The following is a 57,671-nucleotide window of genomic DNA, read 5'->3' as shown; positions in this document are numbered from 1 at the left end:
ACTACACAGCATCGGACCGGCAAAACTCGGGAACCCGGTTTGGGCTAGTAATGCAAGCTGAAAAGCCGTGAAATCACTATGGCCGACAAAAATCTTTTTGCTCGCTGTGATACGCTCAAAATCCAGTAACGGCAAGAGCCGCGACATGCCATAACTACCGCGCATCGCCATCACCACCTGCACTTGCGGATTTTCTATAGCGGCGACTATTTGCGCTACGCGTCCCGCATCGGTTCCGCCAAAACGCTGATATTTAGTAGCACCATCATAATAGTTATAGACCACGCAGCCTTGCTGTTGCAGCGCAAGAATGCCGCGCCCCAAAACTTGTTCGTCTAACGGGTAGCCGCCGGGAGCGATCAATGCCACACCAATTTTTTTGGAGAACGCTGTATGTTCCGAAGGTGAAAGCATCGCGGCTGATGATGAGTTTTTTTGATCCACTGGTACGCTTTCTCTGGCCGGGATTAAAGTATAAATTGAGTTAGATCAGCTGGATTTTTGTTTCGCCAGACGACGCTCGGCAAAGAATAGTTTTAGCAATTTGCTACAGTCTTCCGCCAATACGCCACCGGATAAGAGCGTCTGATGGTTGAGCTGTTCTTGCGCAAACAGATTAACTACGGAACCCCCGGCGCCGGTTTTAGGGTCGCTGGCACCGTACACGACTCGCGCCAATCGCGCATGCAACATCGCTCCTGCGCACATTACGCACGGTTCTAGCGTGACATACAGTTCGCAGCCCGGTAACCGATAATTGCCAAGTAATGTTGCCGCAGAACGTAACGCCATAATTTCGGCGTGTGCGGTCGGGTCGTGATTGCCAATTGGCTGATTAAAGCCGGTAGCGACGACAATGCCATCCTTGACAACCACCGCTCCCACCGGCACTTCTCCAAGAGCCCAGGCATTGTGTGCCTGGAGAAGCGCCTGCTGCATGAAGATTGCATCGCGGAGGCTATTATCGACAGGTTGGAGCGGGATATTCATACAGACTTTATACAAAAACGGCAATGAAATAAAAACGACTTCAGCAAATCAATATCCACCTTGCTACGCTAAACACAAATACGCTACAAGACCAACAAAAGCAAGATCGCCTAAAGTACAGCCCTAACAATCGATCAGCGGTCTTCGGAAATCTCCGCCCAACAATTTGGCGTCTCGTGCAATACCAGCTTTTGCAGATGCAAGCCTGTGCCGTAATGATCTTTATAGGCTGCCTTAAGTATGTCGTAGGCAGTACGCGCCAAATTTTCGACGGTCGGAATCCGATCAATTACTACCGTTTTATGGTCCGGCAACGTTGCCAGGAATTCACGCACGGCGGTATCTTTTTCATACACAATGAAGGCATGATCCCATACGTCAACAAGATGCTGCTTGGCTAGTGTTTTAATGTCCGAAAAGTCCATGATCATGCCATTGTCGGAGCTTCCCTCAACTTCGATCACCGCACCGACCAGCGTAATTTCAAGGGTATAGCGATGACCGTGCAAATTGCGACACTGGCTTTTATGATCGGGGATACGATGGCCAGCATCGAATTCAAGTTTGCGGGTGATGGTTAACATAATCGGTTCTCATTAAATACTGGTGGCGCTAAATCGGAATTAATCGTTCAACGGGTGGCAGATCGCGACTTCGCGATAGCTGCGTCGTAAGGCTTTAGAAATAGTTAAGGAATTTGTAGAAGTTTATGCGTCTGCAAGCTCAACTTCCACCTTGGGTTACGCTTGCAAGTCGCAATCGCGCGCTCCAGATTATCGGCTAATAGCGGTCCGTCCATTGCCTGCAAATAGAAATGATCGAAATCAAGCATTTCATATGTCGCCAGCGATTGTCCTAATTGAGGAATAACGAGTTTAAGCTCATTTCCCTTTTTGACTTTAAGTACCGAACCCATTTTGGGACTGACGCAAATCCAGTCAACGCCCGCCGGCACATCGATCGTTCCATTGGTTTCAATCGCAATTTCAAATCCAGCCGCGTGCATGCTGTCGATCAATGCCGTGTCTAATTGCAGCAAAGGCTCGCCGCCAGTGAATACGACAAATTTGCTGGCGGCATAGGTCTCCGGCCATAGCGCATTGATGGTGTTAGCCAGCGCATCCGCGCTTTTAAACTTGCCACCGCCCTCGCCATCCGTGCCGACAAAATCGGTATCGCAGAACTGGCAAACCGCTGTACTCCGGTCCTCTTCACGACCGGTCCATAAATTGCACCCGCTAAAGCGGCAAAATACCGCAGGGCGCCCGGCATGAGTACCTTCGCCTTGCAGGGTGTAGAAAATTTCTTTAATGCTGTAAGTCACGGTGCTTCTCGCTAAATGGCTGGTAATGAATATCGGCGATTGATATCAGAAAGTGATGTGAGCGATCAATGCCGGGGACAACAGTGCAAATGTTGACGTTACCGAATAACATAATGATTAAGATGCGATAAAATTATAAATTCTGATTTAATTGCAGGCGAAGACAAACCACAGCGCACCATTAAAAAAGCGCGAGCCTGCATAAGCCGCGCTTATTAATCTGACAACCAGACGGTAACAGGCTGCATCGGCGGATGCCTATGAGGCTGCAAAAGTGGCGACAGAACTTGCTGACAGACCTACATTGATACCCTCGCCGTACCCACCAAAATTGTGCATCAGTAACGACATTTTATCCTACAACCGATCCCAGACCGCCAATGCCGCGAAAGGATACCGCTTAATAGGTAAATTACTCAAAAATTCATATGTTGCGATATTGGCAATTCACCCCGAAATAAATAGAATTTCGACAAATCAAGCCTCATCACTCGCTAAAAAACAGTAATGTTTGTGCCGCTGATTTCCTTACGCAAAGGGGGATGTCCCCCTGATCAATTGTCCAACCATTGATCAGAGGAAGCAAACAGATTAAAGCATCCTGGTTTCACTCATCAGCAACTCCACGCCGGCACCCGCGAAGTTTGCCAAGTCTCCCGCTGCTGCCTGTCCCAAAGGTGACCCAAGTCCTGCCTGAATAGCGGCAACCGAATCAAACTCTAGTGTTGCAATTAGAAAAACACCTGGTTTACCTGCAACTACGTGTACCTCGCCTTCGGACAGTTCATAGCTACGCAAGCCGGGAATGGCTTTAACTAGTGGCACATGTTTTTCATAATAATGGGTATTAAAAGCATTAACATCCACCGGTTGCTGGTAAGTCACAAAAAGTTTCGCCATATCTCGTCTCCTGATTCTTGGGTTTTTAGTTGAACTAACGCATTTTGTTAGTAAATTACTATATCAATAGGACAGCAAGACTGCAAGTGCCGATCTCCCGCATCGTCGATTGGCCCCAAGAATTTTCTCTGGTGGGAGTAGCCCGGTTATCCATGTCGGGGCTGAAACAAATCGTACCAGGACGTATTGACGTTTGAAGTATCAATCAAATTTCTTATCAGGTATTGCGGAATTAGTGGGATTGGTTAGTCACCGAGACGGTTAATGCTCAGTGGATGCTAATCGGGTGTGGCCTCAGTTATTGCCTGCACCTTTTTTGGTGGGTCGCTACGGTGTCGGTCATCAAGTCGCCCATGGAGCGCATCAGTTGGGCCTCGACCGTCAGGTGCCGGATAATTTTACCTGTGGCGGAAACGGTCCTGCCACCGACCCTACATTCGGTATTAAACGCGGCAATGGGCAGGACCTCATCAATCGCTTCCAGTCCGCGGGATATAAATTCTTGCGCGTTGTCTGCATGATTGGCGATAGCTCCGGCTTTCAGTGCCTGATCAGGTGATTAACGTATGGGAGGAAACGGCGTCAGCAATAGCTTTGTGCAGAAACCCAATCTCATACGGTGCGCGGTCAATGCTGCGAAAATGGGGATTAGCTTTTGGTACTTTTGGTATAACCGGCCCATGCTGTGGCGTGGTGGACTTGGTCATACTGCACTGCCGATCAATGCCGAAAAGTCGATGGAAACATCGATAGATAGCGGAGATTTTGAGGAAGCACAAATTTTATTTACAAAACGGGGTAGTAGTCGGTAGGGGGCGAAACCCGAAAGACCATTTTCCAAGTCGGTTGACACAGCAGTTATATGGAGCGAGTACAAACCCAGAACGAAAAAAAGAGCTACAAGCCGAAGCGTGTAACTCTTAATGGGAGGTTACGAGTCTCTGAGCAAAGGTTCTAACTAAACAGGCGCAAAGCGCGTAGTGAGCCAGCCTGTATTTCGGCATTTTCCATGTCGAGATAGAATGCATCGACTTGTCCTGCGATCTCGGTCAAATGGGCGTCTGCTAGCGGCTGATTACTATCATCAACGACCACACCGCCTAAACGCGATGCGAGCGAACGGGCACATGCAACCATCGCACCGTATCCGTCACGCGATTGCGCCACGCGAGGGACATCCAGCAGTAAGGTCAGACGCGCTGTGGTTTCGCTTGTAGCACTCGCGTTAATCGATAGCGAGAACAGGACGCCGCCGTCACCATCCGACATAATCAGACGCCCCTCTGGAAGGGCGTCAAATCCTTGTCGCGTCAACGCCGACATGAGCGTGCTGACTGCCCATGGCGCGCCTTTCGATTGAATGTTTACGCCAAGTTGCGCGTCATGCTCCACCACAAATTGATGCAGCGCGCGTGCACCTTGCATTACTTCTGTCATATCCGGAAAATCCGGCTCCGCGCCCACATCGTCGCAAATCTGACGCAGGCCAATGACCAGTTCAGAATATTCAATTTCATTCAATGGGTTGCTACGATTGGCCATTTGCACACCGGCCATCAAAGACTTATAAATACCGCCGTGCGCAATCGGCTCAAATCCGCCGTGTGCATCTTCACCGATAAAGTTGACGGGCTTATTGCCGACGTAACGCAAATTTTGTAAAGTGGGCAAAATTTTATCACCGCGAACTGACGCTTCCAACGCTAACGGAATCACGCAATCAATCAGCCCATCGACCGGCAACTCGGGTTGTGGCGGCATGGGCGCCGTTATTGGTGCCTGTTCCGGAGTAACTAGAGGTACCGCCGACTCTGCGCCTTGCGGTTCAATCGCATGTTGCTCGTCTGACAATGCCGTATTGTCCTGCGTAACCTCGGACGCCGTTACACTGTCGGACGGTGTTTCTGGTTCGAATAATACCGGCTCATGACGTTCTGGCCGCTCCACCCCCTCGGTCGAGGGCGTCTGCGGGGTCATCAAAACATCTTCATGCGAGGTGGAAAAAGCCCGCTCGACGCTCTTTTTGGCTTTGTGTTCTTGCCATTTATTATAGGAGACTACGCCAACGATGATGGCGCCGCCGACAACGAACAAACTAGTTTGCAGATCGGTCATGCTAATAAGGCCTTAAAGCGATCATACCGGCACACAATTGGGTGCTCGGGTACACGCAAAAAATAGTGAAATGGAGAGTAAATCATCGTACTACGCGCTACCGGAGCCGAAAGCCAAACCGGCAAGTCAGCGACAATATCAATGACTGCATAGTCATCAAAAAAACAAAAACTTAGCGTACTTTAGTCGCGCTACCTGCAACGAAAAACCAAAATTACCGTATATACACCGCGCCTTATACCGGCATGCTGCATCAGGCCACGCAAGCCACCGAAAATAACGTTACAACGTGCTTCACCGTAACATCCCGATTCGGGTTTATAGCTACGGCCTCAAGCAACGCCTCCGACGCCAAGGTAATGCCATTGGTGATCGCAATCAGATACTGCAACCCGTCATTATCGATAATTGTAAGAAAAATACCTACTGTTATCGGATAATTTCCTTAATTTCGCGTTACAGCCCTTTACCCTCACCTTAAAAAATAAATCAGTATCGCGCCCTCGGCCAATCCTGAACGGATGGAGCGGCGGTCACAAGTTGGACATAATGCAACTTCTTAATCATTTATTCAGACCCGCGAACCCCCTCAACGTTCCCGATAGTTATCAAGTACATTAGATTCAGCACTTTTGCTGGACGGGTAGATGTCCATAAATTTGACCGGTCCGAAAGTAGTAGTACGTGACAATATTTGACAACTTGATATTATCTTCCTCACTGCATAAACATTCCGAACCCCTTATGCAGCGGTCGCAAAGCCGCGCGCCGACTCCATATCAACTGCCACAATCCGCGATACGCCCTGCTCTTGCATCGTCACGCCAATCAGTTGGTTCGCCATTTCCATCGCAATCTTGTTATGGGAAATGAATAGAAACTGGGTATGCTCCGACATGCGTTTAACCATATTGCAAAAACGTTCGGTATTGGCATCATCTAAAGGCGCATCAACCTCATCCAGCAAACAAAATGGTGCAGGGTTCAACTGGAACATCGAGAACACCAACGCGGTCGCTGTCAACGCTTTTTCTCCACCGGAAAGCAAATGAATGGTGGCGTTTTTCTTGCCCGGCGGCTGAGCCATGACTTGTACGCCCGAATCAAGAATCTCGTCGCCGGTCATGATCAATTTAGCTTGACCACCGCCAAACAATATCGGGAACAACTCTGCGAAGTGGCCATTCACCCGATCAAACGTATCCTGCAATAGCTCACGTGTTTCAATGTCTATCTTATGTATCGCGTCTTGTAGCGTGTTGATCGCTTCGGTCAAATCGGCATTTTGCGCATCAAGGAAATTCTTGCGCTCGGAAGCTTGCGCCAATTCATCCAACGCTGCCAGATTGACTGCACCCAGACCCGCGATTGCATTGGTCAGCCGGGTAACTTCTCCCTGCAAATAAGAGGGCCGCATATCGTCGTGCAATTTTTCCGTCAACGCGACTTCGTCGGCGCCAAACTCAACCAGTTGCTGCGCGTATTGTTCCTGACTCAGACGTGCAGCCTGTTCTTTTAACTGCACTTCCATGATGCGGTCGCGCTGCGGTTGCAAACTGCGCTCAGCCTGCGTGCGGGTATCCTCGTGCTGCCGCAAGTTTTGCGATACCTGATCCAGTTCATGGCGTGCATCTGCCAATGCCCGCTCTTGATCGGTGCGTTTGTCGAGCAAATCCTGCAGCCCGGTTTGTGCGGCCTGATCGTCCAGACTCTCTAGCTCCAGATGCCCTTGCTGCATGTTGGCAAATAACTGTGCCGCCTGCTCCAGCGCGGTGGAGATGCTGCGCTTGAGTTCTTCGATCTTGTTCCGATGCGATTTTTCCGCGTATTCGGTTTCTTGCGCATTACGCTCCAGCTCACGCAAGCGTTGGCGCGCATCGTTAAGTTGCTGTTCTTTATTGAGATAGTCGGTTTGACCGTCTTCGTGTCTTTCCTGGAGTTCGCCTAACTCTGCATCAAGTTGCTCAAACTTGGCTTCCGACTCCATCTTCACTTGTTGCTGCTCGTTTTCTTGCGCCGCGATTTCCGCCAGATCGCCCGCGATTTGCGCGCTACGCTGATTAAAGCGTTCTTGCAATTCGGAAAGCTTCATCACGTCTATCTGCAAGCCATGCACCGCTTGCGTCAGGCCGTTATGGCGCTGCCGTAGCTCTTGCAAGCGCTGGGTTGCCTGGGTTAACGCCGCCTCCGCACGTACGGAGCGTGAACGCGCCTCATCGGCCAGCATTTGCTGGGCACGCAACTGCTTGGTGATATTTTCGATCTCCTGCTGGCGCGCCAGCATGCCGTCTTGCTCCGAGTCAGAGGCATAAAAACGAACGCTAGTCTTGCTGATGACATGTCCTTGGCGCGTCACAAAACAAGCGCCCACCGGAAGCTTGTTCCGATCCGCAAATGCCGTTACGGTATCGTCGGCGACAAATACATTGTGCAACCAGTCCTGCATTAAGGCGCGCAAACCCGGATCATTGAGTTGCATTAAATTGAGAAATGGCTTGAACCCGGCTGGAGCAGGACTACTGCTCTCTGCAGCGATGCCGTTCGGCGTAAACAACGCCAGTTTTCCCGGTGGCGCATCATTAAAGAAACCTTTGGCCCAATCGAGATTGGACATCTCCAGCGCCGATGTACGCTCGCGTAATACCGACTCCAGCGCGGTTTCCCAGCCTTGATCAATGTGCAACTTTTGCCACAGACGCGGCAATTCTGCCAGTTCGTGTTTTTGCAACCACGGCTGTACTTTGCCCTGACTCTGCACGCTTTCCTGCAACTGCTTGAGCGCACTTAAGCGCGCCTCGAGCTGGGCGTTGTTTGTGGTTTCAGTATTGACCTGTTGCTGCGCAGTGCGCCGTTCCTCTTCCAGACGCGGTTGTTGCTCCTGGGATTCTTCCAGCTGCATGCCAGCTTCTTCCAGCCCGGCCTGCTTTTCTTCAAGCTGCATCTTGAGATTAGTCAAATGCGTGGTGTCTGGCAGATTTAAGCCATTTTTTTCTTGAGAGAGGCGCTCGCGACGTCCTGCCAAGCCATTCAGAATATTGGAGGCATTACGCTGATGTGCCGATTCCAGCTCTATCTGCTGCTGGAACTGCATTATTCCAGCGCGGGATTCGGTGGTTTTCAATTGCGCTTCACGCCAGGATTGCTCAAGCGCGGGCACGTGATCGCCGTGTTGCTGCGCCGCAATCTGAGACTGTTCCACCCGAGCGCCCAACTCTTCAAGATGGATCTCGGCTTCTGATAAATCATCCTGATGCTGGGTACTTTGGCGCTGCCACTGATCGCGTTGCGCAGTCAATGAGTTCAACTGCGATTGCAGTCGATTGCGCGACTCGATAACAAACTTGATTTGCGCTTCCAGACTACCAATTTCAGAGTTGGTCTGATACAGATGGCCCTGCGCCTGATGCATCCGGTCGCCAGCGGCATAATGCGACTGCCGCATGTGCTCAAGCTCTAATTCAACATGGCGCAGTTTGGCGGTTTGCTCTTCCAGATCGGTCTGTGCTTTTTCAATCTCGCGGAAGAATTTTTCCTGCTCGGCCTTGGCTTCGTTTTTGCGCAATAACCATAATAATTTTTGTTTTTCTTCCTGATCGCCTTGCAATGCATGGAACTTGTGCGCCACTGCGGCCTGCGCTTCCAGCTTTTCCAGATTGGCATTCAACTCGCGCAGAATATCTTCCACACGTAATAGATTGTCACGTGTGTCGTTCAGCCGATTTTCGGTTTCACGACGACGTTCTTTATACTTAGAGACCCCCGCCGCCTCTTCCAGAAAAATACGCAACTCTTCAGGGCGCGCTTCAATAATGCGCGAAATCATCCCTTGGCCGATGATCGCGTAAGCGCGGGGTCCCAAACCGGTGCCCATGAAAATATCTTGAATATCGCGGCGACGTACCGATTGATTGTTGATGTAATAGGTGGAGGTGCCGTCCCGTGTGAGTGTGCGCTTGACCGCAATTTCGGCGTATTGCCCCCATTGACCGCTAGCTTTACCCATCCCGTTATCAAAAACTAATTCTACCGATGAGCGACCAGCGGGCTTGCGATGGGAGGAACCATTGAAAATAACATCCTGCATAGACTCGCCGCGTAACTCAGAGGCCTTGGACTCGCCTAATACCCAGCGCACGGCATCGATAATGTTCGATTTTCCGCAACCATTAGGCCCTACCACCCCAACCAGCTGGCCAGGGACCTGAAAATTGGTGGGATCAACAAAAGATTTGAATCCGGCTAATTTAATGGATGTTAAACGCACGTTATCGACTATTCTTATCAACGTCGGCGAGTATAATTCCGCCGAACTCAAAATGCATGAAGCGAGAAAAACCCCTCGCAAGAGATTGGCATCATATCATTCAGCTAGTCCGCTGTTGAGACGGAGAGTCAAACATATCAATAAAGTATGTTTGACAGCAGACAACAATAAAAAACAATGTTGACGGCCAACGGTTTATTACTATCAATTAAACAATAAAATTTGAAGTTTTTACCGTATATTCCCAGTTAAGGGACACCCGGTAACGCACTCCTGCGCCAAACATACTAAAAAGTGCTCGTACAGCACTTATGTATATAATGCCAAAATACGCGTTTAGCCTTTCGATTCTTTTATTTTGTTAATTAAAACCCCGTGAACCCACTTTTAGACCAGCTGCAACCCTATCCGTTTGAAAAACTGCGGATGCTCTTCTCCGACGTAACTCCGAATGCGGCGTATAAACCCATTAGTCTTGGTATCGGCGAGCCTAAGCATCCTACGCCTGCGTTTATCAAACAAGCATTAGCAGACAACCTGGACGGTCTTGCAAGTTATCCCAGCACCGCCGGGAGTGAAGCGCTGCGAAAGGCGATAGCAGGCTGGCTGGAGAGGCGGTACAGCTTACCGGCATTGGACGCAACTACCCAGATACTGCCCGTCAGTGGCTCGCGGGAAGCGCTATTTGCGCTCGCACAAACCGTGGTCGACCCGTCGGATCGCTCCGCACTGGTGATGTGCCCTAATCCGTTTTATCAAATTTATGAAGGCGCGGCGTATTTATCCGGAGCACAGCCATATTTTGTCAATTCGGACCCAGATCGCAATTTTGCGCCGGATTACGGCAGCGTTCCTGAAGATGTATGGGCGCGCGTGAAGTTGCTGTATTTATGCTCGCCGGGCAATCCTACGGGGGCGGTACTGACACTCGATGACTGGAAAGAGTTATTTGCGTTATCGGACCGCTACGGTTTTGTGATTGCCGCCGACGAGTGCTACTCGGAGATTTATTTTAAACCTGAAGCGCCTCTGGGCAGCCTGGAAGCGGCTTATCGTCTTGGTCGCCATGACTTCCCGCGCCTGATCACGTTTTCCAGCTTGTCCAAGCGCTCTAACGTTCCAGGTATGCGCTCAGGCTTTGTCGCCGGGGACGCCGCCGTCCTGAAGAAATTCCTGCTATATCGCACCTACCACGGCGCTGCAATGAGCCCGTCCGTACAGTCGGCGTCCATCGCCGCCTGGAGCGATGAAACGCACGTAGCAGAAAATCGCGCCAAGTACATTACTAAATTTCAGCAAGTTACGCCAGTACTTCAAGAGGTTTTGGACGTAGCGCTACCCGACGCCGGGTTTTATTTATGGGCAAAAGTCGATAAATACACCACGCTTTCGGATGTAGACTTCGCCAAGCGACTATATGCAGAATATAATGTCACGGTCTTACCGGGAAGCTATCTTGCACGCGATGCACATGGCACCAACCCGGGACAGCAACGTATCCGGATGGCACTGGTGGCCGAAGTAACTGAGTGCCTGGAAGCCGCACAGCGAATTGTTCGGTTCGTGCGCGGATTAAAAAATTAAAAACACAATTAAGCTGCAATCAGGAACCGCTACAGAACGCTCCCCAATACCGGTTGGACCCCAAGATAAGTGCCTCTGGCTTCATCGATAAGGGTCTGAGCCAAACACGAAATTTTCACACAAAGGTGTGTAATAAATAGGACTTACGCAAAATCGTCCCGGCACGGTCTTACCTTGCTAGCGAAGACAATACGCTAGAGAGGTAGGCAACATAACGTCGCTGGGGCGATTTGATAACGCAGGACTCTAACTTTTAAGCGATACATATCATGACTCAATCATTAGAACAATTTATCGACCAGGCTTGGGAACAACGTACTGAGTTTTTACCAAAAACAGCGCCCAAGGACTTGCGTGAAGCAGTCGCCAAGGTCATCGCTGAACTGAATCAAGGCACATTGCGCGTCGCCCAAAAAGTAGAAGGTAACTGGGTCGTCAACCAGTGGATCAAAAAGGCAGTCCTGCTGTCGTTCCGCCTGGAAGACAACATGCCGATGCCAGCCGGCGAGAACATGCAGTTCTACGACAAAGTTCCTACCAAATTCGCCAATTACACCGCGGACGATTTCGCTAAAGGCGGCTTTCGCGTGGTCCCGCCAGCAGTGGCCCGTCACGGTAGTTTCATTGGCAAAAACGTAGTATTGATGCCATCTTTTGTTAACATCGGCGCGTATGTCGATGAAGGCACGATGGTCGATGCATGGGCGACAGTCGGTTCATGCGCCCAAATCGGTAAGAACGTTCACTTGTCCGGCGGAGTTGGCATTGGTGGCGTATTGGAGCCGATGCAAGCCAACCCGACTATTATTGAAGACAATTGCTTCATCGGTGCGCGCTCAGAAATCGTTGAAGGCGTCGTGGTCGAAGAAAACTCAGTAATCTCAATGGGCGTGTATATCGGCCAGTCGACCAAAATCTACGACCGCGCTACCGGCGAAGTCACTTATGGTCGTATTCCATCGGGCTCGGTTGTCGTATCAGGCAATCTACCATCCGCCGATGGAAAATACAGCCTGTACTGCGCAGTAATTGTCAAGCGCGTAGACGCAAAAACCCGCGCAAAAACAGCTATCAACGAACTGCTCCGCGACGCTTAAAAAAATCGACGGAATCAACTTTACGTTGGTTCCGTCGCTAAATCTGTTGGTCGTATTTCCCCCTTAAGGAATTGTCATGGCAATGGATCGCTTGTTTCGCCTGATGCAGGAAAAAGAAGCGTCGGACATGTTCCTGACCATCAACTCTGTAATCCATTTAAAAATTAAAGGCCAACTGCTGCCGATCAATCAGCAAAAAATGGATAAGGCGACCATTCTTTTATTGTTAAACGAAGTCGTTCCCATCGCGCGCATGCAAGAACTCGAACGTGACAGCGAACTCAATATGGGCTTGCCTGTTACCGGCGTCGGTAGTTTTCGGTTATCGGTATTCAAACAACGCGGCAATATTTCAGCGGTTATTCGTTATATCCCGTTCGACATTCCGGCGTTTAATACGCTTGGCCTGCCACCGATCCTCACAGAGTTGATTAACCGCAAACGCGGCTTATTACTGGTTGTTGGCGCTTGCGGTTCCGGCAAATCGACCACCATTGCGTCGCTGCTGGATTATCGCAACAAAACGCAGGCCGGACATATTCTGACACTGGAAGATCCGATTGAATTTTTATTCAAAAACGAACGCTCAATCATCAATCAGCGCGAGTTAGGGATTGATACCGACAATCTTGGCGTAGCGTTAAAAAATGCGTTGCGACAGGCACCCGATTGCATTTTGATCGGCGAGATTCGCGATAAAGAAACCATGTCTGCCGCCCTTGCCTACGCCCAATCCGGCCATCTGGTCGTATCAACGTTACATGCGAACAATAGTTACCGTGCCTTAAATCGCGTGATCAGCTTTTTCCCCCCAGAGAGTCGCACTACGCTACTGGAAGATTTGTCGTCAACACTTACCGCCATCGTCTCACAAAGGCTAGTCAATACCATCGACGACAAACGTGCGCCCGCGGTCGAAATCATGCTCAATACACGGCATATCTCAGAGCTAATGGAAGAGGGGAAAATCAGCCTCATCAAAGATGCGATGGAAAGGAGCATGGCACCAGGTTCGCAGACATTTGAGCAAGCGCTCATGCAGTTGATCGAAGAAGGTATCATTAGCGAAGACGAAGCGCTTTCTCAAGCCGATTCCCCCACCAATTTATATTGGCTGATCAGTAATAGTGCGCCTGTGGTTAACCGAGCCAGTGCTGCACCAGTGCCGGAAAAAAGCCAAAGTGCTACTTACACGGAGTTCACGCTTGACCTATAAATGCAGTTACAACCGGTAGCAACCGGTTTAACTCATTCGAATTGGCGCTGTAGCGCTGTAACGACAACGCTCTGGGTTTTCTTTTTCGAATCTATAGGTGTAAGCTGATCGACAAGTCACCATGCCGGCAGTTAAATCATTAATTTAAACGACTCATCCCATACAAAGAATCTGATCAAGCATGGCAATAACTTTATACGGCATTCCAAATTGCGATACAGTCAAAAAAGCACGTACCTGGCTTGAAGATCAAGAGATCGCTTATACGTTTCATAATTTCAAAAAAGACGGCGTTAGCCCGGAACTGATCAATATCTGGCTTGCAGATATTGCCTGGGATGTACTGGTCAACCGCAAAGGTACAATCTGGCGTACGCTATCGGATCATCGCCGTGCAAGCGTCACCGACGGCAGCAGCGCAACACCATTGATGATCGAGTTCCCTTCCGTGATCAAGCGACCCGTCTTATTCACTGGTAAGAACACCTATGTCGGTTTTTCCGACGCGCTTTATCAACAGATTTTTAATCAATAATTATGTCAAATAACGTCGTCAGCAAAACCCTCGCGCTCGCAGAAGAATTGATATCCCTGTCGTCCGTGACGCCTCAGGACAAAGGATGCCAGGATCGTTTGATCGAACTGTTATCTCCGCTCGGCTTTATTTGCGAGACCATCCAGTCCGGTGATGTCACCAATCTATGGGCGCGCAAAGGCACAACGCAACCGTTACTGGTATTTGCCGGTCACACCGACGTGGTACCGACCGGGCCACGTGATCAATGGCAATCGGATCCTTTTTTGCCTAGCCATCGCGACGGCAAATTATATGGACGCGGTGCGGCCGACATGAAAACCTCCATTGCTGCGATGGTAGTGGCGGTTGAAGAATTTACCCTGGCAAATCCCAACCATTCCGGCTCGATCGGATTTTTGATTACCAGCGACGAAGAAGGTCCAGCCACGGACGGCACGGTGATCGTTTGCGAGAAGCTAAAAGCGCGCGGCGAGCAGCTGGATTATTGTATCGTCGGCGAGCCGACCTCCAGTGGTGAACTGGGCGACATGATCAAAAATGGCCGACGCGGAACCATGTCCGGAAAACTCATCGTTAAAGGCGTGCAAGGCCACATCGCCTATCCGCATCTGGCAAAAAACCCTTTGCATCTGGCGGTACCTGCGCTGACCGAACTGGTCGCCGAGAAATGGGACGAAGCTAATGATTATTATTTGCCAACGTCATGGCAGATGTCCAATATGCACGGGGGAGCCGGTGCTTCCAACGTGATACCGGGCGAGGTCATCATCGACTTTAATTTTCGGTTCTCGACTGCCAGCACGGTAGAAAGCCTGCAGCAACGCGTCCATGCGATTCTCGATAAACATGCCCTCGATTACACACTTGCATGGACCATCGGCGGTCGCCCATTTTTGACGCCGCGTGGCACACTAAGCGCCGCATTAGCATCGGCCATCAAGGCAGAAACTGGCATAGAAACCGAATTATCGACGACCGGTGGCACGTCGGACGGGCGCTTTATTGCGCAAATCTGCCCGCAAGTCATTGAATTCGGGCCACCAAATGGCAGTATTCATAAAATCGATGAGCACATTGAAGTGCGGTTCATCGATCCGCTAAAGAACATTTATCGCAAGACCCTAGAACATTTATTACCCTGATCAGCGAGTAGGAATCACAGTCCGGACAATACAGACTTCCCTGTTAGTATGTTCTTGTAACAACTATAAATCGATACATGATGCATAATACTTTTTCTACCATCCGCGATTTGCTGCGCTTTGCAGTCACTCGTTTCAATACCGAAGGGCTATTCTTCGGCCATGGCAGCAGCACCGCTCTGGACGAAGCCGCCTACCTTATCCTGCATACCTTAAAACTGCCGCTGGATAAAATCGAACCGTTTTTTGATGCGCATTTATTGCAGCATGAAATTGCCGCCGTATTGCGCGTGATCGAGCGTCGTAGTATCGACCGCGTTCCAGCCGCCTACATTACGCAGGAAGCCTGGCTCGGCGATTATCGCTTTTATGTCGATGAACGCGTCATCGTACCGCGCTCGTTTATCGCCGAATTAATTCCCGATTTCTTCTCGCCGTGGGTACAAAATCCTGCAGCGGTCACCAATATCCTGGAGCTATGTACCGGTTCTGGTTGCTTGCCGATCATGCTGGCCGATGCCTTTGGCAATGCGCATGTCGATACCGCCGATATTTCTGCTGATGCATTGGCGGTGGCGCGACGTAACGTGGACGACTACGAACTGAATGACCGGATAACGCTGATAGAATCCGATCTGTATACCAACGTCCCGAATAAAAAATATGATTTAATTATCACCAATCCACCTTACGTCAATACCGGATCAATGAACAAACTGCCAAGGGAGTATTTGGCTGAACCGCACATTGCTTTAGCGGGTGGTATGGATGGGATGGATTTAGTGCGTACAATCGTGGCTGGTGCCAAACAGCGCCTGACCAAAAATGGTGTGTTGATTGTGGAGATCGGTAACGAGCGTGCATACGCCGAAGCCGCCTTCCCAGGGATGGAAATGACATGGGTGTCGACCAGTGCTGGCGATGACATGGTATTTTTATTAACAGCCGATCAGCTCCCATAACAACAAAACGCTGCCAGAATTTAGGCGAATTGATAGAAAGCGCCTTATCATAGGCGCTTTCTTTTTTAGGGAAGCGCGCTGAAAGTAGCACGTTGGGTCGATTAGCGCTTATTCCGTTGCAAAAACGACGAAATTACAGCGTTAATAGAGGACTCACAGTGATTTACTGAAGATTCAATCAACCTTTGGTGTCTGATAATCACCTTACAGTGAATATTGACAACTGGTTCTTGAGGTTATTCTGGTTTTTATTCGAGGATTTATCCTTTAGATAACAGAATATCGCGACTTTTTGCTTCCTTTAACGCATATCAAATAAACACTTTTCATGATACGTTTTCTACAAGTTTCAATGATGCGCGGCATCAAGCCGTTGCTCGACAAAGTCGATATCACGCTCAATCCGGGTGACAAAATCGGTTTGATCGGCGCCAACGGGGCGGGCAAATCCAGCCTTTTCGGCTTATTGCGCGGCGAGCTTCACGCTGATGCCGGTGAAATCGATTTCCCGACCAAATGGCGCATGGCGTATGTCGCGCAGGAAACCCCCGCCCTTGACCGCCCGGCGCTGGAATACGCAATCGATGGCGATGTCACGCTGCGCCGCCTCGAAGAAGAACTAGCCTTTTTGGAAAGTGAACCGGAAAGCGCCGCTAACGGCACGCTGATCGGCGATCTCTACAGCGCGCTGGCTGACGCCGATGCGTACACGGTGCGCTCCCGTGCCGAGCAGTTATTGACCGGCCTTGGCTTCTCAATGGCCCAGATGCAAGAACCGGTCGCCAGCTTCTCCGGCGGCTGGCGCATGCGTTTAAATCTGGCGCAGGCGCTGATGTGTCCCTCTGATTTGTTGCTGCTCGATGAGCCGACCAACCATTTGGATCTGGACGCGATTATCTGGCTGGAAGACTGGCTCAAGCGTTACGCCGGTACGCTGATCATCATTTCACATGATCGCGATTTCCTTGACGGCGTGGTCAATGTGATCGTGCATATCGATGAACGCAAACTAAAACGCTATACCGGCAACTATTCATCGTTTGAACGTCAGCGTGCGGCGCAAATGATCCTCGCCGCCGGTGCGCTAGAAAAGCAAACCCGCCAACGCGCGCATCTGGAATCGTTTATTAGCCGCTTTAAAGCGCAGGCCAGTAAAGCCCGTCAGGCCCAAAGCCGGATGAAAGCACTTGCCAAGATGGAAGAGCTGGCACCGCTGCGCGCCGCTGCCGAATTTTCTTTTGAATTCCGCGAGCCACTGAGCGCGCCTAATCCGTTATTGACGATGGAAGACGTAAGCGCCGGTTATCGGATCGAAAGCGCAACCAGCCACGATGTCACCGAAAAGGTCATCATCGCCGGAATTAACTTTTCTCTGCAAATCGGTCAACGCATCGGCTTGCTGGGTGTCAACGGCGCCGGTAAATCTACCTTTATCAAGACCATTGCCGAAGAGCTAAAACCTCTGAGCGGTGACGCTCAGTTCGGTAAAGGCTTGTCCATTGGTTACTTCGCCCAGCACCAGGTAGAAATGTTGCGCCACGACGAGTCACCGCTGTGGCATCTGGCCAAAATCGCGCCAACTACGCGTGAGCAAGAGCTGCGCAACTTCCTTGGCAGCTTTAACTTCAATGGCCCGATGGTGACCAGTTCCATCGCCCCTTTTTCCGGCGGCGAAAAAGCCCGGCTGGCATTGGCACTGATCGTGTGGCAACGCCCTAACCTGTTGCTGCTGGATGAGCCAACCAACCATTTGGACCTCGAAACCCGCGAAGCATTAACCATGGCGCTGGCGCAGTTTGAGGGCACGCTAGTACTGGTATCGCATGATCGTCATTTGTTACGCGCTACCACCGACCAGTTCATCATCGTCGCCGATGGTAAAGTTGAGCCGTTCGACGGCGATCTGGACGACTACAAGGATTGGCTATTCAAGACCAAGCTCGCGGCCAAAAACAACGGTAAGGATACCGGACTGCCAAAAGCCAAAGAGACAGCAAAAGTTTTGAGTGCCGTAGCGCCCGCTGCCGCGCCTGTCGACAATGCAGACCGCCGCGAACAAAAGCGTCTGGACGCCGATGCCCGTCAAAAACTGGCAACGCTGAGGAAGCCGATTGAGTCGCGGATCAAACGTCTGGACGAACAGTTAGCCAAACGCAATGCCCAAAAAGCGACCGTCGATACGCATCTGGCTAATCCGGAAGTGTATGACAAAGATAAAAAGAAAGAACTCACAACACTGTTGACCGACCAGGCGTTCTACGCCAAGGAACTGGCACAACTGGAGGCGGAATGGCTGGAACAGCAGGAAGCATTGGAACAGTTGGGGAACTAGGCCAAAGTAACGATGGCGTTGATGCAGGCAATGCAGATAACGCCATCGAGACTCCTACTCTAGCCCGGCAAACCGTTAGCCATGACAGCGCCGCACGGAACCTCACCATCATTGGCTGCGGCAAGGTCGGCAAAACCTTAGGGCGACTGTTTAACGTGCATCGCACCTTCCAATTGCTGGATGTGCTAAATCGCTCGCATGACAGTGCGCGCGCCGCTTGCGCGTTCATGGGCGCTGGCAACGCCATCGCCAACTATGCAGCGTTACGTAACGCCGATATATATCTGCTGGCCGTCAGCGACGATCAAATCATTGCATGCTGCACAGCGCTTGCTGCCACTGGCAAACTTTCGGCGCGCAGTATTGTTTTCCATTGTAGTGGTGCGCTATCCTCTTTAGCGCTTTCTTCTGCGTCCGCACAAGGTGCATCCGTCGCCAGCATTCATCCGATTCGTAGCTTTGCAGACCCGCAAGCGGTCGCTGGTGACTTTGCCGGCACTTACTGCGGCAGTGAAGGAGACGCCGCTGCGCTGGCCATGCTTATCCCCGCCTTCGATACGATCGGCGCGCATTGCGTAACCATCGCACGCGAGAATAAAACGGTATATCACGCGGCGGCCGTATTTGCCTCCAACTATCTGGTGACATTAATTGATGTTGCCCGCCAGGCATATATGGAAGCTGGATTACCGGCCGAGATCGCCCTGCGCCTGATTGAACCACTGCTGTCAGAAAGCGCCGCGAACGCCTTCCGTCTTGGTCCGGCAACGGCACTCACCGGGCCGATAGCGCGAGGCGATATGGAGACCGTAAAGCGGCAATATGACGCGGTCCAATCCTGGAATCCTGACGTCGCGACGCTTTATCACGCTTTTGAAGGTTTGACATTGAAGCTAGCCCAACAAAAGAAATGATTTAAAACGCTGCTTCTACGGCAACCAACTATCCAATAACGAAACCATTCCTTCCCAAGGTCGGAAAGGAAGGCTTAAGATAGCAGATGCACTGCTTTAACAACAAGACTTCCTTAACAACAAGACTTACTGCACAGCGACTTACACGATGCTTAAAACGCAGCGCACTTTAGCCAGCCTTTCGCCAGCCTTTCGCCAGCCAAATTTGTTCCGTGCGATGCCTGTTGCATCCCGAGCGTATAAGTTTGTCGGTATAAGTCTTCACTCAACACCTCAGACCAAAAGGCCCCACATGACCACAGCAAAATTCTCCACATTAACTAAAATGGCCGCCGCACTGCTGATTTCCAGCGTGACCGTCAGCGCTTTTGCGACCGACCTTCTGGACACCATTAAAAGCCGTGGCATTTTAAAAGTGGCAATGGAAGGGAATTACCCGCCGTTCAATTTTAAAGATCCTAAAACCGGCCAGCTCACTGGCTTTGAGGTAGATGTAGCAAATTTGATCGCTGCCAAACTTGGTGTAAAAACAGAATTCACCACCACTGAGTGGAGCGGCATTCTGGCTGGCCTTGGTGCAAATAAATACGATGTCATTTTGAATCAGGTCGGCATCACCGATGAGCGTAAAAAAGCATTCGATTTTTCAGTGCCGTACACCATTTCAAGCGCGCAGCTAATCATTCGTAAAGATGAAAAGCGGAACTTCACCAGTCTGGAAGATTTAAAAGGGCTGAAACTTGGCTTGGGACAGGGTACCAACTTTGAACAAAAAGCGAAAAGCGTCCCCGGAATTGATGTCAAAACATATCCTGGTTCACCAGAATATTTATCTGATCTAGCCAATGGTCGGATTGACGCTGCGTTAAATGACAGTTTGCTAGTGGGTTATTTGCTGAAAAATACTGCATTGCCCTTGAAAGCCGGTGCGCCTATTGGCTCTATCGACAAGATCGGAATCCCGTTTCAAAAAGGCAATCCCAAGTTTCAGGCTGCGCTGGATAAGGCTATCGAAGACACCCTTAAGGATGGCAGCTTCAAGAAAGTATCTATAAAGTGGTTCGGTATTGATGTCAGTAAGCCGCCGACCGCAAAGTAAGATGGCGTAAAATTATGGCAGCAACTCCGCATATCAGCGATTGCGGGTTATGCTACCTTTTAGCGTACCTTCAGCCTCCTACTGCTTTAAAATGGTTGCCACATCAGCGACAAATATCCCCGCCCGATTTTTCGTGCGGGGATATTTTTTAATAAAGACCTTATGGAAATATTCGATTTACTGCAAATGGCGTTACCAACCTTGATCAAAGGCGTTGGCTACACCCTGATTTTTGCCGTCGCCTCCATGGTCGGTGGGTTAGTGCTAGGTTTTCCTTTGGCGGTCGCCAGGATTTTGCCTTCGCGCCTCTGCAAGTGGCCCGCGACCGTGTACGTCAGCCTGATCCGAGGCACGCCGCTGCTGGTGCAAATTTTTGTGATTTATTATGGCTTGCCCAGTATTGGCGTTAATTTCTCGCCCCTTACGGCAGGTATTCTGGCCTTAAGTCTGAATGCCTCAGCATATTTATCGGAAAGCTTGCGAGGTGCCATCATCGGCGTCGATAAAGGCCAATGGGCGGCAAGTTACAGCATCGGATTGAATTACTGGCAGACTTTGCGCTATATCGTCATACCGCAAGCGATCCGCATCGCCGTGCCATCAATGAGCAATACGTTGATCAGTTTAATTAAGGATACGTCACTGGTCTCGGTCATCACCGTGACCGAACTAATGCTGGCAACCAAGGAGGTGATCGCCGTCACCTTTCGTCCGCTACCGCTTTACCTCGCTGCTGCCGCAATTTACTGGGGTTTAAGTATTTGCTTCGAACGCGTGCAAAACCGACTTGAGAAAAAACTCGGTCAGGCGCACCGGATTAACTAAAACGGTCGTATCAAAACCCAAATTAGCAAAGCGCTCAAGTTGGCCTGACGCAGGATGAACGTGACCTGAAGCTTACCTTTTCCAGAACCGTGCGCGTTTAGTCCACGGTTACACGGTTACACGGTTAGTACGATTGGGGACACGGGTTGCGTATTATTACTTCACGATTAATTACTTCACCAGTACCTGCCGACTACTCCTTAGCCACGCTCATCTGCAGCTGGGGTTGTGGTCGGGCACCGGATCCTCATCCGGCGTTGGCCCCGGCCCCGGTATCGGCGGCTCTTCCGCGGGTTCAGGTGTTGGCGCACGGTGCGAGATACTGGTTGCTCGCAGATCAAAAAAAGCGGCATTGTTCATGCTCGTCTCCGTATATAAGCGTAAATCTACCGAAATTAGGGCCTGATCATGATTGGCTGATTATTCGTCCAACGCAACTAAATTATCGACCTCAATCCGTGCGAAATCCAAACTGCTATCGCGTGCTGCATCCCGTGTTGTGTGGATGCTTTCCGTATTAAGCCGGCTAGCGATTTCGGTATCCCCTTTGATTATTTGATACCCATCATGCCAAAGATCGTCATGCCCTTGGGTAGGCTGGGACACGATGGTATAGCCCTTGTAGTTCAAGACCTCAAACTGCTTGTCCGGTGAAAGCATTCTTACCTCTCGGTCTAATTTAGCTCAGTGTAATTATCCTAGCACGACTCAGAACTTTACGCATTTAGCGTCCAGGGCTTTGGTAGAACACAGCGTAGAGAATAACGACGCCTCGGGATTCCCAACATTCATGTTATTAAATTTGAACCAAATCCCGCAGGGTTCATCCTACTTGCATCACTGCAAGCATTATTGTTACTATAAAATTCATCATAGTAACTATAAATGTTCACACTCCTGTTTGTTGACAAGTCGACTATTTAGAAAGACCAATCATGACAACCGACCGCGAGAATGTCTCCAATGCAGGATCACATCGCGCTCCGCATTGGCGTATTGAGGACCTGGATTTTTCTGCAATCGATATCGCAAAGGTTCGCCCGGACGAAAATCTGTTCTATTTGGCGGCCTGCGCATCGTTTGTCGAAAGCGGATCAGATTTATACACGCAAAATCTCATCGCTTATTATGACGACGACCCAGAAATAACCGAGTGGCTGACCCACTATTGGGAGGTTGAAGAACTACAACACGGTAACGCACTGAAAACCTACATCGCCCATGTATGGCCGGAGTTCAATTGGCAACTTGCCTATAATAACTTCCTGGCAGAGTATTCGGGTTACTGCAAAGTCGAACTTCTGGAGCCTAGCAAAGCGCTGGAGATGGTCGCCCGCTGTGTCGTTGAAACCGGTACGGCCACCTTTTATCAAGCGCTGGCCCGCAGCACGCAAGAGCCGGTCATGCGCGATTTAGCCACGCGTATTGCCAATGACGAGGTGAACCATTACAAACATTTTTTTAGTTATTTCCGCCGCTTACGACAAAAAGAAGCGCTCAGCAGACGCCATATATTTGGGGCGCTACGGCGTCGGACGTTAGAAATGAAAACGGAAGATAGCGCCTGTGCGTTACGGCATGTATTTAAATTTCGCGAGCCTCAACACACCCACGATAACGCGCGAATGGAGGCTATTCACGCGGCCATGAACGCAACAATTCGTCAAAATCTTCGTGCACACATGACAATTAAAATGATGATGCGCCCTCTTGAACTCCCCTCAGTCGTTCAAACTTTGGTCACATATCCAGCGACACATTTTATGAATAAAGTCTTTTTGCGTTAAAGCTGGGGTTAGCGCCAAAGCGCTCAGGGGCAAACTCTGAAATCTGGGTCGGGAGGGACGCAGTTTCTTTCTCCGTCCTCCCTCCTAGTCCATCCCGGTCCTGCGGCCTCCCACAAAATAACTACCAAGCCCGATAGTTCAGTCACGCACCTCTGGCAAGCGACACTTTCTAATGCCAAACTGCGAACGCGCCCCATGCCAATGGCCTTATAGCGCTCCCCATTGGTTCAGTCTGCCACAAATTGTCGCATCAACAATTTCAATGCTTGCTTTTGGTGCGAAAATATTTCTGCTCCTCATTATGTTGCACTATAACCACCCAATAAATAGGACGACGATTTTACTATTATTAATTAAATAACTTTTTGTGCACGTAATCATTTCTTCCTCACCTTTTTACTACCCTCCGTGATTGGCATGCATCCTGCTAAGCATCCGGGTGGTTAAGATAAAAATGATCGCACTCTCATTTACGCAAAAAAGGGGATTAACATGACACGTCGCACAGTTTTAAAAGCTACAGTCCTCGGGGCGTTTGCACTCGCTGCCGCATCATGGTTGCCAGCAGCCTTTGCGGCAGATACCATCAAAGTCGGTATTTTGCATTCTTTATCCGGCACGATGGCAATCTCTGAAACATCATTAAAAGATGTCGCCTTGATGACCATCGCAGAAATCAACGCGCATGGCGGCGTGATGGGCAAGCAAATTGAAGCGGTGGTCGTTGACCCAGCGTCGAACTGGCCTTTGTTTGCTGAAAAGGCGCGTCAACTTATTTCACAAGATAAAGTATCTGTTGTGTTCGGTTGCTGGACCTCCGTATCGCGTAAATCGGTGCTGCCGGTTTTCAAAGAAACCAACAGCCTGTTGTTCTACCCGGTTCAGTACGAAGGTGAAGAATTAGAGAAAAACGTTTTCTACACCGGCGCAGCACCGAACCAGCAAGCGATTCCTGCGACAGAATATGTGATGTCCAAAGAAGGCGGCGGCGCAAAACGTTTCGTCCTGCTGGGCACCGACTATGTGTATCCACGTACAACCAACAAAATTCTGCGGGCTTTCCTGCATAGCAAAGGCGTCAAAGACACCGATATCGACGAAGTGTACACACCGTTCGGTCACTCGGATTATCAAACCATTGTTGCCAATATCAAGAAGTTTGCCGCTGGCGGCAAAACTGCTGTCATCTCAACCATCAATGGCGATTCTAACGTTCCTTTCTACAAAGAACTGGGCAATGCTGGCCTGAAAGCCACCGACGTGCCGGTCGTTGCGTTCTCGGTTGGCGAAGAAGAGTTGCGCGGCGTGGACACAAAACCACTGGTTGGTCATCTGGCCGCATGGAATTATTTTGAGTCGATCAAAAACCCAATCAATGCCGCTTTCATCAAAAAATGGAAGGCCTACGCAGCAGCGCAGAAACTACCTAACGCCGCTACGGTCGTGACGAACGATCCGATGGAAGCGACTTACGTCGGTATCTACATGTGGAAACAAGCAGTAGAAAAAGCAAAATCGACCGATACCGATAAAGTTATTGCGGCAATGAGCGGTCAAAAATTCAGCGCACCATCAGGCTATACGTTAGAAATGGACGCAACCAACCATCACTTGCACAAGCCAGTCATGATCGGCGAGATCAAAGCTGATGGTCAGTTCAACGTCGTCTATAAGACTAAAACCACCATTCGCGCACAACCTTGGAGCCCATACATCGTGGGTAACGAAGCCAAGCAAAAAATGTAATTTTGTCGCCTGGTTGTTTGAAACATGCGTCCTCTGCACATCGTTGCCGAGGACGATATCCGCAAGAGCTTATTTTTACCGCAACGATATTTTCGTTGAAATGCACTGCTTCCGACACTTCAGCTATCTACCGTCAATGACGATGCTTGACTGAGGTCTGTCAACTGCAGGCAACGCTACACCTAACTAAAAAAAGAATGCAATGACTCGGCTCAAAAAAACTCTCATGATCGGCTGGCTCTGCATTCAGTCGATGGCCGCCCAAGCTGCCATCGATCCGGCTTTACTTAAATCGCTGGCGGGTGACGATCCGGATATACGGATCGAAGCCGTCAACAAAATCGCCGCGCTGGCCAACGACGACGCAACCAGAATTCTTAACGCGCTCAATACCGACGCGCTATATGCAAGACCCAATGGCGATGTTCTGATCATTGATGACAATAAACCAGTCAATCCCGCTTTTAATCCTGCGACCGATCAATCAGGTCCGACGCCCGATGATGCGGAAGGTATTAGCGTCAATAATCGTTTGCGTGGCGTGGTGGAAGGCGCACTATCTGGTCTAAAATTATTTTCCCCAGATATCAAGCGACGCCAGACGGCAGCGACAGATTTATTGAAGAATGCTGATCCCGCGCAAATTCCACTCATCAACAAGGCGCTGCAAAAAGAGACTGACCCTGACATTCAGGCCACGTTGCATCAGGTCATCGCCACGGCTAATCTACACTCCCCAGATGCCGGATTGCGCAAGGCTGCCATCACCACTCTGGCAACCAGTACCAACGCCAGTATCAAACCGGCATTGCAACGACTGCTAGAAAAAAATCCCGACGGTAGCTTTATTGAACCGGACGAAGCCATACGAATTGAAGTCGTACGCACCCTTGCCGCATTGGATCGCCAAATCGCCACAACTGATTTCATCGGCAAAGTATTTTATGGTGTCTCGCTTGGTAGCGTCTTGTTGCTGGCAGCGCTCGGACTTGCGATCACCTTTGGTCTAATGGGCATCATCAACATGGCCCACGGCGAGATGTTAATGATCGGCGCATACACCACTTACATGTGCCAGATGCTGTTCCGCAAATTTTTACCCGGTGCTCTTGACGCCTATTTGCTGGTGGCGTTGCCCGCAGCCTTTATCGTCACCGCCGCGGTCGGTATAGCAATTGAGCGCGCAGTATTGCGCTGGTTATATGGCCGCCCTCTTGAAACCCTGCTCTGCACCTGGGGAATTAGCCTGATGTTAATGCAAACGGTTCGCACGATCTTTGGCGCTCAGAATGTCGAGGTCGCCAATCCGTCATGGATGTCCGGAGGCGTCACCGTGTTGGGCTCGTTGGTCCTCTCGTACAACCGTATTGTGATTATTTTCTTCGCGTTATTTGTCGTGTTTGCGGTCTGGCTGATCCTGAATAAAACACGGCTTGGCCTGTTCGTCAGGGCCGTGATGCAAAACCGCCGCATGGCCGCCTGCGTCGGTGTAGCCACTGACAAGATCGATATGATGACTTTTGGACTTGGTTGCGGCATCGCCGGATTAGGTGGCGTAGCGCTTTCTCAACTCGGCAATGTCGGTCCTGATCTGGGACAAAGCTATATCGTCGATTCCTTCATGGTCGTGGTATTGGGCGGCGTAGGTCAACTTGCCGGTACCGTCATCGCGGCGCTGGGTCTGGGCGAGGTAAACAAATTTCTGGAACCGGTAGCGGGTGCGGTACTGGCTAAAATCGCGATTCTGGTATTCATTATCGTGTTCATTCAAAAACGCCCACAGGGCTTGTTTGCTCTGAAAGGCCGGAGTGTCGAATGAAAATCTCTTCAATCAATCCACCGCCGCTGGTATCCGCCAACGTTACCAAAGTGGAAGCGCAACCGCAAACTAGTTTCCCCGTCTTACCTGCAAAAGCGGCGCTATTTTCTCGCCCGGCGTGGATCGGAATTGCCATATGTGGCGTAATACTGTGCTTGCTTCCCATCCTCAATTTAAGTTTTCCTGACGGCCACGTACTACATATATCAAGCTATACCGTGGCGCTGATTGCCAAGTTCATGTGTTACGCGATGGCTGCGCTGGCACTTGATCTGGTCTGGGGTTACGCGGGCATTCTCTCGCTGGGTCACGGCGTGTTTTTTGCACTGGGCGGTTATGCCCATGGCATGTATTTAATGCGGGCCATCGGGCGCGATGGCGTCTATCAAAGCAATCTGCCTGATTTTATGGTGTTCCTCGACTGGAAAACTTATCCATGGTTTTGGTCACTCACCGACAACTTCTGGTATTGCATGGCATTGGTGGTACTGGTGCCTGGTGTGCTCGCATTCGTCTTCGGTTATTTTGCGTTCCGTTCCCGCATCAAGGGTGTGTATTTTTCGATCATCACGCAAGCCATGACGTTTGCGTTCATGCTGCTGTTCTTCCGCAACAATACCGGCTTCGGTGGCAATAATGGCTTCACTGATTTCAAACGTATTCTGGGCTATTCGATTACTGCACCGTCTACCAAGGCTGTCCTATTTTTGATTACCTTCCTGTTTTTGCTGAGTACATTAGTACTGTGCCGCTGGATCGTGAACTCGCGTTTGGGTCGGGTATTGCAAGCCGTCCGTGATTCAGAATCACGCCTGATGTTCATTGGTTATAATCCGCTTTGGTTCAAGTTATTTGTATGGACGCTATCGGCCGTATTGTGCGGTATTGCAGGCGCACTCTACGTGCCACAAATCGGCATCATCAATCCTTCCGAAATGTCTCCGGCCAATTCGATTGAAATGGTGATCTGGGCAGCGGTCGGCGGACGTGGCTCACTGATAGGTCCAATTGTCGGCGCGTTCACCGTCAACGGCCTGAAGAGCTGGCTTACAGGGGCATTTCCGGAACTCTGGTTATATGCGTTGGGTTTGATATTCATACTCGTGACACTCTTCATGCCGCAAGGAATGGTTGGCGTAGCCACCAAATTAAAACAAAAATTTAGTGCCTCCAAGGAGTCTGCATGACCGAGCTCTTTAATCCCAAGCTGCCTGCTAGCACTGTCGACAACAGTCGCCATTCCGATCATGGCACGTCTTATGCCCGCCTTAAAACGGAGGGCCTGGACACCACGCACGGCGCGATTCTATATCTGGAAAACATTACCGTTTCGTTCGACGGATTCAAGGCGCTAAACAATTTGAATCTGGATATTTCCGTTGGTGAGTTACGCTGCATCATTGGTCCTAACGGCGCGGGCAAGACCACGATGATGGATGTGATTACCGGCAAAACCCGGCCAACGTCCGGCACGGCATTTTTTGGTCAGACGATAGACCTTACTCAGCGCACGGAATATGAGATTGCCCATTTAGGCATCGGTCGCAAATTTCAACGCCCGACGGTATTCGAACAGCACACAGTCTTTGAAAATCTGGAACTGTCGATGAAGATGGACAAGCGCGTCCGCGTCTCATTGTTTTCGCGCCTGACATCTGAGCAATTGGGCAAGATAGATGAGATTTTGAAGTTGATACGGCTCAATGGCCAGGAAAGCCGCATGGCCGGACTGCTGTCGCACGGTCAAAAACAATGGCTTGAAATCGGCATGTTGCTCATGCAAGAACCGCAATTAATATTGCTGGATGAGCCGGTCGCAGGAATGTCCGATGCAGAGACTGCCCGCACCGCCGAACTACTCAATGAACTACGCGGCAAACATTCTATCGTAGTGGTCGAGCATGATATGGGGTTTGTGACCGAAATCGCCCAGCAAGGCAAAGTCACGGTCTTGCATGAAGGCTCGGTATTAGCTGAAGGCAAGATGTCTGAAGTCCAGGCCGATGAGCGGGTCATCGAAGTGTATTTAGGCCGTTGAGCGGTGCCTTCCCGGACCAATAAGGCCAATTGCACTACATCTGTTCAAGCCGACAAATGGCGACAACCGTTCCAAAAAAATCCTCAGGATCAATGCATATGTTAAACGTCAACCAACTGAATCAATACTATGGTTCCTCTCACACCTTACGCGGCGTGTCGCTGAACGTAGAAAAAGGCAAATGCTTAAGTTTGCTGGGCCGTAACGGCGTCGGCAAAACCACGCTGTTGAAATGTTTGATGGGCGTATTGCCAACCGCGACCGGCAAGGTCACACTGGAAGGTCGCGACATCACCAAATTAAAGCCGCATCAACGGGCTGCCCTCGGCATCGCGTATGTACCACAAGGTCGCGAAATTTTTGCGCGCCTGACGGTAGAAGAAAACCTGTTAATGGGCATGGCGACCAAATCCGGCAAGAAGGCATCGCTGATCAAGGGCGAGGTGTACGAGCTGTTCCCGGTGCTAAAAGAGATGTTACAACGGCGCGGTGGCGATCTGTCCGGCGGTCAGCAACAGCAACTTGCCATCGCACGCGCCTTGCTGGCAGAACCAAAACTAATCATTTTGGACGAGCCGACCGAAGGTATCCAGCCATCGATCATTAAAGACATCGGGCGAGTGATCCGTCTTTTGCGCGAACGCGGGAATATCGGGATTCTGCTGTGCGAACAGTATTTTGACTTTGCCGAAGAGTTAGCCGATAACTTCATCGTGCTATCGCGGGGCGAGGTGGTCGCAGCAGGCACCCAGGCGCAAATGAACGATGCTAGCGTGAAACGACACTTGGCAGTATAGTCCGACCATGAAATTTGTTGACGTTCCAGACCTCCCCGTCCTGCTGCAAGACCCTGGCGTTGCTGTATCTGTAGCAGGCGTTACAGATACAGTAAAAACCGTCTCTTTACAGCCAGGTTCCCCCATAAAGTCTATGCCGTGGCAAGCACGACTGACGTTAGGCTTCGCCAATGATCAGGGCACTACGCGTTTGATCGAACGCAGTCACGTCGGGCCATTACGGGTACAAAAGCCGCTCTATCCAGAGCAACCGGCGGTATGTCACGCGATCATTATTCATCCGCCCGGCGGTGTCGTTGGGGGTGATCAACTCACTATTTCGGCTCAGGTTGGCCCTGCCGCGCATGCGCTGCTCACTACGCCCGGTGCGGCAAAATGGTATAAAGCCAATGGCAATATATCCCAGCAGAAAGTAACCCTATCGGTCGCAGAAGCCGCCGTGCTTGAATGGCTACCGCAAGAAACGATTTTCTTTAACCACGCTGTCGTCAAGCTCGATCATAACGTTGTCCTCGCTGCAGATGCCAGCTACATTGGCGGCGAAATCCTGTGTTTTGGACGGACCGCATCGGGCGAGTCCTTTGATAGCGGCAAGATTATGCAACGTACCAGTATCAGGCGCGGTGGCAAATTAATCTGGTTTGAACAAGGCACGCTTTGCGGCGGAACTACCGCCATGAACAGTCATTTGGGTTTAGCCAACTACACGGTGAGCGCCACGTTGATAGCGGTCGGAAAAGTATTACCTGCCAAGGTACTCAACGATTTGCGCCAGATAAGCGACCATTTGATTAAGGGCCATGCGAGAATCGGCGCAACACAAATGAAGTCCGTTTTAGTGATGCGGTTTCTCGGCCACTCCAGCGAGCTTGCCAGACAGTGGATGACGCAGGCCTGGCAACATATCAGACCGGAGTTATTGGGACGAGAGGCCGTAATTCCGCGGATTTGGAATACCTGAACTAGCCTTCAACATTCGAACACAAGACGAAAACACCGAAAGCACAAGATGGAACTGACTCCCCGAGAAAAAGACAAACTACTGATCTTCACCGCTGCGTTACTGGCAGAACGACGCAAAGCACGTGGATTGAAATTAAATTATCCCGAGGCGATTGCGTTGATTACTGCGGCCATCATGGAAGGTGCGCGCGATGGCAGGACTGTCGCTGAGTTAATGTCGGAAGGCACCAAAATTCTCAGCCGCGCCGATGTCATGGATGGCATCGCCGAGATGATTCACGATATTCAGGTTGAGGCGACTTTTCCCGACGGAACCAAGCTAGTGACAGTTCATCACCCGATTCCTTAAATCTGGCAATTGCTTCAGCCAACACACTACACTGGACACCAACATGATCCCCGGCGAAATGCTGATCGAAGACGGCGACATCGAACTCAATGTGGGCCGCAGAACCACCACCCTATCCGTCGCCAACAGCGGTGACAGGCCGATTCAGATCGGCTCGCACTACCATTTCTATGAGACCAATCCGGCATTATTATTTACCCGCGAAGATGCGTATGGCATGCGCCTTAATATTGCCGCTGGCACCGCCGTGCGCTTTGAGCCGGGCCAGAAGCGCACCGTAGAACTGGTCGCGTTGGCGGGTGAACGCATGGTGTACGGTTTTAATGGAAAAGTCATGGGTGCGCTGGATCAACCAGCTGAACCAGAGTCACCGACACAGAAAGAAGTGAAATGAGCAAAATTTCCCGTCAGGCGTATGCAGAAATGTTCGGCCCGACCACCGGCGACCGCATCCGGTTAGCAGATACCGCATTGTTCATCGAGATTGAAAAAGATTACGCGACCTACGGCGAAGAAGTTAAATTTGGCGGCGGCAAAGTCATCCGCGACGGCATGGGCCAATCGCAACGCAATCATCGCGATGTAATGGACACCGTCATTACCAACGCAGTGATCCTCGATCATTGGGGCATCGTCAAAGCCGATATCGGCCTTAAAAGCGGCAGAATCGCTGCCATCGGCAAAGCGGGCAATCCCGACATCCAGCCTGACGTCACAATGGCGATAGGCGCGGCGACCGAAATCATCGCTGGCGAAGGCATGATCGTGACCGCTGGCGGTATCGACTCGCACATTCATTTTATCTGCCCGCAACAGATTGAAGAAGCGCTAATGAGCGGCGTGACCACCATGTTGGGCGGCGGCACAGGCCCGGCGGTAGGCACTGCCGCGACCACCTGCACACCGGGACCGTGGCATTTGCACTCAATGCTTTCGGCGGCAGATGCGTTCCCCATGAATCTGGGATTTCTTGGTAAGGGTAACGTCAGTCTGCCAACGCCATTAAAAGAACAAGTACGCGCCGGTGCCATCGGTCTGAAGTTGCACGAAGATTGGGGTTCCACCCCGGCGGCCATTGATAATTGCCTGAACGTCGCGGACCGGATGGACGTACAAGTGGCGATCCATAGCGACACATTAAATGAAGGCGGCTTCCTGGAGCACACCCTTGCAGCGTTCAAGGACCGCACCATCCATACCTTTCACACCGAAGGTGCTGGTGGCGGTCATGCACCCGATATCATCGCGGCAGTCGGTCAAGGTAACGTATTGCCGTCGTCCACCAATCCGACCCGGCCCTACACTGTCAACACGCTGGACGAACATCTCGATATGCTGATGGTATGCCATCACCTCGATTCTGCGATTGCGGAAGACGTGGCGTTTGCAGAGTCACGGATTCGGCGCGAGACCATCGCCGCCGAAGATATCCTGCATGACATCGGCGCAATCAGCATGATGTCGTCCGATTCGCAGGCGATGGGCCGCGTTGGCGAGGTCATCATGCGGACCTGGCAAACTGCCCACAAAATGAAAACGCAACGCGGATCTCTGCCCGAAGACCCTAGCCGCAACGACAATTTTCGGGCCAAACGTTACATCGCCAAATACACCATTAATCCCGCTATCACCCACGGCATTTCTCATGTCGTAGGTTCCATTGAGGTCGGCAAGATCGCCGATCTGGTGTTATGGAAGCCCGCATTCTTTGGCGTTAAGCCGTCCATGATTTTAAAGAGCGGCATGATTGCTGCGGCACAAATGGGCGATCCAAACGCGTCAATACCGACACCGCAACCAGTCCATTATCGGATGATGTTTGGTGCTTACGGCGGTGGCCTCAAAACCTCGCTGACCTTTGTTTCGCAAGCGGCATACGACGATGGTATCGGTGACCTGTTGAAATTAAATAAACCGGTGGTGGCCGTAAAAAACATGCGGCATTTGCGCAAGCATCACATGATCCATAACAGTGCCACGCCACATATGGAAGTCGATCCGGAAACCTACGAAGTGCGTGCCAATGGTGAACTACTGGTATGTGAACCAGCAAGCATCCTGCCGATGGCGCAACGCTACTTTTTATTTTGATTAAATCTAATATCCCATGCTGATCCTCAATACAAAAATTGACCATGCAGCCCAGATCGATGGTGAACTGGTGCTGCCCTTTGACTTGCGTGAAAAAAGTCGCCTGCGCGCTACGCTGACCAACGGTCAGGAAGTCGGCGTCTTTACGGTGCGTGGCACCGTTCTGCGACACGGGGATTTAATGGCGGGCGTTGACGATGACGGCAGCGCTGCAGTGATAAAAATAATAGCTGCCGACGAGGCCACCTATAGGGTCGAGTGCACCTCCCCCTTCGCCTTATTGCGTTGCGCGTTCCACTTAGGTAATCGCCATACCCAGGCACAGGTTGGCGACGGCTTTTTGCGCATCAGAAAAGATGTCGTTCTACGCGAAATGCTGGAGGGACTCGGGGCGACTGTCACCGAGCAATTGGCAGCGTTTGAACCGGAATCCGGTGCCTATGGCGGCGGCCATCATCACAACGACGGACTATTGGCACCGGTCCCGCTACGTCAAAAAATTCATCGACCCGGCGACAAGCCCGAACCGACAAACTAAAGCATCACGATCATGCAAGCGACCGCCCTGCTCCATCTGTTGCAACTATCCAGCCCATCGCTGCCAATAGGCGCGTATAGCTATTCGCAAGGACTTGAATCCGCTATCGAGCAAGGCTTGGTTAAAGATCAGGTCACTGCCAAGAACTGGATCATTGACCATCTGCATCAGGTCGTCGCCTATTTTGAGGCACCGATCCTGTGGCGATTATTGCAGGCGTTCGAAAACCGCGATGCCGACGCTGTTAGTATCTGGACCGAGCGTTTTATTGCCGCACGCGATACCGCAGAGTTTCGCGCAGAGACGATACAGATGGGCTACTCGCTCGGCAAACTGGTGATTGATCTGCACATTGGCGATCCTACCTTGCTGGCGATATTGCAGGCGCAACCAGAATTGCCGTTGCCGACTGCTTTTGCTTTTGCAGCGGTGGCCTTGAAGATTCCCCCGGAAGCAGCGATGCTGGGAATGTTATTTTCCTGGTCCGAAAATCAGGTATTGGTATGCGTCAAATCCGTGCCACTCGGTCAGGTTGCTGGCCAGCGTTTGTTGCTGTCATTGCAGTCCGAGTTACAGCTCGCTGCGGAACACGCGCAACAATTGGAGGATGACAATCTTTCCAACTGGTCGCCAGGTTTATCGATACTATCGATGCAACATGAAGAACAATACAGCCGTCTATATCGCTCCTAGACCGTACCGAATTTAACTATTTTAGTAAGCGACCACCATATGACCAACGCAACCACTTCTAACGCCACACCCAACCCACTCCGCGTAGGCATCGGCGGTCCAGTAGGTTCTGGCAAGACTGCACTGTGCGAGATGTTATGCAAAAGTATGCGTGACGACTATGAGATGGCGGTCATCACCAACGACATCTACACCAAAGAAGATATGGAAATCCTGTTGCGCGCCGACGCCTTACCGGCCGAGCGCCTGATGGGTGTAGAGACCGGCGGTTGCCCGCACACCGCCATCCGTGAAGACGCTTCGATTAACTTGGAAGCCATCGCGCGCATGAGCGCTGACTTCCCTGATCTTGATCTGATTTTGCTAGAATCCGGCGGCGACAATCTCGCTGCAACTTTCAGCCCTGAATTATCAGATTTGACTATTTATGTCATCGACGTTGCCGGTGGCGAAAAAATCCCGCGTAAAGGCGGCCCTGGCATCACCCGCTCTGATCTGCTGATCATCAACAAAACCGATCTGGCCCCGTATGTAGGTGCTAATCTGGACGTGATGGCGCATGACGCAAAACGGATGCGTGGTGACCGCCCATTTCTTTTCACCAATCTGCGCAGCGGTGACGGCGTAGAAAAAGTCGTGGCTTTTATTCGCACCCAAGGCTTGCTGGACCGGGCAAAGACCTGAATCCAGCCCGCCATGCTGGCAATACGCTGGTCTACTGATCCTATCATTGTATTGCCAGCAATAAGTTACAACTTCCAAGCGCAGTGCGGCGGCGCTATTTCTGATCGCTAATCAAGAAACTGTAAGTAACTGAAGAGTAAAATTAGTTAAAAACATTTACACTTTGTTTTCACAATAACCTTGATACGAGACTATGGTAAACGCGTTAGTGAAACCTAAAATGTGCTGGGGCCGTGGGGTAGCTTGATGGGCATGCCGATACACAAACAACCTAAACTCATTATCTTTGATTTTGACGGAACGCTGGCCGATACTTTTCCATGGTTCGTTAATGTCTTTGATGAACTTGCCGATAAATTTGATTTCAAACGGCTTGATCGCGCCAATCTGGGCACAGTGCGCGAGATGAGCGCGTATCAGCTCATTATGTACCATCATGTCCCGCTATTAAACCTGCCCGCAATCGTAAAGCATGCACGTGTATTGATGCGAAGAGATATTGCTAACATTACTCTTTTTTCAGGCATGAACGAAGTGCTCCATCGCCTTGCCAAAAGCGACGTTATCCTTGCCATTGCCACCACTAACACTCATGCCAACGTGGTGCGTATTCTCACCGACGAAAATGCAGCGCTAATTGATCATTTTGAATGTGGATCATCACTTTTTGGCAAAGCAAGGAAACTCCGAAAATTGCTTGCTGCCGCGAATGTGACGGCAGGCGGCGCGATATTAATCGGCGACGAAATCCGCGATGCAGAAGCTTCCGCACAAGCGGGTATTCCTTTCGGGGCAGTAGCCTGGGGCTACAACTCCCTGCAATCTTTGCTCACGCAAGGACCCCAAGAAACATTTATGTGTGTCGAAGATTTGGCTCGAAAGCTATTGCCGCATACCGCGGGTGCCATCTGAGCTGAGCTGACGGTCAGAACGACACCTAAAGCTGGGCTTCGGTGTTTCGATTCATGTGGACGAAGAATGCCTGAATCGGCAACTCGCCAACTCGCCAACTATTTTGCCACAGAGGGACTGGGTGGCGCGGTTGCTGCTGTTTTGCTGACTTTGGCCGGTGCCGTTGTATTGTGCATCTAATCCCGCTTGCAGATTCAGGTTGCCGGCGTTGGCAGAAATTAGGCTGGTGCTGTGGCTGGTGGCGGTGCCGTCGGTGTTTTGTGCGGCGTTGGTTTTGCTGAAATTGGTAAAGCGACCGTTGACGCCACCGAGGATGCCGATACTGGTACCGCTTTGGTGGCTGTCGGTGTGCACGGTGTCAGTGTTGGCGGCGGCCAGCACATTGATGTTGCGCCCGGCGTAGATGCCGACGTCCTGCATAATCACTTGCATATACTTTTGGCGCCAGAAATTATACGCAGAAGGACTATCCGGCATGTGCTAGATATTGTATTAACTATTATTATTCAAATATTTGTGTAGCCCAAAAATTCATCAAGCAATTTCAGATTGTGTTCTACGCCTTCGGTGGTAGCTTCTAATGTAAAACGGTCCGAATTTTCATACGACCAAAAATCAGATGCTCCGAAATAGTGGGGACCTATAGCAAGCGAAACAGCACCTAACCAAAATTCTCTGTCTTGTGAAATTCCATAACGAATAACATGCTTCCTGTCAATTAAGAAATAAGTATCAAAAGCATTGCATTCAGAATCTTCGGTGTGCAAAAAATTACTTAAATGTCTATTTCCATTTTTTTGATAATAATTGAAAATGGTTTCGTCTAATAAATTGTGACTATTAATATCATTTTTTAACTGCACGATAAAACCCTCCACTTGTTTGTTGAATTTGATACCCAGCTTTTTTTAAATGAACATATTCTTGACGAGTGAAAGAATCAATCCTTGCCAAAGTTGGATCGGCCGTAAAAACAAACGTTTTCCCCTTCGCCATTTGCTGATCTAAAAACGACTTATTGATATTCCACATTTTTTCCGCTCCCAACTGCCCTTGCACTGTACCCCAATCAGACATCGAAAAATAGGTCGCGCCACGCGATTTTGCAATTGCATCGTATGAAGTATTACTGCCCGCAACGTATTTACCTAAAATGACTTCCGAAGCACCTGCGTTATGTGTGGAGCTTAAAGCCCCTTGCTCAAAAGTTTTTTTAATCACATCTGGCGATGCGCCATCTCTATAAAAATTATTTAATTGCGCCGCTGTTTTTTGCGCTGCCGCTTCCCCTGCGGTAGCAATCGCTTTCGTGCCGAACAGCTTTGCCAAGTTCGCTGTTAAATTTCCAGCCAGCTCAGGTACCGCAGCGATGCCCAGCATTTCCAGTAAGGTAGACTGATCAGCCTCTGCCAGTTTAGCCTGCGCAAGATCCTGCGCTGTCATGCTACCCAACAGCGCTGATTGCTGTGCAGTGATCTTTTGCAACTGGACAGGGTTGTCCTGATACAGCATTTTTTTCTGCTCCAGCGCATCCACAGCAGCAACAATACTATTTACCTTCGCACTACAGGCATAGGCGTTGTCGCAAGATTTCCCAGTATGTTTATGGGCAACAGCAACCCTGTCGTTCACCCATTCAGTCGGATTGGTAGCGCCATATCTGGCTTGTTGCTCCGGCGTCCACGAACCATCTGCATTGCCATTTAAAAATGGATTGGCACGTTCTGTGGCGGTGGCATCGAACACATTACCGGTTTTATTAGATGCGATAAATTGCTTGGCGGTTTCGTCGCTCTTACCACCTCTTTCCGCTGCGGTATCGACAATGGCATAGCCCGCTGACAATAAGCGTTGATAAGCATCTTCTACAGAAATACTTTCGCCTGTTGTATCTTGCAGATGCTCCCGATATTTCTTCGCATTCTGTTTGGCCCAATCGCGTTCGCTTTGATGCAGTTGCCTATTATTAGCATTCACGAAAAAATCACAAGAAAAAATGCTCCCACTACCACAAGACAATATGCGACTCTCCCAACTTGATTTTCTCCTTCATCGTAAGCAAATGGTCCAGGCAGATCCCAATTCTTAAATACTGCATGTGTCACCCATGTGACCCAAATAATTCCGCAGCCTAAAAATAATAATTCATGGTATTGATGCCTATTGAATAAAATTACCCCTTTTACCAAGCTGGCAATTCCAACCTGACTTAACAATAACCACAAGACATGGACGCGACTCACTCTTTCTCTCCCGGCTTGTTTGGTCTATGTTGTTGCCTATTCGCAAGGGCTTGCCATCCGCCACCCAAATCTACTAAAGCGACAATACGAGTTGCAATAACTTTGGTCAATCCATAAACACGTTGCAAATATTGTTGAGCTGCAAGCTGGGCCGCAGCGCTCACCACAGCGTTTTCTGTTTTGCCATCTCGATAGCTGGAGCTAACAGAAGCGATAGTTTCAACAACATTGGCTATCGCTCCGGCCGTCCCTACCGGATTAACAATCGTCACCACTGTCGCCGCCGTGCCAATATCATCCAATATCTTCTTATCCAACGCCTTCACATAAGCCGCCGTCCCCGGGTCCGACATATCCAGATTTTGCCCACCACAACCCGCAGAAGCACGCGGACAAGGGAAATATTTCGGCGCGTGCATTTTGCCGTCGACTAAAATCTGTTGCGCATAACGGCCCTCATCATCCAGCGGCAAGTTGGTTGCCGGATCACGTTTACTGTTATTCTCACCGGGCATTTCCGGCTTCCTGATCGGTGCCTTAATGATCACACCGGAAATTTCTTTATCGACGTAACCGCTGTTGATATACGGTGAATTTTTTTGATCATTGGTCGCATAGAATAAAAATTGTCCCTTACCGATAGACAGGTCTGGATTGGTCGCAGAATATTCCGACTGCAACGTATGCAAGAACGCTTCTGCCTTGTCGGAATACGGCACGTCGTAATCAAGATTGTAATCCACCAGATTTTGCGCAGTGTTCGCCAGCATTGCCATAGCACCTTGAACTTGTTCTGCGGTCGGATTATCGGTGTTGTACATTTCTTTCGCAAAACGACTGGCGTTCTGTTTAATCAGGGCCGTTTCTGTCGGATGTAATGCGCGGTTGTTAGCATCGGCATTTTTTCCCATCATGCCACCCATCCCGGCACTGTCCTTACCACCCGCCAATGCCCCCGAAGCCGCGCCCACCAGCGTGGCCCCCAGCCCCATCATTTCATTGTAGGCTGTCAGTCCTTCTTTGGTACTGATGTCATACCCATGCGTGAGCAGATAGTCGCTGATCAGCGGCGACAGCGCTTCTACGCTGATGCCTGACGCAATGCCGCCCGCGGCGCTGCTGCCGCCGAGCCTGGCCTCAATCAGGCCGACGATGCCGTGCATCGCGATCTTTTGTGGCGAGCCGTCCGGGAATCCGGCTTTCTGTGCGATGTCGCCGACCATGCCGTTTAATGCAGCGCCAGCGAGGTCAGCGGCGCGCTGGTTTTCTTGTGCGCGTTGTTGTTCGGCTTGCAGGTTTTGTGCTTGCTGCAGGGTCAGTGTGTTGCTGAGGGTATCATTGGCGGTGGTTGCGTCACGGGTGGTCAGCGTGTCGGCTGTGGCCTGACTTTGCGCATCTTGCGTTGCATCGCCGCTGCCGGTAAGGATGATTTTAGCGGGGCTGATCACGCTGTTGGTGTGGCTGTGTTGATCGCTGTCTTTCGGCATGCCGGCACCGCTGTTGAGATTGCCGATCACGTTGGCGGCGATGTTGCTGGCGACGCCGTTGGTGGAGAAGCCTGCGCTGAAGCTGTTTGATCGGGTGTGTTCGCTGTTGGTCAGGTCAGTGCTGGTCAAGCTGGCGGTGCGCAGTGTGTTTTTCTCTTTCTCCGCGGTGCTGGTGAGCGCGCCGCCTTGCAAATCGGTGTTGCCTTTGACGGTGAGATCAAAGCCACCGTTGCCTGCGGCGATGCCGCTTTGCCCGACCGCACTGCGATAGTTGTGATCAACGGTTTGTCGGGCGTAGTTGACGCTGCCAGTGAGCATGCTGCCGATACAGATTGGCGGAATACAGAGGCTGAGACTGAAGCCGCCGTTTTCTTGTTTGCTGTCGTAATTGTTCTGGTCTTGCAACGTCATGATGGTGAGATTGCCGCCAATGGTAGCTTTGATTTTATCTGCGGCTAATTGGGCACCAATCAGGTTGGTGTCGCCACCGCTGTTAATGGTGAGATGGTTGGTCGCGGTAATTTGGGTGTTGTCGAACGTCGTTTCACTGCCGTTGGCGTGGCCTTTGGACAGCGATGCGCCGAGCTGGAAGCTGAGGCCGGTTTGTTGACCGTTAGCGCCTAAGGTGGCACCGATGCCGACGTTTGAGCCGCTATTGGAGGACGTTAAGTCGGCGGTATTTTTAGCGGCCAGTAAATTGATATTCTTAGCTGCATCGAGCGTGATGTTCCGGGCTTGCAGTTTGGCACCTTGCATCGTGATGTCGCCTTCGCGGGCGGTGACGGTAATGGCGTCGGCCTGCACGGTGGTGCCGCGGGACTGGGTGGCGCGGTTGCTGCTGTCCTGCTGGCTTTGACTGCTACCGAGGTTGACGCTGACGCCGAAGCCGCCGCCTTCGGTTTGTGCATTCGCGTCCAGCGATTCGGTGGTGGTTTGGCTGAGTTGTCCGCCGCTGACCAACTGGTAGGCATCGTAACCGGCCTTGAGTTGCAATGCGCCTTTGAGCCGGTCGTTGCTGGTGTGCTGACTCTCGGTAATTTTATCGCCGATGCCGGTAATGGCGCCACCGATGGCCCCGGTGAGACTGCTGCCGAGCGTGACACTGTGGGTTTCGGCATGGGACTGGCTGTTGCTGGCATTCTGGATGGCTTGCAGATCGACCGCGTTAGCGGCGATAGTGAGCTGGTTTTTAGCGAGCAATTCTGCGCCTTGGGTGGTGATGTTTCCCTGGCCGGTGCCGTTGTATTGTGCATCTAATCCCGCTTGCAGATTCAGGTTGCCGGCGTTGGCAGAAATTAAGCTGGTGCTGTGGCTGGTGGCGGTGCCGTCGGTGTTTTGTGCGGCGTTGGTTTTGCTGAAATTGGTAAAGCGACCATTGACGCCACCGAGGATGCCGATACTGGTGCCGCTTTGGTGGCTGTCGGTGTGCAGGGTGTCAGTGTTGGCGGCGGCCAGCACATTGATGTTGCGCCCGGCGTAGATGCCGACGTCCTGATCGGCGGCGATCACGCTGGCGGTGATGGTGGCGTCGCGACCGCTGATCAGGTTGACATTGGCACCGTTGATGTCGCTGCCGCTGTGCTGGATGCCGGTGAAGTTTTGGGTCTGATCTTGCGCTGTGTTGCTGTGGTTAATTCCGGTCATCAGGTCGGCGGAAAAACCGGCCTGCTGTTCTTTTGTGACGTAGCTGCCGCTACTGGTGTTGTGGGCGCTGACGATCGTCAGATCGCGGCCGCTATTGATGGTGACGTCGCCGATGGCGCTGACGTGGCTGCCTTGGATGGTGGCATCACGACCGCTGACGATAGCGATACGGTTGCCCGTTAAACTGCTGCCGATGCTTTGATCGCTGTGACCGGCATCGTTGATGTCGATGCTTTCAGAGGATAGGAATCCGCTGGAGGCCATGTGGGTATGGATGTCATGGCTGCTTTGCTGGCTGCCACTAAGCACATTCACATCGCGCCCGGCAGCGAGCGTCAGCGCCTGATCGGCGTGGATCGTGGCGGCGGTGGCGGTAATATCCCGGTCTGCTGCCATGGTCAGGTTGCCGCCGATAGTGAGAGTGCTGCCGACGCTGGTGCTTTGCTGCGTGTTGTTATGGCCGTTGCTGCCCACATCTACGCGTGCGCTGTCGCTGGTGGTGACGGTGCCGATGTTCAGGTTATTTCCCGCCACAAGTGCGGCGTCACCAGTGGCGGCGATGTATGCGCCTTGCAGATTGATGTCATGCCCTGCTTGCATCGACAACTGATCAGCCCTGATGGTGGCTACCTGCGTAATGCCGGTATGGTCTCCGGTGATGCCGGTGATCTGTTCGACTTCGCTGATCATAGTGAGATTGTTACCTGCCAGCATGCCGACGCGCTTGCCGCGGATGGTGCCGCTGCTGGTGAGGTCGTTTTGTGCGGTGAGTACTACTTGCCCATCTTTACCGCTGGCGAGCATGGTGCCGCGATTGTCGATGTTGGTCGCGTTGACGATCAGGCGGGTATTGCCTTGCAGTGTACCGGCGTTGTGCAGATTACCGTAAGATAAATCCATCGTGTCGGCACTGATGAGCGCACCGGTGGGACGCGCTTCGGCTGCATTGCCTTTGGCTAAGTAGACGACCGGTGCGAATACTTGTTGGTTGCTGCCGTCTGGGAGTGTCACCGTTTGATTGACTAGCCAGACAATGTCAGCCGTTAAACTGGCTATTTGTGCCGCAGTTAAGGCGGTACCCGGTGTTAATGCGAATTGCTGAGCGAAGGTGATGCCGTTGTTCATCAGCGCTTCGTATTGCTGTTCATTGGTGGTGTTGCCCAATAACCGTTTGCCGGTAAGTTGGGTAATTTGATCATTGATCAATTTTTGTTCGTAGTAACCATCTCCCAGGCGCTTTTGGATCGCCATTGGATTCAAGCCGAGACGCCCCAGCATATAGTCGCTGGAGATGAATGTCTTATAGTTGGTGAAGGCCGGATCGGTTTCGATCAGCGGTCTGCCGGGTAATGTTTGTATCACAAATAGTTGATTGGTCGGCAGTCTTAAATTGGGAATCGCCTGACCTGGCCTGGCCACAGTGTGCGGGTTGCCAGCGGTGCCAGTGTTGCTGCCAGCAGAGCCTTCGGCAGTATCGACGGTTTGTCCAGTGCCAGTTAACTGCTGGCCGGATTGATTACCGCTTAATTGCGCCGCATTGCCACCGGACACCAGGTTGCCACCTGCGCCGTGGCCGATGGCAGGATTACTCAACCGGGCAGGTTGTGCATCACCTTGCCATATCGAGAGCGCGACATTTGCCCCCGGCAGAACGGTGTTAATGGCAGTAAACTTGCTCCATTGGTCGCAGGTTTTACGTCCCCCAAAACCGCAGCTTTTGGTTTGGTGATAGACCGTACCGAAGCGCTCAGTCTGCGCACCGCCATTGGGCGTGCCGACCTGGGTGATGGTGGTTTTACCTTGTGGAATGGTGTTGTATAGATAATCGCCGGTCCCGCCTAAACCGAGTCCGGCGACGATGGCGCTGGCTTGATTGTTGACTGTGCCGACGTTCAACAGCATATTGCCGTTGGCGTACAGTTGTCCCGGATCGGTGGCAATAACCTGATCTTGCATCGACGTTTGCGTGTACTTTTGTTGCCAGAAATTACGGAAAGTTGCACCATCGGGCGTGTGCAAGATCGTATAGTGACCATTATTGCTCAGATAAGCACCTTCGGCAGCTGTAATCCAATGGACGCCATCAGTCGAAAACCGTTTTACCTGTAGCGTTGCGATGTGCACTGGCGCGGTGGCAAAGGTCGGATTGAGGTTATTGAAGGTATTGGCATTGAGCGTGAAGTTGCCGCCAGCGTCGATCGTCGCTTGCGTATTGGTGACGACGTCGGCCCTGCCCGCGGCCTGATCATTACCATCCAGGCCGCCGCCGATAGCGATGTTGCCCAGACTGGTCATCAACGCATGCTCTTGATTGGTGATGGTGTGTGCGCCTATTTGCAGATCGTTACGGGCAGCGATGACCGCGTCTTTAGCGTTCAATAATGTGTTGGCACCCAAGGCCATATCGTCGCCGTAAATCCGACCTTGATTAATCAGATTATTTTTTGCAGTGACGACGCTGTGAGCAGAATTGATCAATGCGCCATAGTTATTAGTGATGTCACTTGCGGTTAAGCGCAGAGCGTTTTGTGAGGAAAGTGTGCCAGCATTAGTGAACAGACCGCTGGTGGTAAAACGTAGCACATTGTTGGCAGAATAGGTGTTGCCAGCGGTGTTGGTGTAATCGCCTTGCAGATTAATCGTGGCGTCCTGTCCGGCAATGATTTTGCCTTCGCCAATGAGCGTATTGGCATTGACTGATACATCCTTGTCAGACCCGATATTTCCTGCGGTGTTGGTGACGTTAGCGCTAGTCTCCAACACGATATTGCCACTAGCGCCAGCGGTGTTGCTAATTTGACCGGAAGTGTTATCGAGACTGGCGAGCGTTAACAGTATGTCACCTGCGGCACTTACTTTACCTTCGGCATTATTCAAGGTCAGGCTGGTTTGTTCGACGCTCAGATGACGTGCGGCAAACATGCTGCCATGGCGATTGTCGAGGGTATGCGTGATCGCGGCATTGAGATCACGCGCTGCGATCACCTGACCTTGTTGCGTGTTGCTGAACGTGGTGCCAATGATCGTGACATCACCGTTGCCGCCAATGGTACCGGCGTCATTAACGATGCTGCTGCCACTATCGATCGTCGTGTCGCCAGTGCCACTGTTGGCAATGCGTCCACCGCTATTATCAATGCTGGCACCGGCAATGGTTAACGTTGCCCCGGCACCGCTGGCTTCGATCAGACCATGGTGATTGTTCACTGCATTGCTGGCTGTAGCATCGATAGAACCATCGCTTTGGATGATGCCATCGTTATTCGTTAATGTGCCGTTGGTATTGAGGGTGAGATTTTGCTTGCTATAAAAAGTACCTGCGGTATTGTTGATATTGGCAGCGTGAATATGGGCATCCCCTGCGCTGCCGATCAATCCTCCGGCGGTATTCGTTAAACCTTGTTGCAAGTAAATCGTTAAGGCCAAGGGACCTAGATTCTGAATCGTGCCGCCCGCGTTGTGCAGGCTGTTCGCATTGATCGCCAGTCCCTTGTGAAGCGCCTCCATTTTGGCGTTGGTATTGTTGACGACACCGGCCGCATGTAGGGCGAGCCTGTCTCCGCTTAGATAGCCTTTACGGTTATCGATATCGCCGACGGTAGCCGTCACGGTCGTCGCACCTTGTCCAAACAGTCTACCGCGCTGATTATTGATGTTCGCGGCGATCACGCTGGTCGCGCCATTCGAACCGATCGTGCCGCCCTGATTTTGAAGCGCGCCAGCACCCACAGCAATCTGCAATTGACCTGTACCGGCTAGCGAAATAGTGCCGCCACGATTGTTCAACCGTTGCGGTGTCAGGGTCAGATCAGTGCTGTTAGTCTGGATTAATCCGCCATCGCTATTGTCGAGCGTATCGGCCACATCGATAACGCTGGCATCGTTACCGAATTGCGCGATGTGCCCTTGCTGGTTGGATAAATTAGTGGCGTGAAGAATGAGTTGACCAGCATGGATCTTACCGCTGTTATTGTTCAGCTGCGCAACGGTGGCGTTGATCCTGGCTGCATTGAGTGTGCCATGCGCGTTATTTAACGCGGCAGTCTGTACCGTGAGGACGTGCGCGGCGGCGATGCGCCCGCCGTCGTTATTGAGTTGGTGCCCAACGTTGGCCAATAAGCTCTTGCCAGCAGTGATGCTGCCGCTGTTGATCGCGTTTGCGGCAACTAGCGTGAGATCGCCATTGCTACCAATCACGCCACCTTGTGCGCCTTCGGCGGAGGTTCCAGCGCTATTGGTCAATAAACCGCGTACGTCCAACGCTAAGCCGCTGGTATCCAACGAGGTGATACGACCAGCGCTATTGTCGAGATTTGTGGCACTTACGGCTAACGCGTTGCCAGCTTGTATGCTGCCCTGTGCATTGTGCAGGTCGCCCGAGAGGTTGAGCGTCACACTGTGATTAGCGGCGATGTTGCCGCTGTGGTTGTCCACATTCACCGCATTGAGGCGCAGTTCTCCATTGGTTGCCAGACGGCCAGCGACGTTGTTAAAATCACCGGTATTGATCGCAAATGCGCCGTTACCTGCATGAATCAGTTGGCCGGCATTATTGTGCACGCTGCCTGCTTGCACAGTGAAATGATGCGCGTTGGTAGCAATGGTGCCGGATGTATTGACAAGTGCGCCATCGATCGTGATGCTGGTGTCACTGGCGCCAGATTGGGTGATACTGCCCCCGACGTTAGACAGCGCAGCGGAGTGGCTGATCAGCTGTGCGGTATTGATGACGCCGGAATCGTTGATGACAACGCCGGACGCATGAATTGTTGCGCTACCACTTGCTTGCAGAGTGCCGCCAGTATGTTGAATATTGCCTGCAGTGGACGTGAGTGTGACATCCGCGTTGGCGCTGGTATGTGCGCCAGTTAAGTCGATGCGCGCACCGGTCATACTGACGTTGCTACCAGCGGTATTCTGGCCGGTTGCTATTAAGCTGTCATCGGCGCTTAAGACGATACTGCCGACTTGTGTGGCTTGACCATTCGCATCAATACCTGCTGCCAGTACACCGGTCGAATTGATGCCGGACGCATTTAGGTCTAAATCACCTTGTGCGGCTAGGGTTCCGCTGTTGGTGACGATTCCTGCGCTGTCAATCTGCGCATGTCGGGCGTAGATCGTGCCCGTATTGCTAACGTCATCGCTACTATGTAGCGCGAATTGTCCGCCAGCATTGGTTTTGCCGTGGAGGGTCACTTTGCCATTTGCATCAAGGCTAAAATCGCCGCTTGATGCCATATCGCCATAGGTTCTGATGCCGACGCCTGCTTCGGTGCCGACTAATTTAATCTTGTTGGCATACAGACCGCCAAGCAGAGAGGTATCAATCGCAATTGTCGGTTGATCGCCCGTACCTTGAATGACTTCGATGCCGGTCATGTCGGGCGTCACGACATTCGCCCCGGTGACGATACCAAGATTGCTGGCGTGGATTTGTGCGTTAGCGATCAGGGAACGACTGATGAGCGACAGGCTATCGTTTGGCAACGCGTTGATGCCCGCGCCATCGACCGCGATATTGCCGCGGGTGACGCGATAAGCGGCCAGACTGCCTGCGCCGCCGAATTGCGGAACCCCGGTCGTAAGCGTGACATGGCCACCGTTGATCACGCCGAATCCATTGACGGACAGCCCGTTCGGATTGGCGATAATGACGTCGGCGCGCTGGCCCGCCACTTCAATATAACCGTTAAGATTACTCCGGGAAACACCCACGGTTTCATTCAGAATCACTTTGGCGCCAGTGTTGATCTGGGCGTTACCCTGAATGAATCCGGACAGTGTGGTGTTGACCGATGTGGGACTATTGTTCAGTATCACGCCGTGGCTATCGACATTGAAATCGGTATACCGATTATGACTGAGGCCGACAGCGTTAGGCTGGACAATTTGCACTACCGGCACGCCATTGGCAGCGCGGTCTATGATCGGCGCCGGCCCGCCATTTTTATAGGCAATCGTCTGCGCATGCAGCATCGTCACCTGACCGAACGCCGCTGCAATCAGAACACTAATGATGGAAAAACGCAGCAATGAAAAGGTCGATCCTGCGGGGGCATTGTTACCAACTGAACTTTTACCCCGGCCCGGGGTGCTGTCGGCTACCGCAATGAAATTACCAGAGGCATGACTGAAAATGGTGCGATAAAAATGCTTATTCATGTTTCAAATCCTGTACACAAATCCGCAGGGGATCTGCCAATAAGAGGTAAAGACTGCATGGATTGAGAATTTTTAAAATTGACTATTTAATATTGATACGTCAGGTTAAAACCAAACGCTGGTCTAGCCGTCTTAAACTGCGCAGGCTTGTATAAAGACCACCCAGCGAATAAATCATACGTAAATCCCTGGTACCCACCACGCACGCCGACCGCGGTTCCAGCCAGCGTGTCGCCGACTAAGTACTGAACCGATGGTCCATACACCTTACCGAGGTCAACGGCGATATACGCCGCCTGCGCAGAGCGGGCAATTGGTAGATTGAGTTCATTGCGGAGATAAAATCCGCGCTCAGCGGTTAACGTTAGTTCGCCATCAAAGCCGCGCACCGTGTAGCGGCCTCCAATCGAAAACTGATCGGTCGTGTAGAGTTGCGAGCGGGTATTTTGACCCCGGAAGGTGGCGACGTAGCTGAGAGGTTGCGACGCAATCTGAAATGGCACAGCGAGGGTCGCGTCGATGGTTTGCAGCGTGTACGTAAAGGTTGGATAGTCGGACGGACGCGCTTCAGGATTGCCCATGCCACCGAAAGCAGATGATCCCCAACGATTGGCTAGCGTGACATCAAGCTGGGCATTGCCGAGATAATGCGTATGCACCCATCCGAGTTCTACAAATGAGGTATTGCGCTTTTGAACGCCAATCTCGACATCGTCTATTAAAGTATTACTCCAACGCTTACCGACTTTGAGTTGCCAGCTATTTTTTTGCGATGCGTTGCGCTGGAATTGTTGGGCAACTTTAAACTCAAGATTTTTCGATTTACCACTGGAGATATAGTCTTCGTTATTGCCAGCGATTTTTTGATGATAGGTGTAATCGCTGGCAGAAAGGGCATAGTTCCAATATCCCATCGGCACCGCGTAATACACGCTATGGCCGCCCGTACCGCGATTATTGCCTTGATGATCAGTATCGGAACTCATCCCGAGATTAAAAATGTCGGAGAACCCTAGCATATTATTTACGCCAAGATTTAGGCCGCCTTGATAATGTCCCGTGCCTCTTGCGCCGCTGTCATCAAAATTGGCGGATAAGGTGTACGGCTTAGTGCGTTTGACCTCTAACATCACGTCGCTTTCGCCCAGTGCATCGGCTGGAACGATTTGCATACTCACATCCTGATTAGGGACACGCTTCAATTGTTCCAGGCCTTGTTCAAGATCGCGCAAATTGAGCAATTGACCCGCGCCCGTCGGAAACGCATTCCGTGGGGTGCCATGCAACGCCGCATCGGCAAAGCGGATGGTGTGGATAACGCCCGGTACCAACGTCAGGGTTAGCACACCTGTTGATAAATCCTGTTCAGGAATGCCAACCCGCGTGGTGCTGTAACCCTTTTGCATAATGCGATTAGTCAGGCGCTGCACGACGAGATTCATGCCCTGCTGACCGATACATTTGCCACTGTACTGATGCAGGAAGTCCTGTGCGAAACGGAAGGGATCGAAAGCCAGATTACTTGCGCCTGCAATGCGGACGGCGGGCGATATCTGCAATGGGACTGCCAAAACGAATTGGTGAATCTTAAAACAAGGGGATTCAACCGGTAGCGTGAGTGAATTGACGTCTTCTACAGAGACCGTGACTGCAGGTATTGGCAACGCAATATTCGGTGCGTGCAATTGGCGTGCGCGCTCAGCCGCCTCAGCTTGGCTGCGCTGACGCAGTTCTTCGCTGGCGGGGGTTTGGACAGTTTGACTATTTGCAGAGGAAAAAACACCTGCTAATAGCGAGAGCAAAGTGACTGTATGTGCAAGAACGACTAACGATTGAGGACGATGTGCGAGGTAAATATTTTTGTGCATGCGCTATCTTGTAGTTGGCTTCAGGTACAACGAGAATGCATATGCCCGATGGATATACGTGGGAATTTGCATGTCGTCTGCCAAAAAACCGTTTTTAACACACCCTTCCTGAAATGCCTTCAAAATCGCTCTTTCGAAATACAAAGACTAGTGAATTACTTATGAGTGTGATTTGAAACCGGTGTTATCGGCACCAATCTAATATAATTTTTGCAACATGCCGCTGAGGGCTGCCTGGCGTTGCAATAGCATCTAATCCACCAGAAATGCACACGGTAGATCAGGCGCGATCCGAACCTTCGGTAAGCTGGCGCGTCGCGCTGCTCCGGCTGAAAAAATGGGATCTGAACGGTAACGCGGTCCATCCCTGCATCTACAATCTCGAAAAAAACTCCGGCCGGAGCCGCTACCCCCAGCTAGTAAATTTGCCTCATGCTCACGGGGTTCAACTGTTTGCTAGCTGGCCTGTACACTATTCATGCCACGGAGCAACGTTTAAGCTAAGCATTGCTGCTCTTGATGACCGTATTGGCATGTCGCGTAATGACGCCGCTTCTCGGGCTACTCAACACACTAAATCGAGGCCAAAAAATAAAATCATAAAAACTATTGAATCAGTAAATTTAATTAATTTTACCTATTATTAATTATGAGCAATACTCCCTGTCAGAGAATTCTCTCTTCCCGCACTTCAAAGGAATCGCATGAATAAGCTAACAACTGCAGCCGGTGCACCAGTCCCCGACAATCAAAATATCCAGACTGCCGGACCGCGCGGACCAGCCTTATTACAAGATGTATGGTTTCTAGAAAAACTCGCTCACTTTGACCGGGAAGTCATCCCAGAGCGTCGCATGCATGCAAAAGGTTCGGGCGCTTTCGGCACTTTTACCGTCACGCATGACATCACCAAATATACCAAGGCGAAAATATTTTCTGCGGTAGGTAAGAAAACCGAAATGTTTGCGCGCTTTTCGACCGTCGCTGGAGAGCGCGGAGCCGCTGATGCAGAGCGCGATATCCGCGGTTTTTCACTAAAATTTTATACCGAAGAAGGCAATTGGGATCTGGTCGGCAATAACACTCCGGTGTTCTTCCTGCGTGATCCGATGAAGTTTCCAGACCTGAATCGCGCCGTCAAACGGGATCCAAAAACCAACATGCGTAGCGCCGACAACAATTGGGACTTCTGGACCCTGTTGCCGGAAGCATTGCATCAGGTCACCATTGTCATGAGTGATCGTGGCTTGCCGCGTTCCTACCGCCACATGCATGGCTTCGGCAGTCATACATTCAGTTTTATCAACGCAAAAAACGAGCGTAACTGGGTCAAGTTTACATTTAAGACCATGCAAGGTATTGAGAACCTGACCGATGCTGAAGGGTCCGCCTTAGTTGGGAATGATCGTGAAAGTGCGCAACGCGATTTGCTCGAAAGCATCGAGAAAAAAGACTTCCCAAGCTGGAAATTATTTGTCCAGATTATGCCGGAAAAAGACGCTGGTTCTTATCACATCAATCCTTTTGATTTGACTAAAGTCTGGCCGCGTAAAGACTATCCGCTGATCGAAGTCGGTGTAATGGAATTGAATCGCAATCCGGAAAACTATTTTGCCGATGTTGAGCAAGCGGCGTTTTCTCCTGCTAATGTCGTGCCGGGTATCAGCTTCTCAGCGGACAAGATGTTGCAAGGCCGTTTGTTCTCGTATGGCGATGCGCAGCGCTATCGTCTGGGCGTCAATCACCACCAGATTCCGGTGAATGCGCCAAGATGTCCGGTCAATAGTTATCACCGTGATGGCGCAATGCGCGTCGACAGCAATGCCGGCAGCACAATTGGCTACGAACCGAACAGTAAGGGTGCATGGCAAGAACAGCCAGACTTTTCGGAGCCGCCACTCGCGCTGGAAGGCGCAGCGGATCATTGGAATCACCGCGTGGATGACGATTATTACTCGCAACCGCGGGCGTTGTTCCAACTAATGACGCCAGCGCAACAGCAGGTGTTATTCGATAATACGGCGAGATCGGTCGGCGGCGCATCCAAAGAAATCCAGGCACGTCATATCGCAAACTGTACCAAAGCAGACGCTGCATATGGTGCAGGTGTCGCTAAGGCATTGGGCTTACTCGCTAATAATAAGTAAGTAGAAAAGTTAGCGTCGTTTTACGCGACAACCGTAAAAATACGACCTGACTAAGTCCGTTCGGTGTAAGTAGATGCAACGCATCGTGTTGAAAAATCTCCGAAATGGGAGTCTTCTTCGATACGCCCTAAAGGCTACTTATTCCGTACAGCCGATGCATATTGAGTAGGGGGATGCTTTGAAAACCAGTTTTGGTAACTGTCCTCAATATCACAAGCAGTGGTCGGTGGAAAGCAACGTCGCACCAGACTATCTGCCTGTTTTCGATAACCCGCCCGTATCAGCCAAACGCGGGTATAGCAGGGAGAAGTTACAGGTTGGAGAATTGGGAAATTAAAAAAATGTAGAAACAAAAAGTAGAATACAAAAAAGGAAGCCTTGTGGGCTTCCTTTTTATTTTTGGAGCGGGAGAAGAGGCTCGAACTCTCGACCTATACCTTGGCAAGGTATCGCTCTACCAACTGAGCTACTCCCGCGTTATCTTTGCTAACCGATACAGGAGGAGATTCCCGAAATCCAAACCTATCTGGAGAGTGACCTCGGCGAAAGGTGAATCTACTCTTGTATCGGCTATGCTTTACACAAAACCTGCAAAAAACATTTGAAGCCAACTAACGAAGGACCGAAGTATAGCAGTGCTGTATCAAACGTGCAATGGTTAATTTAAAAATCTTTCACCTTTATCATTTAAGCGACTAAACGATGGTGTGACTGCAACGCAACCTCTGAACGATAAAAGAATTATCCCATCAAACTATCGACAAAATCAACCTAAAAAATAAATTACTAAAACTATAACGACCATGTAAACCTGTCATGGTTTTAGTTTTTGCAGGCTTACCAGTCCTTACCTTTTGGCAAAGGCTGCTAAAAGCGCCGCTTGCCCAGTGGACTAATACCAAACCAGCCGGGTTATTTCGCAAGGAAAGTCCTTACATCGCTACACTACATTGCCACAATTTACTGCAAACCAAACGCCTGCAACACTAACCACAGGTTAGCGGCGGAAATCACGACGAACAAACCCCAGGACAATACGGACGTCGTCGTCGTGTTAGCAAAAATCCCCATCAAATCACGGCGACCAGTCAGTTTTATTAACGGGTACATCGCAAACGGCAATTGGAGACTGAGGACCACCTGACTCATGATTAACAGTCGCCCTACTGAATGTTCGCCAAAGATAATCACGCCAATCAACGCCGGTACCAGCGCAAGACTGCGTGTGATCAGGCGGCGCTGCCAGCACGGTATTTTTATTTTTAGAAAACCGTCCATAATCACCTGACCCGCAATGGTGCCGGTAAATGTGGAGCTTTGACCTGAGGCTAACAGCGCCACACCAAACAAAATCCCGGCCGCCGCAGTGCCCGCGATAGGATCAAGCAAATGGAACGCCTCATCAATCTCAACCGCAACAGGAGCGGCGACATTGTGAAACGCTGCGCCCGCTAACACCAGAATCGCGACATTAATAATCAGTGCTACCGTCAGCGCAAATATCGTATCCAGCCGCGAAAACCTGATCGCCTGTTGACGGCTCCGGTCGTTGTTTTCCACCACGCGGGTCTGCACAATAGAGGAATGTAAATAAAGATTGTGCGGCATGATGGTCGCACCCAGAATCCCTATGGCGAGATAAAACGGTTCTTGCCCGGCCAGCGCTTTTAAGGATGGGATCGCTCCGGCGGCGACTGCGGCCCAATCCGGCTTAACAAACAGCAACTCCGCAAACAGACAGACGGTAATCGTAAGAATCAGACCGAGAATTATCGCTTCAACCTGGCGAAAGCCTTTTCCTTTGAGACCGAGCACAATAATGGTATCGAAGGCGGTGAGTAAAACCCCCGTCACCAGCGATACGCCGAACAGCAGTTTGAATGCAAGCGCACTCCCCAGCACCTCCGCCACGTCGCAGGCAATAATGGATATCTCTGCAAAAAACCATAGCGTCTTGCCCGTGCGTGGACTGTATTGTTCGCGGCAATGCACCGCCAGATCTTTTTGGGTAGCAATCCCTAGCCGCATACTCAGGCACTGCAATACAATCGCCGCGATGCTTGACAGAATCACAACAAACAACAGGCTATACCCAAACTGTGATCCGGCCTGAATGTCAGTAGCCCAATTGCCGGGGTCCATGTAGCCGATTGAAATTAACAGTCCAGGACCGGCAAAGCGCATTACTTTGCGCCACAGCGGCGCACCGGAGGGAACAGCTACGGTGCCGACGACCTCAGAAGGACAAAACGGCGCAGTGGCCGTCGTAGGTAATCCAAACATAATTCTTTCGTTACATCATGCTGTTTTAGGATCAAACCGACTAATGCCGCCATGGCTGCAGAAGGCGATTAAATAATTCACCGCTAGTGTAACGGGTTTATCTCACTTGAATGTTTATACGGCCAACGCGAAACGCCACCGCTACGTGTGACTTTCCTTGCCGCGGTAAGCGTGCCCTCGACAATTGTTAAATCCAGCATTGGCACCAAAAAGTCTGGCCAGGCGCGGTGGATAAACGCTGTCGCCCGATTACGATCCCGCGCTATTTTAGCGCGGAATATATTGAGAGGGGGTAAAGCGTGCCTCCGCCCCGCTCAGCGGGACCGATTGTTGGGCCGATAACCAACGCATCAGATCGTCGCCCGCCATTGGTTGTGCCAGATGATATCCCTGCCCGAGATCGAAGCCCAGTTGCTGGAAAAACACTGCGTCGCTTTCTGTTTCAATACCTTCTACCACGGTCTGAAGATCGAGATTTCTTGCAAGGCTGACGATCGCATTGAGTATAACAACCGATCGCTTGTTGTTACGTGCTGCGGCGACAAATGACTGATCTATCTTGATTTCACTGAAGGGTATTTGGCTTAATAGCTGCAATGATGAATATCCCGTGCCAAAATCATCCAGGGACAGGCCGAAGCCATGCATGTGCAAGCGGGTGGCAGATTCCAGCAGACTTTTGTAGTCTTTTGGAAGGGCAGTTTCTGTGATCTCAATCTTGATGCGTTCGGGGCTGACATTGTGCTCTTTTACAATGCCTAACCATTGGTTAGGAATTGCACTCTTTTCCAATGTCAATGGCGAGGCATTGAAGGAGATGCTGATTTCGGGCCGCGCCGAATACCATTTTTTGGTGCAATCCAGCACATTGTGTAAAAGTTCTACAGTCAGCCAATCAATGAGACCTGCCGACTCCATTAAAGGAATGAATTGCGAGGGTGAAATCATGCCCTGGTCCGGGTGCATCCAACGCGCCAGCACTTCGACGCCAATTGGCTTACGGGTCAAAAAATCCAGCTTAGGCTGAAAATACGGCACGAACTGTCCGCGTTGTAGCGCGGTACTTAAATCTGCTATCGTCCAGCACTGAAATGGCAACCTCTTACGAAAGACGTATTTGGCCTTCGGCTTGTTGGATGCTGTCGCTATAAGATTTTTCAAACGCAAAAAATCGATAGGTTTTGTGAGGCGCCCTGCCAGCCTGAGACCATAATTAAGTACAATTTCTTCTGCGGCGCTGAGGAAGTCGTCTTCAAGCGCAGTGGCAATTATCACGCGACCGATGCGCGCGCGCGGAGCGCAGCGCAGAAATTCAAAGCCGTCCATCACGTCCATGCGCAGGTCGCAGATCGTGAAATCGAATAGATGCGCATTAGTTTCAAGCAGCAATAGAGCCTGTTGCCCGTTGGCAGCTTCGGCGATGTGAGCAACTCCCATTACTTTCAAATACATTACAAGCGTCTTGCGCAGGCTGTCGCTGCTTTCCAGAACTAGTATTTTGAGATGAGAAAAAATGCTATCAGGAATCCTCATAGGCCAGCATTCGACCAAGCATGCGCGGCGGATATCGGACTGCTAAAATTTTGCAGCGGATGAATCAACGTCGCTTGAAGCGACCAGTTGTATTCTGCAGCGAGACTTCGAGGTTGTTTGATCATTACATTAGAAAAATAAGTAGATTCTTATTCGACCAGAGAAATGGTCCGAAGTGATTAACATCACCAAAGTTAATCTCGGATCGCCATCTCAAAAAAATAGGATCAAAGTTGATATTATTAAAGTATTCATGCAGCGTATTTCTCCACCGACCGCAAAAAAACCCAATGTAGCGAGGGTTTTTTTTGCGTTTTAACTTCGTTTTAACGTCGATTATTTCACGGGCAGACCCGCAGTTAAACCTGTCAGAAGTGCTGTCACCGAAGTTACAGGACCTCCAACTGGGGTAGTAGCCGTTGCACTATTCACAGCACTAGTCAAACCACTGATAGCAGTAATAACAGGCGCGAACGAAGGCGTACCGGGGGCGGCTGGTAACAGACCGGTTACCGACGACAACGAAGGAACACCTGGCGCGGCTGGCAAGCCAGTTGGCAAACCACCCAATAGACCAGTCAATGACGGCAACGAAGGAGCACCCGGCGCAGTTGGCAAGCCACCCAGCAGACCGGTCAATGACGGCAACGAAGGAGCACCTGGCGCAGTTGGCAAGCCACCCAACAGACCAGTCAATGACGGCAACGAAGGAGCACCCGGCGCAGTTGGCAAGCCACCCAACAGACCAGTCAATGACGGCAACGAAGGAGCACCCGGCGCAGTTGGCAAGCCACCCAACAGACCAGTCAATGACGGCAACGAAGGAGCACCTGGCGCAGCAGGCAAGCCACCCGAAGTACCAGTCAGTTCGCTGAGCAAACTAGTCGGCGAACCTAAAGGATTGGTGCCGGTGCCAGAGGTCCCGCCCAGTCCAGCCAAGGGTCCGGTAGTGCCGTTACCCAATAGCGGTTGCGTGCTATTAGTCAAACTAGTAGTGCCGAGTCCTGCAACGGTGTTGCCCACCGCTGCAACGACGCCACTTAAAGCGGCGGCGCCTGGAGCCGGCGTGCCACCTAATTGCGTGCTACCACCAACGATCGCGCTACCCACTGTGGTGAATAGCTTATTCGCTGGCACATCGATTCCGGTTGTGTTACCAACCGTTTGCGTCAAAGTGTTAGCCGTGCTGGTTAATGGCACAATCAAAGTACTAGTTGTCATCGTGATCTGCTGGACCGGACCCGTAGTCAGTGCCGTTGTTAATGAGGGCGCTAACTGACTAATAGTGCTGCCTGTTGCACTGACCAAAGCACCGACCGGTGCAGTGATTGGCGCTAATGGTGCAAGTTGACCGGCACCTAAACCGCTGACCAGTTGGCCTGCGCTGTTCACGGTATCGCCGACATTGCCGACCGCAGCACCAGTACTGCCAACGGTTGTGCCAACTGGATTTGTTGTAGAACCAATTTGGCCAATACCACTAGTGACGCCACCGCCCACGGTAGTTAGAACGGCGCCGCTGTTTGTCAAGACGCCAGCCAAACCGGCATTTGCACTGGTCGGGAAAGGTGATTGACTAATTATTGGGGACCCGATGGCGCTTACTGCAGCGCCAACACCTGACACGACGGTACCAGTATTTGAGATCAAATTAGTAATAGATGCGGGACCGGCTGGTGTTGTGCCGCCACCTGAGCCCGCCGGACCCGTTAGGCCGGTAGCGCCAATAGCACCCGTCAACCCCGTAAGGCCTGTGGCACCTGCAGCACCGATTGCACCAGTAGCACCAGTAAGGCCAGTAGCGCCGGCAGCACCAGTAATGCCCGCAGTGCCCGGAGCACCGGTTGCGCCTGTAAGACCAGTTGCGCCGGCAACGCCTGGGACACCGGTAGCGCCAGCGGCGCCAGTTGCACCCGTAGCACCGGCTGGGCCTGTAGCGCCCGTAGAACCGGTGGCGCCGGTGGCACCAGTTGAACCGGTTCCACCAGTTGCGCCCGTACCACCAGTTGCGCCCGTTGCTCCTGTCCCGCCCGCGCCAGTCGCGCCATCCGTGGTCGCTGTGGGTGTAGCCGTTGCTGTTGCGGGGCCAGTTTCGTGGCCTAATGTGCCATTACCAGCGCAGCCGGATAACATCGCAGTGAACAATAATGACACGACGGCGATACTTCTTTTATGTGAGGTTTTGATGGTGGTTCTCCAGTTTCAATAATGCAGAAAGAGCCTGCTCTGGACTCCATAACGCAAATATCATGCCGGAAATAAATTCAATCAAAACAATTACTCGTTACGATAAAAAAAGACAAAAATTTTTACATAAATTTGTTTAAAATCAAAGACTTACAATATTAGACGAATATACATACATATTTTAAAAAGGAATTAAATTTGTATGCCACGCCGTAACATGTAACGTAACGTCTGGGTTACATTGCTAAAACTCGCCACCAGAAAAGCATTAAAGTCATACTCTGGAAGGGGCTGAATATAGCAACAAATATACAATTAAAGTCAGTTAAATAAGGCGTGTCGACACGTATATAAAGCGCTGGTCTGTACTCGCTCCATGTAACTGCTACATAACC

The 57,671-nt window shown here is 51.1% G+C and carries 43 protein-coding genes and 1 tRNA gene (1 of these 44 running past the window's edge); 26 read left to right on the top strand and 18 right to left on the bottom strand.

Annotated features, from left to right (window positions below):
* The 5 genes from ldcA to HAV38_RS04050 all read right to left on the bottom strand — a co-directional run.
* Positions 1-414, bottom strand: partial view of a muramoyltetrapeptide carboxypeptidase gene (gene ldcA, locus HAV38_RS04070; protein ID WP_168053544.1) — the 5' portion only. 522 nt of this gene lie to the left of the window's left edge; 414 of the gene's 936 nt are visible here — the first part of the coding sequence; its start codon is at positions 412-414; its stop codon lies off the left edge, out of view.
* A 75-nt stretch (positions 415-489) separates the two neighbouring features.
* Positions 490-990: a tRNA adenosine(34) deaminase TadA gene (gene tadA, locus HAV38_RS04065; RefSeq protein WP_168052643.1), complete on the bottom strand. Its 501-nt coding sequence runs from the start codon at positions 988-990 to the stop codon at positions 490-492.
* A gap of 134 nt (positions 991-1,124) precedes the next feature.
* The gene (queD, locus tag HAV38_RS04060) at positions 1,125-1,574 is read right to left on the bottom strand and encodes a 6-carboxytetrahydropterin synthase QueD (protein ID WP_168052641.1); all 450 of its coding nucleotides are present in this window, start codon (positions 1,572-1,574) and stop codon (positions 1,125-1,127) included.
* A gap of 104 nt (positions 1,575-1,678) precedes the next feature.
* On the bottom strand, positions 1,679-2,314 hold the full coding sequence (gene queE / locus HAV38_RS04055; protein WP_168052639.1) for a 7-carboxy-7-deazaguanine synthase: 636 nt from the start codon (positions 2,312-2,314) through the stop codon (positions 1,679-1,681).
* 591 nt (positions 2,315-2,905) lie between these two features.
* A complete protein-coding gene (locus tag HAV38_RS04050) occupies positions 2,906-3,214 on the bottom strand; it encodes an EthD family reductase (protein ID WP_168052637.1) in 309 nt (102 codons plus the stop codon).
* Positions 3,215-3,485: 271 nt separating this feature from the next.
* On the opposite strand from HAV38_RS04050, the gene HAV38_RS04045 reads away from it, so the two are divergent.
* Entirely contained in the window at positions 3,486-3,773 is a 288-nt protein-coding gene (locus HAV38_RS04045; protein ID WP_168052635.1) for a hypothetical protein, read from the top strand.
* Here HAV38_RS04045 and HAV38_RS04040 read toward each other — a convergent pair.
* The 3 genes from HAV38_RS04040 to smc all read right to left on the bottom strand — a co-directional run bounded on the left by HAV38_RS04040 (position 3,766) and on the right by smc (position 9,593).
* Complete coding sequence (locus HAV38_RS04040; protein ID WP_168052633.1) at positions 3,766-3,921, bottom strand: hypothetical protein; 156 nt, start codon at positions 3,919-3,921, stop codon at positions 3,766-3,768. The genes HAV38_RS04045 and HAV38_RS04040 overlap by 8 nt on opposite strands.
* A 247-nt stretch (positions 3,922-4,168) precedes the next feature.
* Positions 4,169-5,329, bottom strand: a complete 1,161-nt coding sequence (locus HAV38_RS04035; protein WP_168052631.1) for a cell division protein ZipA C-terminal FtsZ-binding domain-containing protein — start codon at positions 5,327-5,329, stop codon at positions 4,169-4,171.
* Between the two features lie 742 nt (positions 5,330-6,071).
* Positions 6,072-9,593 carry a chromosome segregation protein SMC gene (gene smc / locus HAV38_RS04030; protein ID WP_168052629.1) on the bottom strand — a complete coding sequence of 1,174 codons (3,522 nt, stop codon included), beginning with the start codon at positions 9,591-9,593 and terminating at the stop codon, positions 6,072-6,074.
* A gap of 375 nt (positions 9,594-9,968) precedes the next feature.
* Here smc and dapC point away from each other — a divergent pair, with 375 nt between their 5' ends.
* The 10 genes from dapC to HAV38_RS03980 all read left to right on the top strand — a co-directional run bounded on the left by dapC (position 9,969) and on the right by HAV38_RS03980 (position 21,302).
* Positions 9,969-11,177: a succinyldiaminopimelate transaminase gene (gene dapC / locus HAV38_RS04025; protein ID WP_168052627.1), complete on the top strand. Its 1,209-nt coding sequence runs from the start codon at positions 9,969-9,971 to the stop codon at positions 11,175-11,177.
* A gap of 269 nt (positions 11,178-11,446) precedes the next feature.
* The gene (gene dapD, locus HAV38_RS04020; protein ID WP_168052625.1) at positions 11,447-12,274 is read left to right on the top strand and encodes a 2,3,4,5-tetrahydropyridine-2,6-dicarboxylate N-succinyltransferase; all 828 of its coding nucleotides are present in this window, start codon (positions 11,447-11,449) and stop codon (positions 12,272-12,274) included.
* Positions 12,275-12,350: 76 nt separating this feature from the next.
* Positions 12,351-13,490, top strand: coding sequence for a PilT/PilU family type 4a pilus ATPase (locus tag HAV38_RS04015; protein WP_168052623.1), 1,140 nt, complete (start codon positions 12,351-12,353; stop codon positions 13,488-13,490).
* Between the two features lie 181 nt (positions 13,491-13,671).
* On the top strand, positions 13,672-14,025 hold the full coding sequence (locus tag HAV38_RS04010; protein WP_168052621.1) for an ArsC family reductase: 354 nt from the start codon (positions 13,672-13,674) through the stop codon (positions 14,023-14,025).
* Positions 14,026-14,027: 2 nt separating this feature from the next.
* Positions 14,028-15,170, top strand: a complete 1,143-nt coding sequence (gene dapE / locus HAV38_RS04005) for a succinyl-diaminopimelate desuccinylase (RefSeq protein WP_168052619.1) — start codon at positions 14,028-14,030, stop codon at positions 15,168-15,170.
* Positions 15,171-15,247: 77 nt separating this feature from the next.
* Positions 15,248-16,132 carry a 50S ribosomal protein L3 N(5)-glutamine methyltransferase gene (gene prmB, locus HAV38_RS04000; RefSeq protein ID WP_168052617.1) on the top strand — a complete coding sequence of 295 codons (885 nt, stop codon included), beginning with the start codon at positions 15,248-15,250 and terminating at the stop codon, positions 16,130-16,132.
* A 328-nt stretch (positions 16,133-16,460) separates the two neighbouring features.
* Positions 16,461-18,464 carry an ATP-binding cassette domain-containing protein gene (locus HAV38_RS03995; RefSeq protein ID WP_245182183.1) on the top strand — a complete coding sequence of 668 codons (2,004 nt, stop codon included), beginning with the start codon at positions 16,461-16,463 and terminating at the stop codon, positions 18,462-18,464.
* Positions 18,422-19,378 (top strand): Rossmann-like and DUF2520 domain-containing protein, encoded by a 957-nt coding sequence (locus HAV38_RS03990; protein ID WP_168052615.1) that lies wholly within the window; start codon positions 18,422-18,424, stop codon positions 19,376-19,378. The genes HAV38_RS03995 and HAV38_RS03990 overlap by 43 nt, the downstream gene beginning before the upstream one ends.
* A 292-nt stretch (positions 19,379-19,670) precedes the next feature.
* Positions 19,671-20,477, top strand: a complete 807-nt coding sequence (locus HAV38_RS03985) for a cystine ABC transporter substrate-binding protein (protein WP_168052613.1) — start codon at positions 19,671-19,673, stop codon at positions 20,475-20,477.
* 162 nt (positions 20,478-20,639) lie between these two features.
* Positions 20,640-21,302 carry an amino acid ABC transporter permease gene (locus tag HAV38_RS03980; protein WP_168052611.1) on the top strand — a complete coding sequence of 221 codons (663 nt, stop codon included), beginning with the start codon at positions 20,640-20,642 and terminating at the stop codon, positions 21,300-21,302.
* A 420-nt stretch (positions 21,303-21,722) separates the two neighbouring features.
* Here HAV38_RS03980 and HAV38_RS03975 read toward each other — a convergent pair whose 3' ends face one another.
* Positions 21,723-21,962, bottom strand: a complete 240-nt coding sequence (locus tag HAV38_RS03975) for a hypothetical protein (protein ID WP_168052609.1) — start codon at positions 21,960-21,962, stop codon at positions 21,723-21,725.
* 275 nt (positions 21,963-22,237) lie between these two features.
* Here HAV38_RS03975 and HAV38_RS03970 point away from each other — a divergent pair, with 275 nt between their 5' ends.
* The 14 genes from HAV38_RS03970 to HAV38_RS03905 all read left to right on the top strand — a co-directional run bounded on the left by HAV38_RS03970 (position 22,238) and on the right by HAV38_RS03905 (position 35,719).
* The gene (locus HAV38_RS03970) at positions 22,238-23,089 is read left to right on the top strand and encodes a ferritin-like domain-containing protein (RefSeq protein WP_168052607.1); all 852 of its coding nucleotides are present in this window, start codon (positions 22,238-22,240) and stop codon (positions 23,087-23,089) included.
* A gap of 492 nt (positions 23,090-23,581) precedes the next feature.
* Positions 23,582-24,835, top strand: a complete 1,254-nt coding sequence (urtA, locus tag HAV38_RS03965; RefSeq protein WP_168052605.1) for an urea ABC transporter substrate-binding protein — start codon at positions 23,582-23,584, stop codon at positions 24,833-24,835.
* A 202-nt stretch (positions 24,836-25,037) separates the two neighbouring features.
* On the top strand, positions 25,038-26,654 hold the full coding sequence (gene urtB / locus HAV38_RS03960; RefSeq protein WP_168052603.1) for an urea ABC transporter permease subunit UrtB: 1,617 nt from the start codon (positions 25,038-25,040) through the stop codon (positions 26,652-26,654).
* Entirely contained in the window at positions 26,651-27,841 is a 1,191-nt protein-coding gene (gene urtC, locus HAV38_RS03955) for an urea ABC transporter permease subunit UrtC (protein ID WP_168052601.1), read from the top strand. Before urtB ends, urtC begins: the two co-directional genes overlap by 4 nt.
* Positions 27,838-28,692, top strand: coding sequence for an urea ABC transporter ATP-binding protein UrtD (urtD, locus tag HAV38_RS03950; RefSeq protein WP_168052599.1), 855 nt, complete (start codon positions 27,838-27,840; stop codon positions 28,690-28,692). The genes urtC and urtD overlap by 4 nt, the downstream gene beginning before the upstream one ends.
* Positions 28,693-28,790: 98 nt before the next feature.
* Positions 28,791-29,489: an urea ABC transporter ATP-binding subunit UrtE gene (urtE, locus tag HAV38_RS03945; RefSeq protein ID WP_168052597.1), complete on the top strand. Its 699-nt coding sequence runs from the start codon at positions 28,791-28,793 to the stop codon at positions 29,487-29,489.
* Positions 29,490-29,622: 133 nt separating this feature from the next.
* Positions 29,623-30,450, top strand: coding sequence for an urease accessory protein UreD (locus HAV38_RS03940; RefSeq protein WP_184013381.1), 828 nt, complete (start codon positions 29,623-29,625; stop codon positions 30,448-30,450).
* 48 nt (positions 30,451-30,498) lie between these two features.
* Positions 30,499-30,801: an urease subunit gamma gene (locus tag HAV38_RS03935; protein ID WP_168052593.1), complete on the top strand. Its 303-nt coding sequence runs from the start codon at positions 30,499-30,501 to the stop codon at positions 30,799-30,801.
* 43 nt (positions 30,802-30,844) lie between these two features.
* Positions 30,845-31,195 (top strand): urease subunit beta, encoded by a 351-nt coding sequence (locus HAV38_RS03930; RefSeq protein WP_168052591.1) that lies wholly within the window; start codon positions 30,845-30,847, stop codon positions 31,193-31,195.
* Entirely contained in the window at positions 31,192-32,892 is a 1,701-nt protein-coding gene (gene ureC, locus HAV38_RS03925; RefSeq protein WP_168052589.1) for an urease subunit alpha, read from the top strand. Before HAV38_RS03930 ends, ureC begins: the two co-directional genes overlap by 4 nt.
* A 16-nt stretch (positions 32,893-32,908) precedes the next feature.
* A complete protein-coding gene (gene ureE, locus HAV38_RS03920; RefSeq protein ID WP_168052587.1) occupies positions 32,909-33,430 on the top strand; it encodes an urease accessory protein UreE in 522 nt (173 codons plus the stop codon).
* Between the two features lie 12 nt (positions 33,431-33,442).
* A complete protein-coding gene (locus tag HAV38_RS03915; RefSeq protein ID WP_168052585.1) occupies positions 33,443-34,123 on the top strand; it encodes an urease accessory protein UreF in 681 nt (226 codons plus the stop codon).
* A gap of 39 nt (positions 34,124-34,162) precedes the next feature.
* Positions 34,163-34,807 (top strand): urease accessory protein UreG, encoded by a 645-nt coding sequence (gene ureG, locus HAV38_RS03910; RefSeq protein WP_168052583.1) that lies wholly within the window; start codon positions 34,163-34,165, stop codon positions 34,805-34,807.
* Between the two features lie 252 nt (positions 34,808-35,059).
* Positions 35,060-35,719: an HAD hydrolase-like protein gene (locus HAV38_RS03905; RefSeq protein ID WP_168052581.1), complete on the top strand. Its 660-nt coding sequence runs from the start codon at positions 35,060-35,062 to the stop codon at positions 35,717-35,719.
* Positions 35,720-35,770: 51 nt separating this feature from the next.
* On the opposite strand, the gene HAV38_RS03900 is transcribed toward HAV38_RS03905, so the two are convergent.
* The 5 genes from HAV38_RS03900 to HAV38_RS03880 all read right to left on the bottom strand — a co-directional run bounded on the left by HAV38_RS03900 (position 35,771) and on the right by HAV38_RS03880 (position 49,126).
* Positions 35,771-36,151 (bottom strand): hemagglutinin repeat-containing protein, encoded by a 381-nt coding sequence (locus HAV38_RS03900; RefSeq protein ID WP_168052579.1) that lies wholly within the window; start codon positions 36,149-36,151, stop codon positions 35,771-35,773.
* A 74-nt stretch (positions 36,152-36,225) separates the two neighbouring features.
* On the bottom strand, positions 36,226-36,582 hold the full coding sequence (locus tag HAV38_RS03895) for a hypothetical protein (RefSeq protein ID WP_168052577.1): 357 nt from the start codon (positions 36,580-36,582) through the stop codon (positions 36,226-36,228).
* A complete protein-coding gene (locus HAV38_RS03890; protein ID WP_168052575.1) occupies positions 36,566-37,696 on the bottom strand; it encodes a hypothetical protein in 1,131 nt (376 codons plus the stop codon). Before HAV38_RS03890 ends, HAV38_RS03895 begins: the two co-directional genes overlap by 17 nt.
* Before the next feature lie 262 nt (positions 37,697-37,958).
* Entirely contained in the window at positions 37,959-47,258 is a 9,300-nt protein-coding gene (locus tag HAV38_RS03885; protein ID WP_168052573.1) for a hemagglutinin repeat-containing protein, read from the bottom strand.
* An 86-nt stretch (positions 47,259-47,344) separates the two neighbouring features.
* The gene (locus tag HAV38_RS03880; protein ID WP_168052571.1) at positions 47,345-49,126 is read right to left on the bottom strand and encodes a ShlB/FhaC/HecB family hemolysin secretion/activation protein; all 1,782 of its coding nucleotides are present in this window, start codon (positions 49,124-49,126) and stop codon (positions 47,345-47,347) included.
* Positions 49,127-49,830: 704 nt separating this feature from the next.
* Between HAV38_RS03880 and HAV38_RS03875 the strand changes: the two genes are divergently transcribed.
* Positions 49,831-51,273, top strand: a complete 1,443-nt coding sequence (locus HAV38_RS03875) for a catalase (RefSeq protein ID WP_168052569.1) — start codon at positions 49,831-49,833, stop codon at positions 51,271-51,273.
* A 400-nt stretch (positions 51,274-51,673) separates the two neighbouring features.
* On the opposite strand, the gene HAV38_RS03870 is transcribed toward HAV38_RS03875, so the two are convergent.
* The 4 genes from HAV38_RS03870 to HAV38_RS03855 form a co-directional block, all read right to left on the bottom strand.
* Positions 51,674-51,749, bottom strand: a tRNA-Gly gene (locus tag HAV38_RS03870).
* 484 nt (positions 51,750-52,233) lie between these two features.
* On the bottom strand, positions 52,234-53,556 hold the full coding sequence (locus tag HAV38_RS03865; protein WP_168052567.1) for an Nramp family divalent metal transporter: 1,323 nt from the start codon (positions 53,554-53,556) through the stop codon (positions 52,234-52,236).
* Positions 53,557-53,823: 267 nt separating this feature from the next.
* Positions 53,824-55,089: an EAL domain-containing response regulator gene (locus HAV38_RS03860; protein WP_168052565.1), complete on the bottom strand. Its 1,266-nt coding sequence runs from the start codon at positions 55,087-55,089 to the stop codon at positions 53,824-53,826.
* A 336-nt stretch (positions 55,090-55,425) separates the two neighbouring features.
* Entirely contained in the window at positions 55,426-57,243 is a 1,818-nt protein-coding gene (locus HAV38_RS03855; protein ID WP_168052563.1) for a collagen-like triple helix repeat-containing protein, read from the bottom strand.
* Positions 57,244-57,671: the final 428 nt, after the last annotated feature.

Origin of the sequence: Glaciimonas immobilis (assembly GCF_011947285.1) — a bacterium.
Taxonomy (GTDB): Bacteria; Pseudomonadota; Gammaproteobacteria; order Burkholderiales; family Burkholderiaceae_D; genus Glaciimonas; species Glaciimonas immobilis.
The sequence above is the reverse complement of the archived record's forward strand: the minus strand, read 5'-3'. Positions and strand labels throughout refer to the sequence as shown.

Excerpts from the sequence above, each read along its gene's own strand:
- tadA (WP_168052643.1), bottom strand. The coding sequence starts at position 990 with ATGAATATCCCGCTCCAACCTGTCGATAATAGCCTCCGCGATGCAATC.
- queD (WP_168052641.1), bottom strand. The coding sequence starts at position 1,574 with ATGTTAACCATCACCCGCAAACTTGAATTCGATGCTGGCCATCGTATC.
- HAV38_RS04050 (WP_168052637.1), bottom strand. The coding sequence starts at position 3,214 with ATGGCGAAACTTTTTGTGACTTACCAGCAACCGGTGGATGTTAATGCT.
- HAV38_RS04040 (WP_168052633.1), bottom strand. The coding sequence starts at position 3,921 with ATGACCAAGTCCACCACGCCACAGCATGGGCCGGTTATACCAAAAGTA.
- HAV38_RS04035 (WP_168052631.1), bottom strand. The coding sequence starts at position 5,329 with ATGACCGATCTGCAAACTAGTTTGTTCGTTGTCGGCGGCGCCATCATC.
- dapD (WP_168052625.1), top strand. The coding sequence starts at position 11,447 with ATGACTCAATCATTAGAACAATTTATCGACCAGGCTTGGGAACAACGT.
- HAV38_RS04015 (WP_168052623.1), top strand. The coding sequence starts at position 12,351 with ATGGCAATGGATCGCTTGTTTCGCCTGATGCAGGAAAAAGAAGCGTCG.
- HAV38_RS04010 (WP_168052621.1), top strand. The coding sequence starts at position 13,672 with ATGGCAATAACTTTATACGGCATTCCAAATTGCGATACAGTCAAAAAA.
- dapE (WP_168052619.1), top strand. The coding sequence starts at position 14,028 with ATGTCAAATAACGTCGTCAGCAAAACCCTCGCGCTCGCAGAAGAATTG.
- prmB (WP_168052617.1), top strand. The coding sequence starts at position 15,248 with ATGATGCATAATACTTTTTCTACCATCCGCGATTTGCTGCGCTTTGCA.
- HAV38_RS03995 (WP_245182183.1), top strand. The coding sequence starts at position 16,461 with ATGATACGTTTTCTACAAGTTTCAATGATGCGCGGCATCAAGCCGTTG.
- HAV38_RS03990 (WP_168052615.1), top strand. The coding sequence starts at position 18,422 with ATGGCTGGAACAGCAGGAAGCATTGGAACAGTTGGGGAACTAGGCCAA.
- HAV38_RS03985 (WP_168052613.1), top strand. The coding sequence starts at position 19,671 with ATGACCACAGCAAAATTCTCCACATTAACTAAAATGGCCGCCGCACTG.
- HAV38_RS03980 (WP_168052611.1), top strand. The coding sequence starts at position 20,640 with ATGGAAATATTCGATTTACTGCAAATGGCGTTACCAACCTTGATCAAA.
- HAV38_RS03975 (WP_168052609.1), bottom strand. The coding sequence starts at position 21,962 with ATGCTTTCACCGGACAAGCAGTTTGAGGTCTTGAACTACAAGGGCTAT.
- HAV38_RS03970 (WP_168052607.1), top strand. The coding sequence starts at position 22,238 with ATGACAACCGACCGCGAGAATGTCTCCAATGCAGGATCACATCGCGCT.
- urtA (WP_168052605.1), top strand. The coding sequence starts at position 23,582 with ATGACACGTCGCACAGTTTTAAAAGCTACAGTCCTCGGGGCGTTTGCA.
- urtB (WP_168052603.1), top strand. The coding sequence starts at position 25,038 with ATGACTCGGCTCAAAAAAACTCTCATGATCGGCTGGCTCTGCATTCAG.
- urtC (WP_168052601.1), top strand. The coding sequence starts at position 26,651 with ATGAAAATCTCTTCAATCAATCCACCGCCGCTGGTATCCGCCAACGTT.
- urtD (WP_168052599.1), top strand. The coding sequence starts at position 27,838 with ATGACCGAGCTCTTTAATCCCAAGCTGCCTGCTAGCACTGTCGACAAC.
- urtE (WP_168052597.1), top strand. The coding sequence starts at position 28,791 with ATGTTAAACGTCAACCAACTGAATCAATACTATGGTTCCTCTCACACC.
- HAV38_RS03940 (WP_184013381.1), top strand. The coding sequence starts at position 29,623 with ATGCCGTGGCAAGCACGACTGACGTTAGGCTTCGCCAATGATCAGGGC.
- HAV38_RS03935 (WP_168052593.1), top strand. The coding sequence starts at position 30,499 with ATGGAACTGACTCCCCGAGAAAAAGACAAACTACTGATCTTCACCGCT.
- HAV38_RS03930 (WP_168052591.1), top strand. The coding sequence starts at position 30,845 with ATGATCCCCGGCGAAATGCTGATCGAAGACGGCGACATCGAACTCAAT.
- ureC (WP_168052589.1), top strand. The coding sequence starts at position 31,192 with ATGAGCAAAATTTCCCGTCAGGCGTATGCAGAAATGTTCGGCCCGACC.
- ureE (WP_168052587.1), top strand. The coding sequence starts at position 32,909 with ATGCTGATCCTCAATACAAAAATTGACCATGCAGCCCAGATCGATGGT.
- HAV38_RS03915 (WP_168052585.1), top strand. The coding sequence starts at position 33,443 with ATGCAAGCGACCGCCCTGCTCCATCTGTTGCAACTATCCAGCCCATCG.
- ureG (WP_168052583.1), top strand. The coding sequence starts at position 34,163 with ATGACCAACGCAACCACTTCTAACGCCACACCCAACCCACTCCGCGTA.
- HAV38_RS03905 (WP_168052581.1), top strand. The coding sequence starts at position 35,060 with ATGCCGATACACAAACAACCTAAACTCATTATCTTTGATTTTGACGGA.
- HAV38_RS03900 (WP_168052579.1), bottom strand. The coding sequence starts at position 36,151 with ATGCAAGTGATTATGCAGGACGTCGGCATCTACGCCGGGCGCAACATC.
- HAV38_RS03885 (WP_168052573.1), bottom strand. The coding sequence starts at position 47,258 with ATGAATAAGCATTTTTATCGCACCATTTTCAGTCATGCCTCTGGTAAT.
- HAV38_RS03880 (WP_168052571.1), bottom strand. The coding sequence starts at position 49,126 with ATGCACAAAAATATTTACCTCGCACATCGTCCTCAATCGTTAGTCGTT.
- HAV38_RS03875 (WP_168052569.1), top strand. The coding sequence starts at position 49,831 with ATGAATAAGCTAACAACTGCAGCCGGTGCACCAGTCCCCGACAATCAA.
- HAV38_RS03865 (WP_168052567.1), bottom strand. The coding sequence starts at position 53,556 with ATGTTTGGATTACCTACGACGGCCACTGCGCCGTTTTGTCCTTCTGAG.
- HAV38_RS03860 (WP_168052565.1), bottom strand. The coding sequence starts at position 55,089 with ATGAGGATTCCTGATAGCATTTTTTCTCATCTCAAAATACTAGTTCTG.